The following is a 55,505-nucleotide window of genomic DNA, read 5'->3' as shown; positions in this document are numbered from 1 at the left end:
GGTCGATCAGCGGCGCCAGCCCGCCGTCGGCGGGCGGGAGCGGGGTGACGACCTGCTGGCCGGTGCGGTCCAGGTGGCGCAGCAGCCGGCAGACGTAGGTGGCGACCAGGTCGGCCTTGAGCGTCCAGGAGGCGTTGGTGTAGCCGATGGTCATCGCGAAGTTCGGCACGCCGGAGAGCATCATGCCCTTGTAGGCGACGGTGCCGGGCAGGTCCACCTCGGCGCCGTCGACGCTCAGCGTCATCCCGCCGAGGGCTAGCAGGTTGAGCCCGGTGGCGGTGACGACGACGTCCGCCGCCAGCTCCTCGCCGGAGGCGAGCCGGATGCCCCGCTCGGTGAAGGTGTCGACGGTGTCGGTGACCACCGACGCACTCCCCCGGGCCACGGCGGCGAACAGGTCGCCGTCGGGCACGACGCAGAGCCGCTGGTCCCAGGGGTCGTAGCGGGGCGAGAAGTGCCGGTCGACGTCGTAGCCGGCCGGCAGCCGGCCCCGGGCGGCGCGCAGCAGCAGCCTCTTGACCAGCGCGGGGGCGCGTCGGCTGAGCTGGAAGTTGGCGGTGGAGAGCAGGACGTTCTTCCAGCGCACCACCGGATACGCGGCCCTCGCCGGCAGCCAGCGCCGCAGCGCGTCGGCGAGCACGTCGCGCGAGGGCAGCGCCAGGACGTACGTGGGTGAGCGCTGGAGCATGGTCACGTGGGCGGCGCGCTCGGCCATCGCCGGCACCAGGGTCACGGCGGTGGCGCCGCTGCCGATCACCACCACCCGCCGGCCCGTGTGGTCGAGGTCCTCGGGCCAGTGCTGCGGGTGCACGATCCGCCCGGCGAAGCGCTGCGCGCCCGGCAACGGCGGGGTGTAGCCGGCGTCGTAGCGGTAGTAGCCCGCGCAGTTGAACAGGAAGGAGCAGGTCAGCGTCACCGCCTCGCCGGTGTCGTCGCGGTGGGCGTGCACCGTCCAGCGGGCGCGTCCGCTGTCCCACTCGGCGCGCACGACCCGGTGGCGGAAGCGGATGTGGCCGGTGACGCCGTACTCGTCGGCGGTCCGGCGCACGTAGTCGCGGATGGCGTCGCCGTCCGCGATGGCCTTCGGGTCGGTCCACGGCCTGAAGGAGTAGCCGAGGGTGAACATGTCGGAGTCCGACCGGACGCCGGGATAGCGGAACAGGTCCCAGGTGCCGCCGCTCGCGGCGCGGGACTCCAGCACCGCGTACGTCTTCTCCGGACGCTCGCGGCGCAGGTGGCAGGCGGCACCGACGCCGGAGAGGCCGGCCCCGACGATGAGCACGTCGACGTGGTCGGTGGCCATCTCGTCTCCCGTCCGCCGGTGTGACCGGACACTAGCCACGGCCGCCGAGGCTCGTCAACACCCTGTCGAGTCCGTTCGACAGGGTGTCGAGCCGGTGTAGAGTCACCGGGCATGACACCCGCCCGTACGGCCAACGAGAGCGCCACCGGGCGCGGCCGGCGCGCGGCGCGCTCCGCCGGTGACGAGCGGGAGCTGGCCATCCTGGCCACCGCCGAGCGGCTGCTGGGGCAGCGGGCCTTCGCCGACATCTCCATCGACGACCTGGCGCGGGGCGCGGGCATCTCCCGGCCCACCTTCTACTTCTACTTCCCGTCGAAGGACGCGGTGCTGCTGACGCTGCTGGACCGGGTCACCGAGGAGGCCGACGCCGCCGCCGGGGACGTGCTGGAACGACTGGCCGAGGACCCGCCGGCGCGCTGGCGGGAGCTGATCGGCCGGTTCCACGAGACGTTCGGCGCGCACCGCGCGGTGGTGCTGGCCTGCGCGCAGGTGCGCGGCACCAACGCCGAGGTGCGCCGGCTCTGGGCGGCCGTGCTGGAACGCTGGACGCACGCTATCGAGACCGCGATCGAGGCCGAGCGGCGGCGCGGCGCGGCCCCCGACGGCGTGCCGGCCCGCGACCTGGCCGTCGCGCTCAACTCGATGAACGAGCGGGTCTGGTACGCCACGTTCGCCGGCGACGGGCCGGCGGTGGCGGAGGGCCAGGTGGTCGACGTGCTGCGCGACGTCTGGCTGGCGGCGATCTACCGCGGCACCACCGCCCCGCCGGCCTGAACCCGCCGGGCGCCCGGCGGGCTGTGCCGGCACGACGTGGCGGTCGTGCCCGCCCGCCCACCCGACTAACGTTGGTCGTCACCCGTCGGCGCCGACCGGCCCGGGCCCCGCGTCACCCTGGAGGAGACATGAGCCTGACCCGCACCGCGTTCTCGGCCGAACTACGGGCCGCCAGCAGGGAGGCCCACCAGGGTGCCGAGTCCCAACGGTACGTCTCCGCCCTGATCGCCGGGGAGCTCGACCGCGCCGGGTACGCCGCGCTCGTCGCGCAGCACCACGTGATCTACGAGGCGCTGGAGGCCGCCGCCGAGGCGATGCGCCGCGACCCGCTGGCCGGCCCCTTCGTCGACGACGCGCTGACCCGGCTGCCCGCCCTCGCCGCGGACCTGGAGTTCCTGCACGGGCCCGACTGGCGCGCACGGATCGAGCCGACCCCGGCGACGCTCTCCTACGCCGGGCGCCTCCGCGCCGTCTGCGCGGGCTCACCGGAGCGCTTCATCGCCCACCACTACACCCGCTACCTCGGCGACCTCTCCGGCGGCCTGTACATCGGACGGTCGCTCGCCCGGCACCACGGGCTGACCGGGGACGCCGGCGCGGCGTTCTACCGCTTCGACCGGATCGGCGACCCCAGGGCGTACAAGGACGCGTACCGGGCCAGGCTGGACGACCTCCCGCTGGACGGGGCGGGACGAGCCACGCTGCGGGCCGAGGTGCTCGTGGCGTACCGGCACAACACCGAGGTCCTCGCCGCCCTGTCCCACCTCGTGCCGGCCACCGACGCGGAGGTGGCCGCGTGAGCGCCCCGTTCGGCCCCGACGTGGTCGCCGCCGTCTGTCGGCACATGAACGACGACCACCCCGAGGACTCGCTGCTGATCTGCCGCACGCTCGGCGGGCACCCGGCGGCCACCCGGGCCCGTAGCACCGGCCTGGACGCCGAGGGGATGGAGTTCGCCGTCACGGTGGACGACATCGAGGTGCCGGTGCGGGTCGCGTTCGCCCACCGGCTGACCGAGCGCGCCCAGATCCGGCAGGAGGTGGTGCGCATGTACCGGGAGGCGTGCCAGCGGCTCGGGCTCCCGCCGCGCCCGGCCGGCTGACCGCCGGGGAGGTCCCCCTGACCGGGGGGACCGCCCCGGACGCGTCAGGCGGCGGTCGCCCGGGTGAAGTCCATGACCCAGTTGGTCTCCCAGCTCCGCTCCCCGTCGGTGGAGAACGCCTGCTCCCAGCGGCAGGACGTCGCGGTGACCGCCGACCAGAGGAACCGGCAGCGCACCGGGCGCCCCTCGTCCACGTCGTCGGCGAGGAAGGTGCCCACGCCGTCGGTGAACCGGCCGACCACCGGCGGCAGCTCCAGCAGCCCGCGCCGGCTGTTCATCCAGTAGATCGACCAGGTCCCCGTCACCGGGTCGTGGATCCGCACGGTGGCGCCGGAGAAGCCCCTCGTCGGGAAGGTGATCTCGTCGAAGCTGCCGGCGCCGCCGAAGAAGCTCCGGGCGACGGAGACGCCGGGGAACTCGTCCCAGTCGTCGCCACCCACGTGCCGCTCACGCAGCCGCCGGTTGGCCACGTGCCAGGAGCCGTCGAGGAAGTCGAAGTCGCCCATCAGCGTCCCACCGGCCCCTCGGCGCGGTTGTCGGCGAGCCAGCCGGGCAGGTCGGGGCGCCGCGGCGCCAGCACGTGCCGGATCCAGGCGGCGCGCTCGTGTTCCAGCACCCCCAGCTCCCAGACGCAGCCCGCCCAGGGGCGGTCCAGCTTTACGAAGCGGGTCGGGTCGTCGTCCGGGCAGTCGAGGGCGGGCTGGCCGGCCGCCGCGATGCGCACCTCGACCACGTTGTCCCAGACCCAGCTGTACGCCAGCAGGTACGCCCCGGTGTCGGCGCCCCGGTGCAGCACCACCCAGCCCGCCGTCGGCGTGCCGTCACCGGGGCCGGCGGGCAGCAGGCGGGGCAGCACCGCGTACGCGGCCCGCTCCACCGCCGGCTCGATCCGTTGCCGCGGCTGGTCGACGTGGTAGCGCTTGAGCTGACGGCCGGCGACCGTCACCGGCTCCGGCGCCCGTAGTTCCTTGTCGTGAAAGGTCATGCCCGGACGGTACGGACGCTCCACTGACAACTACTGTCAGCGAAGTGCGCGCGAGTCGGCTCCTCTCCCTCCTGCTGCTTCTCCAGGCCCACGGGCGGATGACCGCGGCGCAGCTCGCCGAACGGCTGGAGGTCTCCACCCGCACCGTCTACCGCGACGTCGAGTCGCTGCACGCCGCCGGCATCCCGCTCTACGGCGAGGCCGGGCACGCGGGCGGCTACCAGCTCGTCGACGGCTGGCGGACGAGGCTGACGGGGCTGACCGCGCAGGAGGCGGAGCGGCTCTTCCTCGCCGGGTTGCCCGGTCCCGCCGCCGAGCTGGGTTACGGGGCGGCGGTGGCCGCGCTCCAGCTGAAGCTGCACGCCGCGCTGCCGCCCGAGCTGGCGGACCGGGCCGCGCGGATCCAGCAGCGCTTCCACCTGGACACCCCCAACTGGTACGCCGACGGTGACGCCTCGCCGCACCTGGCGCAGGTGGCCGAGGCGGTCTGGCGTCAGCGGCGGATCGCGGTGCGCTACCGCAGCTGGACCGGCGAGGTCGACCGGGTGCTGGAGCCGTACGGGCTCGTCCTCAAGGGTGGGCGCTGGTACACGGTCGCCGGCCGGTCCGGGCGGGACGGGCCGGCCGCCTACCGGGTCAACCAGATCCTGTCGCTGGCCGCCCTCGACGAGGAGTTCCCGCGCCCGGCGGGCTTCGACCTGCCGGGCTGGTGGCGGGCGCACGTGGTGCGCTTCCGGGCCGGCCTGCACCGCGACGACGCCACGGTCCGGCTCTCCCCCCGGGGACGCGGCCGGCTCCGGGAGATCGCCAGCGAGCTGGTGGTCGCGGCCGTCGACGAGAGCGCGGGTCCGCCCGACGACGCCGGCTGGGTGAGCGCCGTCGTCCCGATCGAGTCGCTCGCCCACGCCCACGGCGACCTGCTGCGGCTCGGCGCGGACGTGGAGGTGGTGGCCCCGGCGGCGCTGCGCGAGCGGCTCGCCGCCACCGCCGCCGACCTCGCCGCTCTCTACGCCCCGCGCCCGGCCGGGCGCGACGCCGGCGGGCGGGTCCCGGCCTGAACCGCACCCTCCAGGCCGGACGGTGGTGGGGCGCCGGTTGTCGCCCGGTTGTGCGACCCTGGGGGCGACTGCCCGGGTCACGGGAGGTGATGGCCACGTTACGGCTCCGCGAACTCGTCGCCGTGTCCGGCACCGCCCCGGTGACCCTGGAGGTTCCCGCCGGCGCCTGCGCCGCCCTGGTCGCCGCCCCGCCCGTCGGCACCGCCGTCGCCCGGGTGGTGAGCGGGTTGGCCGCCCCGCTCACCGGCCTGGTCCTGGTCGGTGAGCGCGACGTCACCGCCCTGCCGCCGCCGCGCCGGCGCGTCGCGTACGTGCCGGCCGGGGGCGCGCTGCTGCCCCACCTGACCGTGCGCCGCAACATCGCCTACGGCCAGCGCCGCCGGGAACGGGTGCGGCAGGTGGCCGACGACTGGACGGCGGCGGTGGTCGACCGGCTGGAGCTGGCGCCGACCCTGGCGTTGCGGCCGCACCTGCTGTCGGAGGCGCAGCGGTTCCGGGTGGCGCTGGCCCGGGCGGTGGTCTGCCTGCCCGAGGTGCTGGTGGTCGACCTCCCGTCCGGGCCGGCCGACGGGGGGCGCCTCACCGACCTGGTCGGCCGGCTCTCGCCACCGGACACGCCGGGGGTCGCGGTGCTGGTCTGCACGGCCGACCCGGGCGCGCTGCCCGACGTGCCCGTCGCCGCCGAGGTGGGCGCGTGACGCCGGCGGGGCGGCTGCGCCGCCGTACCCTGTTGCGGGCCGCCGTCGCCGCGACCACCGCGACCACCGCCGCCGGCTGCGCGGGGGCCGACCCGGCGGTCCAGGTCGCGGTGGTGTGGAACGGTGGGGAACTGGCCCGCTTCCGCGAGGTGGTGAAGGGCTACGGCAGCGGCGTGCAGGTGATCAGCGCCGGCAACGACATCGACGCGTTCCTGCGCGCCCGCAAGCTCGCCGGCACCAGCCCCGACGTGGCGATCCTGCCCAGGTCGGGGCTCGTGATCGAGTACGCGCGCAGCGGCTGGCTGCGCGAGCTGAGCCCGGCCAGCAGCTACGCCGTCCCGCCGGGCATGGCCGACCTGCTCTCCGTCGGCCGCCGGCCCTACGGCGTCTGGGTGAAGGCGGCCCACAAGTCGCTGTTCTGGTACTACCCCTCGACGGTGCCCGATCCGCCCCGCACCTGGGACCAGCTGGTGGCGCTCACCAAACGGCTCGGCGCCCGGGCCCGCGCGGGCGACGGCCCGGCGCCGCTGGCGATCGGCGCGGCCGACGGCTGGGTGCTCACCGACTGGTTCGAGAACGTCCTGGCCGACGTGGCGACGACCGAGGAGTACGAGGCCCTGGCCCGGGGCGAGGCCGACTGGCGGGGCCCGCCGGTGCACGCGGCGCTGGACCGGCTGGCCGAGCTGTGGAGCGTCGCCGGGGCGTTCCCCGGCGGCGGGCGACGGGCCCTGCTCACCCAGTACGAGGAGTCGGTGATCCAGGTCGTGCACCACCGCCGGGCCGTGCTGCTCTTCGAGGGCGACTTCGTCGACGACGTGGGCCGCCGCTTCCAGCGGGGCTCGGAGCAGGTGGAGACGTTCCGCTTCCCGGCCTCCCGGGTGGCCGACAGTCCGCTGATCGTCGGCGGCGACGCGGCGGTGGCCTTCGCCGGCTCGACCAGGGGCGTCGAGCTGGTGCGCTGGCTCAGCGGCGGGTCCGCGTTCACGCCGTGGCTGCGCGCCGGGGGCTACCTCTCCCCCAACGTGTCGGTGCCGCTGGCGGAATACCACGACCCGGTCCGCCGGCGCCTCGCCGCCGAGCTGCGCACGGCCGGGGTGGTGCGCTTCGACCTCTCCGACCGGCTGCCGGGGCCGCTCACCGGCTCCGACGGGGTGGGCATCTGGCGGATCATGCAGGACTTCTTCGCCGACGTGACCGACGGGGTCACGGCCGGCGAGGCGGCGCGGCGGGCCACCCGGCAGCTGACGACGGAGGCGGCCCGGCAGGCGGAGGCGGCCCGGCCGACGGAGAGCGGCCGGTGAGCCGGGTGCTGGGTGAGCTGGCGGTCCTCGACGACGTCGGGCCGCCGCGGCGGGGACGGGCCTACCCGGCCACCGGGGCCGCCTCGGCGCTGCTGCTGCCGGCCCTGCTGCTGCTCGGTGGGCTGTTGGCGTGGCCGGTGCTGCGGACGCTGCACGCCAGCGTCACCACCGAGGGCCACTGGGTGGGCACGACGCACTTCCGCACCGCGCTGTCCGCCCCGGACACCGGCGCCGTGGTGGGACGCACCCTGCTCTGGGCGCTCGTGGTGCCGGCCGTGGTCACCGTGCTGGGCTACCTGCTCGCCGCCGCCTCGCGCCGCCCGCAGGAGGGTGGACTGGTCCGGCTCGTGCTGGTGGTGCCGACCGCGCTGCCGCTGGTGGTCACCGGGGTGACCTTCCGGCTGATGTACGACCCCGACCCGGAGCGCGGGGTGGCCACCCTGGTCGCCGCGGCGCTGACCGGCCGGCCGGGGGCCGCCGCGCCGCAGCTGCTCGGCCCCGGCCTGGTCACGGTCGCGCTGATGTCCGCGTTCGTCTGGGCATGGGTCGGACTGGCCGTGCTGGTGTTCCGGGCCGCTCTCGACGCCGTCCCGCCGAGCCTCGCCGACGCGGTGCGCGCCTACGGCGGCAACCGCCGCGACGTGCTCTGGGACGCGCAGTGGCGGCCCCTGCTGCTGCGTACCGTGGCGGTGGTCTTCACCCTGGCGGCGCTCGGCACCTCCCGGACGTTCGACCTGATCCTGGTGATGGCGCCCGGCTCGGTACGCGACGAGGCGTCGGTGCTCGCGCTGCGGGTCTGGCAGACCTCGAACGGCGCCACCACCGGCGAGGGCGCCGCGCTCGGGGTGGTGTGGCTGGTCGCGGTGGTCGCCGGCATGCTGGTGGCGGCCCTGTTCGTGCGGCAGGCGTGGCCCCCGCCACGGGACCCGGTCGAGGTCGCGCCCGCGCCGGCGGCGCCCGCCCCGCGCCGGCTGACCCGGCTGCTGGCGGTGGGCGCGGCGCTCGCCTGGCTGGTGCCGCTCGGCGTACTGCTGGCCACCTCGCTGCACTCGACGGTGGACGCGGCTGCCCGCGGCTGGTGGCGCGGCCCGCTGAGCCTCGACTCCTACCGGGACCTGGTCACCGGCTCCGAGCTGTGGCGCACGCTGGGCTTCACGCTGGTGCTGGCGACGGTGGTCACCGCCGCGGTGCTGGGCGTCGCGCTGCTCGCCGCCTACCCGCTGGCCTGGCTGACCGGGCCGCCGGCGCAGGCCACCGGGCTGCTGCTGATGGCCGCCAGCATCGTTCCGGTGCAGGTCATCGCCGGGCCGGTCAACGAGGTGCTCGGCGTGGTGCTCTCCTCGGGCACGGCACGCGGCCTCGCGCTGGTGCACGTCGCGCTGGGCGTGCCGTTCGCCGTGCTGGTGCTGCGCAACGCGTTCGCCGATCTGCCCGCCGAGCAGGTACGCGCGGCCCGGCTGGGCGGGCGGCACTGGTGGAGCACCCTGCGGCTGCTCGCCCGGCACAACCGCCCCGCCGTGGTCGCCGTCGCGGTGCTGGAGTTCGTGCAGGTCTGGAACGACCTGGTCGTCGGCCTGCTGTTCAGCGGCCCCGGGGCGGCGCCGCTGGGGCTCTTCCTGGCCGGGCAGACCCGCGGCTTCGTGGCCAACAGCGGGGCGCTCGCCGCCGGCTCGGTCATCGCGTCGGTCCTGCCGGTGCTGCTCGTGGTGCTGGCCCGTCGCCAGCTCGTCGCCGGCCTGGTCGCCGGGGGCCTGCGGTGAGCGGGCCGGGACCGGCCCGCCGCTCGCGGCGGCCGCGCCGGCTGAGCCTGCTGCTCGCCATCGGCGGCGTGGTCGGCGGGACGGTCAGCGCGGTACTCGGCAACGTCACCGGCAACCTGCTCTCGGAGCTCTCCGTCGCCCAGCTCGGCTCGGCCAGCGCCGGGGTGATCGTGCTCGGCCTCGCCGCCGCCATGCTCGTCGAGTGGCGCCGGCAGCGGCAGCCGCCGGCGACGCCGGACGACACCGAGGCGGCGCCGGCCGCCGGGGCGCCCAACCTGCCGTGGCCCGCCGGGTTCACCGGCCGGGACGGGCACGTCGACGCGATCGGCGAGCTGCTGTCGAAGGAACACGCCGTCGCGGTGGTCGGGCGACGCGCCGTCGGCACCTCGTCCTGCGCGCTCCAGGCCGCCACCCTGCGCCGGGAGGACTTCCCCGACGGCCAGTACTACCTGGACCTGCGCCGGGGCGGTCGGGCGCACGACGCCCGGCAGGTGCTGGCCGCGCTGGCCCGGGTCCTCGGCACCCGCCCGCCCGCCTCGGGGCGCGGCGACGACCTCGCCGACGCCGCCGACGAGCTGAGCGGTCAGCTCGACGGCCGCGCGATCCTGCTGGTGCTGGACAACGTGGACGACCCGGCCCAGGTCCAGCCGCTGCTGCCGCCGACCGCGCGGACGTGCCGCCTGCTGCTGGCCGGCACCGGCGCGCTGGCGGCCCTCGACGGCGTGGTGGCGCACGGGCTCGCCGAGCCGGACGCGGACGACGCCGTGGAACTCTTCGCCGCCGCGGGCAGCACCGCGCCCGTCGCCCGACCGCACCGGCCGGACCCGCGCACCGATCCGGCGGTGCGCGCCGTCGTCGAGCTCTGCGGCCGGCAGCCCCGCACGGTCGCCGAACTCGGCCGGCGTACGGCCCAGCACGGCTGGCGGCACGCCGACGTGCTCGACGCGCTGCGCCGCGCCGTCGACACGCCCCCGCACCAGCACCTGGCCCCCTCCCCGGCGACCCTGCTGGTGACCGCGCGGGACATCGCGTACCACGCGCTGGGCGGCGAGGCGCGGCGGCTGTGGCGGCTCATGTCGCTCAGCCCGGTGCCGCTGGACCGACCGACGATCGCGGCGCTCGCCGGGCGTCGCCCCCGCCGGGTCGCCACCCTGCTGCACGAGCTGGCCACCGGGGGGTTCGTGACCGGCGCGCCCGGGGACCGCTACGAGGTGCGCCCGCTGCTCGCCCCGTACGCCCGGATGCACCTGCGCGACGCCGAGCCGGCGCGGCGGCGGGTCGCGGCCCAGGCCCGGCTCACCCGGCACCTGGCCCGCCGGGCCGAGCGGCACGCCGCCGGCCTGGCGGTCGCCGCCTCACCGGGGCGGGAGCCGACGCTGGCGCTGGACGACGACCCGTACGGCTGGTTCGGCCTGCACCAGGAGCTGCTGCTGGCCGTGGTGAAGGTTCCGGCGGGCGCGGTGGAGACCCTGCCCCGGCGGGTGCGCCGCTGGTGGTTCCGGCTGGCGGTGGCGCTGTGCGGGTGGTTCGCCCACGCCGAGCGGCTCGACGAGTGGGCGGAGGTGTGCCGCACGGTGCTCGCCACGCCCACCGCCGACGACCGGCCGGAGATCGCCGGCTGGGCGCACAACGAGCTGGGGGTGCTGCGCCGCCGCCGGCACGATCCGCAGGGGGCGGCCACGGCGCTCAGCCTGGCGGTGGCGGAGCGGGGCCGGCGCGGCACCGCCCAGGCGCGGATGAACCTCGGCCTGGTGCTGCTCGACCTGGGGCAGCTCGACGACGCTGTGGAGCACCTGGAGCTGTCGCGGCGGCACCGCTCCGCGGCGGACCGGGCGGGGCACGCGCTGACCGACCTCGGCCTGGGCGCCGCCCGGCTGGCCCGGGGCGAGCTGGAGCCCGCGCACCACCACCTGGTCCGCGCGGCGAACGCCTTCCGCGCGCTCGGTGACGCGCGGGGCTACGCGGCGGCCCTGACCAACCTGGTGCTGGTGCACGCCGGGCTCGGCGAGCACCTCGACGCGGCGCAGTCGTGGCGGGCGGCGCTGCGCGAGTACGACTCCGTGACGGACCCGACGAACCGGGCCGCCGCGCTGCTCAACGCGGGGGCCGCGCTGCTGGCCGCCGCGCCGGCCCAGGCACGGCAGGCGTACGGGCTGCTGGAGGAGAGCCGGCTGGTGCGCGGCGGTCGGCCGACGGCCGGGCTGGGGCGCACGCTGCTGCACCTGGGCGACGCGGCGGCGGCCCTCGGCGACGCCGAGCAGGCCCGGCGGCACTGGACGGAAGCGGCGGGCGTGTGCGAGCGGGCCCGGGACGCCGACGGCCGGGCCGCGGCGGACGCCCGCCTGGCGAGCGGCGGAACGCCGGCCTGAGCGGAGCCCCTGCCGCGTCCCGCCGCGCCCGTCGGCGGCCGGGGCTCAGCCGTCCAGCCGCCGGACCATGTTCATGATGGTCTCCACCTGGGCACCGCCCTTGATCGGGTAGTTGGTCGCTCCCAGGTAGCCCCACCAGTCCCAGCAGCCGTTCGGGTTCGTGACCGCGCTCACCGCCTGGGGATAGAGCACGATCAGGTTGTTGGTGTCGGCGTACTGGTTGAGGTTCGCCCGGTCGACGAACGCGGTGCCGACCTTGGAGTGGCCCTGGAGGCAGCCGTGCAGGGCGACCAGCAGCCGGCACGACTGCCCGGCGGCGCAGGACGCGGGCACGTAGGCGAAGCCGTTTCCGTCCATGCTCAGCGCGCCGGCCAGGCCGTTGACCGCGTAGGTGTGCTGGCTGAACCGGATCAGGGTGCCGCTGAGCGGGCCGGTGTTGGCCGCGCCGACCCCGCCGAGCAGCTTGCGCAGCAGGGCCTGCTGCGGGTCGGTGCCGCAGTCGTTGAGGAACGGCGAGGCGGTGGCGGTGCACCCCGCCGTGCCGTAGGGGGTTACCCAGGCGTGCCCGGCCGGGGAGCCGCTGTCGTACTGCACGCTGGCGCCGAAGTGCTGGTAGTAGCGGACCAGGTCGTCGGTGACGGACTTCTTGACCACGGTGTCGTTGCCGCCGTGGAAGACGTACACGGGATCGCCGGAGAGGTTGCCGACCGGGTCGACCCAGCCGTAGGAGGCCCACGTCCGGGTGTACGCCTGCAGGGCGGAGACGTTCGTCGGGTACAGGTTGTCGCCGCAGCCGTTGAGCGCCTGGGCGACGTTGTTCTGCGCGCAGTAGTACGGCCCCGCGGCGAATACGGCCGCGCCCCGGATCCGGGACGAGTAGGCGACGTGCAGCTGGGTGGCGAGGTAACCGCCGGAGGAGACGCCGGCGACGTACACGCCGGAGACGTTGTAGGGGCGCAGCGACCCGGCCACCGGGGCCTTGGTGGCCGGGGTGGCGGCCTGGGCGGGGGCCGCGGCGAGGAGGAGCAGCAGGGCGGTGACGAGGGCGGCGCAGGCCCTCAGAGGTCTGATCATGGCGCTCTCCTGTCCGGGAGCGGCGGCGGTGGTGCCGGCGTGCGCCGACGCTAGCGTGACGTCACACACAGCGACCACGGGTGGCGTCGACACCCCCGGCGGCGGCCGGGTGTCGACGATCGACACCCGGCGGCCGACGACTGCCCCGACGGCCCGGCCCATCCGGCCATTGCTCAGGTGTTGACCTAAGCATCGCGGGACGGCATACTTAGGTACATGCCTAAGCGATCGGGTGATCGGGACGGGGCGGTCGGGGGGAGCCTCGACGGGGTCTTCCACGCACTGTCGGATCCCACCCGCCGCAAAGTCGTCGAGCGTCTCGGCCGGGGGCCGGCCACCACCAGCGAGCTGGCCCGCGCGTTCGACATGGCGCTGCCGTCGTTCACCCAGCACCTGGGCGTCCTCGAACGCTCCGGCCTGGTGACGTCGGAGAAGAAGGGGCGGGTGCGGACCTACCGGCTCACGCCCGAGCCGCTCGACGGCGTCGACACCTGGCTCGCCGGGCAGCGCGCGCTGTGGTCCCGGCGCCTCGACCAGCTGGACGCGTTTCTCCACGAACTGAAGGAGCAGCAGAAATGACCGCATACACCACGGACCCGCAGGTCGACCTCGTCCTGGAGCGCACCGTCGACGTCGCGCCCGAGCTGGTGTGGAAGGCCTGGACCACGCCCGAGCTGCTCGTGAAGTGGTTCGCTCCGCGGCCCTGGTCGACCTCGGCCTGCGAGATCGACCTGCGCCCGGGTGGCAGGTTCCACACCGTCATGCGCTCGCCGGAGGGCGAGGAGTACCCGAGCACCGGCTGCATCCTGGTGGCCGAGGAGAACAGGACGCTGGTCTTCACCTCCGCGCTGGGCCCCGACTTCCGGCCGCAGCCCGCCGGGGACGGCCTACCGTTCACCGCGGTCGTCAGCATCGAGCCCGCCGGAAGCGGCACGAAGTACACCGCCACGGCGATCCACGCCGACGCCGCGGCGAAGAAGGCGCACGAGGAGATGGGCTTCGCCGAGGGCTGGGGCGCGGCGCTGGACCAGCTCGTCGAGGTCGTGAAGACCCGCTGAACGAACGCCCACCCGGTCGCCTGACGGGCGGTGGCGGGGCCGGCCCTCTCCCGACGGCCCGCCCCGCCACCGCCCGTCAGGCGTCAGCGGGGCGTCAGCCGAGCAGTTCGCGCCAGGTCGGATGGTTGCCACGCCAGGCGCTGGCGAGAATGGCAGCCGAGGTCCGACTCGGGCACTCCTGCACCTTGGACCGGCCCGATGCGCCGCCGATCTGTACCTGCACGTCCCAGCGCTGCCCGTCCGTACGGACATAGACGTCCCGGCGCCCGCGGGTAGTCGTGTCGCCGTTCCACCAGTGCTCTTCAACCCTCACCCAGCGACCGTATAGCAATCCTCCCGCAGGCGGTACGGCCGAGCCTCCCCCACGACCGCCGACGAGCCCCGGTGAGCTGCGCCGGCCCGGCTCCCGCCCCGGGGACGGGCCGCCCAGCCAGGGCCAGACGCACACCAACCTCCTCCGATCACCCGAGGGGCCGTGCACCACCGGCCACTCATCGAGGACCTTCCGTCGTGACTGTCGGTCAATTTCCGATACGGACGGTGCCCGGGGGGTGCCGGCAGTCGTCGCCCGCCGCGGGCAACGCTGTGGTGCGGGACACATCCGCCCCGGCGCGACCCGGTGTCGCCTCTGCGCCCCACGGTGGGCAGGAGCGACGGCGGTCGGGACCGGCGGCCATGATGGAGGGGTGGATGTCGAAGCGGTGACGGCCGAGGCCGCCCGGCCGGTGCGATGGCCGGTACTCGTGCAGAGCTGGCACGACCTGGCGTTCGTGCACTGGGCGGTCGACCCGGCGGTCGTCGCGCCGCTGCTGCCACCGGGCACCCGCCCGGACGTCCTCGACGGGCGCACGTACGTGGGCCTCATCGGGTTCCGGATGGTCCGGCTCGGCCCGCTGGCGGGGCCGGGCCTGCCGTACCTGGGAACGTTCTGCGAGACGAACGTCCGGCTGTACAGCGTCGACGGCGCCGGCCGGCGGGCGGTCGTGTTCCGCTCCCTGGACGCGTCCCGGCTGCTGCCGGTCCTGGTGGCGCGGGTCGGGCTGGGGCTGCCCTACATGTGGTCCAGGATGCGCCTGCGGCGCGACGGCGAGGTGCGCACCTACACCTGCCGGCGACGCTGGCCCGGGCCGCGCGGTGCGGCCAGCCTGCTCAGCGTGCGCGTCGGCCCGGTGCTGGCCGAGCCGAGCCCGCTGGAGCACTTCCTCACCGCCCGGTGGGGCCTGCACGTGCACGCCCACGGGCGGACGCTGCACATGCCCAACGTCCATCCGCGGTGGCCGCTGCACCGGGCCGAGCTGCTGGCCCTCGACGACGAGCTGGTGCTCCGGGCCGGCCTGCCGGCGCCCGGGACGGAGCCGGTCAGCGTCCTGTACTCACCGGGCGTCCCGGTCCGCTTCGGCGCACCCACGACCGTCCGCGTCGGCGGTGCCGGTCAGGCCGACTCACCGGGGGCCAGGAAGCGGTAACCGGGCACCGTCTCGGCGAACCAGCCGTTCACGCTGGCCAGGCCGCGCTCGTTGAGCTGGGCGTCGTGGATGGGGAACACCCGCTCGGCCCCGACGGCGACGGCGAAGTCGATCGCCTCGGTGAGCTTCAGCCAGGACGCCTGCGCCGGGACGAGCAGCGTCCGCACCGGCCCGTCGGGCCGGTGCAGGGAGTCGCCGGGGTGGTAGACGTCGTCCCCGACGAGGTAACCGAGGTTGACGCAGTCCGGCTGACCACCGTGGATCGTGGCGTGCCGGCCGCCGACCGCGCGCACGGCGAGGCCGGCGGCGGTGAAACACTCACCGGCGCGCACCCGGGTCACCGGCAGCGGGGCCAGGTCGGGCAGCGCGGCGCCCTCCGGCGCGAGGACCGGCACGCCGAGGCCCGCCAGCCGCAGCACGTCCACGTGGTCGGTGTGCTCGTGGGTGACGAGCACCGCGTCCGCGGCGGCCAGCGCACGCGGTTCGCTCCAGGTGCCGGGGTCGACGACCAGCACGCCGCCGTCGTGCTCCAGCCGGACACAGGAGTGGGTGAACTTCGTGATCCGCACCCGCCGACCGTACGCCGGTGGCCCCTCGGGCTCGGCCCGCACGGGCCCGAGGCTCCGTCCGCCCGGATCTTCGTCGGGCGGGCGTGAGAGGCTGCGGGACGGGAAGGAGTGCCGACATGAGCGACTACGGCCATCCGCTGGCCTTCGGGGCCTTCCTGACGCCCGGCAACGCCGATCCCGGGCGGGTGGTCGGCCTCGCCGTGCTGGCCGAACAGGTCGGGTTCGACCTGGTCACCTTCCAGGACCACCCCTACCAGCCCGCGTTCCTCGACACCTGGACGCTGATCAGCTTCGTGGCCGCCCGCACCTCCGCGGTGCGCCTCGCCGCCAACGTGACGAACCTGCCGCTGCGCCCGCCGGCCGTACTGGCCCGCAGCGTGGCCAGCCTCGACCTGCTCAGCGGTGGCCGGGTGGAGCTGGGCCTGGGCGCCGGCGCGTTCTGGGAGGCCATCGAGGCGATGGGCGGGCGCCGGCTCTCCCCCGGGCAGGGCGTACGGGCCCTGGCGGAGGCGATCGACGTCATCCGCCAGGTCTGGGACGTCGACGCGCGCGGCGGCGTCCGGGTCGAGGGCGAGTTCCACCGCGTGGTCGGCGCGAAGCGGGGCCCCGCGCCCGCCCACGACGTGGGCATCTGGCTCGGCGCGTACAAGCCGCGCATGCTGGCCCTGACCGGCCGGCTGGCCGACGGGTGGCTGCCGTCGCTGGGCTACCTGCAACCCGGCGACCTCGGCCGGGGCAACGGGATCATCGACGACGCCGCGCGGGGGGCCGGCCGGGACCCGGCCGACGTACGCCGGCTGCTCAACGTCACCGGCCGCTTCGCCCCCGTCGGGCGGGGACCGCTGGACGGCCCCGCCGAGCAGTGGGCCGAGGAGCTGGCCGACCTGGCGCTCAGCGACGGGATCAGCACGTTCATCCTGGGCAGCGACGACCCGGAGGACCTGCGGCGCTTCGCCGCCGAGGTGGCCCCCGCCGTACGCGAACTCGTGGCCGGCGAGCGCGCGGTGGCCGCCGCGCCCGCCCCCACCACCCCGGTACCGACGAGCGTCCCGGCGGTGCCGGCGGCCGGGCGCCGCCCGCCCGCCGGCGCGGGGGCCCTCGCCGTCGTGGCGACGCCCGACGACGGCACCCGCCGCAGCGCGATCCGGGTCTGGGACGAGGGTGCCCGGCCCACCGGCCCCGCGCCGGACCCGGCGCGCACCTACACCCCGCACGACCAGGCCGGCGCCCAGCACCTCGTGGACGTGCACGACGGGCTGCGCGCCGAGCTGGCCCGCCTGTACGACCTGGTGGAGCAGGTGGGCGCCGGGCTGCTCGACGCGGGCACCGCCCGCTCCCACATCAACACCATGACGATCCGGCAGAACAAGTGGACCCTCGGGACGTACTGCGAGTCGTACTGCCGGGTCGTCACCACCCACCACACGCTGGAGGACCGGGGGATCTTCCCGCACCTGCGTCGCGGCGACGCCCGGCTCGCCCCGGTGCTCGACCGGCTGGAGCAGGAGCACCACGCCATCCACGACGTGCTGGAACGGGTCGACCGGGCGCTGGTCGCGTTCGTCTCCGTCTCCGACGGGATGGCCGAGCTGCGCGCGGCGGTCGACCTGCTCAGCGACACGCTGCTGTCCCACCTCGCGTACGAGGAACGGGAGCTGGTCGAGCCCATCGCGCGGCTCGGGCTGGGCTGAGCCGCCGGCGCGCGGTGCCGCCACGGCGCGGGACCGGGCCTGCCGCGACGGCCCGGGCGGGGACACCGCCGAGGTGCCGGCGGCCGCCCGGGCGGGCGGTCCCTACATCCGTGCGCCGGCGGCGGCCGGCCGCCGCATCGCCCAGAGGTCGGGACCGCCGTCGGGCACCCGCGCCTGACCGGTGACGGCGAAACCGAGCCGCCGGTAGAAGCGCACGTTCGGCTCCGACGAGGTCTCCAGCACCGCCGGCAGACCGGCCCGGTCGGCCTCGGCCAGGCCGGGCCGCAGCACCCGGGCGCCCAGCCCCCGGCCCTGGTCGGCCCGGCGCACCCCGACGGTGGCGAGCAGGAACGCCGGCTCGGCCGACCGCAGCGAGGCGGTGGCCTCTTCGGCGGCGCGCAGTGCCGGCCGCCGGTCGCCGGCGAGCTCCGCGTTGCGCGCCGCGACGCCGGCCCAGACCTCGTCCGGCACCGGCCGGTCCGGACGCAGCCAGACCGCCACCGCCGCCGGCCGTCCGGCGGCATCGACCGCCGCCCAGACGTCACCGTAGGGCAGCCCGACGGCGTCGACGGTCCCGGCGAACATCGCCTCCAGCCGCTCCCGGTGCCGGTCGGCCGCCACCGTCCAGGCCATCCAGGGGTACCCGTCGAAGGCGTCGGCGAGCACGGCCGCCGCCCCGGCGACCGACGCCGGCCCGATCCGGCTCACCTCGAACCCCATGCCGTCCTCCTCGCGCGCCGCCACCGGCCGGCGCAGTGCGCGAGCATGTCACGGCAGTCGGGGCCGACGCCCGCGATTATCGGGCTCGCCGGGTCCTCACAGCCGGTAGAACGCCCGGTAGCGGCGGATCAGACGCCACTGCACCAGCACCGCGGCCACGGTCAGCAGGATCATCACCAGGGTCGCGGCGGCCGCGTAGCCGTAGCGCAGGTACTCGAAGCCGGTGCGGTAGACGAAGAGCGACAGGTAGGTGGTGGCGTACGGGGGCGGGCCGCCGTCGGTGACCACGAAGGCCGGCACGAACGAGAAGTGCAGGCTCTGGATGGCGTCGCGCACCGCCAGCAGCCCCAGCACCGGCGCCATCAGCGGCAGCGTGACGCGGCGGAACACGTCCCAGCCGGTGGCGTCCTCGATCGCCGCCATCTCGTAGACGTCGCGGGGCAGCGCGCGGCGGGCGGCCAGCAGCACCACGAAGGTCTCGCCGACGGTGAACAGACTCATTCCGATGATCGCCGCGCGGGCGTCGGTCGGGTCGGTGAGCCACTGCGGCGGGGTGCGGCCGAGCATGGTCAGGCCGTTCTCCCCGCCGGTGCGCAGCAGCTGGTTGATCGGGCCGTAGAGCGGGTTGAGCAGCCAGAGCCAGAGCAGCCCGTAGGCGATCTCCGGCACCGCGGTCGGCAGCACCGCCGCGGTACGGGCGCTGCCGACGCCGACCGCGCGGCGGTGCAGCAGCAGCGCCAGGCCGAGCGCGAAGAGCATCCGCAGCGGTACGGCCACCAGCGCGAAGACCAGCGAGTTGGTCAGCGACACCCGGAACACCGGGTCCTCCGCGAGCGCGGCGAGGTTCGCCAGCCCCGCCCAGCGCGGCGGGCGCAGCAGGTCGTACTCGGTGAAGGCCAGCGCCAGGGTGACCGCGGCGGGCAGCAGCACCAGCCCGACGAGGCCCACCAGGTACGGCGTCAGCATCAACGCCAGCTGCCGGCGCGAGCGGCGGTCCGTGGCCGTCACGGGGCGTACCGGCGGCCCGAGCCGGCGTGGAAGACGTGCACGTCGGCCCAGCGCACGCCGACGCGTACCGCCGCGCCGCGGCCGGGCCGGCGGGCGGCGGGCACCCGCGCGACGACGGGGTGCCCGCCGGCCAGGGTCAGGTACGCGTACGCGTCCTCGCCGACCACCTCGACCCGGTCGACGCCGGCCGCCGCCCCCTCGGTGGAATCCAGGACCACGGCCTCGGGGCGGAACCCGAGCTCCAGCTCCCCCGCCCCGGCGGCCAGGGCCGGCCCGGTGCCGGTGGGCGTCAGCGGTCCCGACGCGGGGAGCAGGTTCATCGCCGGGGAGCCGACGAAGCGGGCGACGAAGGTGGTGGCCGGGGTGCGCCAGATCTCGTCGGGGGTGCCGACCTGCTCGACGCGCCCGTCGCGCAGCACCGCGATCCGGTCGGCCAGCACCAGCGCCTCGGTCTGGTCGTGGGTGACGTGCACCATCGTGGCGCCCAGCCGGTCGTGCAGGGCGCGCAGCTCGGCGCGCATCTGCACCCGCAACGCCAGGTCGAGGTTGGACAGCGGCTCGTCGAGCAGGAACACGTCGGGCTCGCGGACCAGCGCCCGGGCCAGCGCGACGCGCTGCCGTTCGCCGCCGGAGAGCTGCCCGGGGCGCCGGTCGAGCAGGGTGGCGCAGCCGACGGCCTCCGCCGCCGCGCGGGCCCGCTCGCGGGCCGCCGCGCGCGGGGTGTCGCGCACCTCCAGCCCGAACGCGATGTTCTCCGCGACGCTCAGGTGCGGGAAGAGCGCGTACGACTGGAAGACCATCGACACGTTGCGCCGGCCCGGGCGGTCGCCGGTGACGTCCCGGCCGGCGATGCGCACGCGGCCGGCGGTGACCGGCTCCAGGCCGGCGACGACCCGCAGCACGGTCGACTTGCCGGCCCCCGACGGGCCGAGCACCACCAGCAGCTCGCCCCGGGCGGCGGTCAGGTCCACCTCGTGCAGCACCGTCGCCCCCCGGTAGGCGGCGCAGACGCCGGCCAGGGCGAGACCCGGGTCGCTCACCCGTGCTCCCCGCGGGCGAAGATCGGCCGGGTCTGCCGGTCGAGGTCGCGGATCACGTCGTCGAGCCGGTCGCCGCGGTGCATGGCGTTCTCCAGGATGCCGTACGTGACGTCCTCGATCTCCGGCCACGTGGAGACGGTCGGCAGCGCCCGGACCGAGGGGATCGCGTCGAGGAAGACCTTCGCGCTGCGCGGTGGCTGGGCCGGGCCGAGGAACGCCGGGGACCGCGACACCCCGATGTGCGACGGGACGGTACGGCCGGTGGCCGCGATGATCCGCTGCCCCTCCTCGGCGATGGCGAACTCCAGGAACCGCCACGCGGCCTCCTTGTGCCTCGCGCCCCGGGTCATGCAGTACGCGTCGGAGTGCAGCACCCCGACCTGCTCCTTGTAGACGGGCAGCGGGGCGACGTCCCACTCGAAGCCGGTGATCGAGCGGAACGTGGTGGTGGAGCGGCGGGAACTCATCAGCATGGCGAGCCGGCCGTTGGCGAAGCGCGACTCGTCGTCCTCGGCCTCCACCTCCTCGTCGGTGGGCACCACCCCGTACGCCAGCCGCAGGTCGACGAGGTTCTTCAGCGCCTCCCGGGCGGCCGGGGTGTCCAGCGTCAGCCGGGTCGGCCGCGCCGGGTCGTCGACGATCTCGCCGCCGCCGGACCAGACGAACGGGGCGAGCCGGATGATCGACGGCTCGACGCCCAGGCCGTGCACGGCCGGGCGCAGCGCCGCGCCCTCGCTCTCGGTGGCCCTGACCACCACTCCCCGGGGGTCGCGGGTCATCGCGGTGGCGGTGGCGACCAGGTCGTTCCAGGTCCAGCCGGCCCTCGGCTCGGGCACGCCGTACTTCGCGAACAGGGTGCGGTTGTAGTAGACGGCCAGGCTGGAGACGTTCTGCGGCAGGCAGAGCTGCCGGTCCTGCCAGCGGAAGGCGTCCCACGCCACTTGGTAGTAGTCGGCCGGGTCGACGGCGTCGGAGGCGGCCAGCCGCTCGTCGAGCGGCTCGATGACGTCCTTGGCGGCGAACTGGCCGTAGAAGCGGTAGTTCATCAGGAACAGATCCGGCGGGGCGCCGCCGGCCACCGAGGTGGCGAGGCGGGCCAGCAGGTCCTTGCGGTCGCTGGCCTCGACGAGCTGCACGTCGGCGCCGGGGCGGGCCTTCTCGTACGCCTCGACGAGGGTGCGGTAGGCGGCGAGTTCCTCGGGGGCGCCGAAGACCAGCAGCCGCACCGGCCCGTCGGCCGACGACCCGGAGCCGGAGCCGCACCCGGCGACGGCCAGCACGGCGGTGAGCAGCAGCGCGAGCAGTGCCTTCGGTCGCGTCGTCGGTTCCGTTGCCGGTCGCATCGTCAGTCTCGTCCCGTCGGGTCGTCGTGGTGGAGGAAGCGCCGCTGGGCGAGCACGAAGACGGCCAGCGCCGGCACCGTGGCCAGCACCGCGCCGGCCAGGAAGACCGGGAAGTTCGTCGGGTCCAGCACCGACAGGGAACGCAGCGCCAGCGGCAGGGTGAACAGCTCGCGGTCGTAGACGTAGACCAGCGGGTCGAGGAAGTTCGACCAGGTGAGCACGAAGGTCAGCGCGGTGAGGCCGGCGGTGACCGGGCGCGCCAGCGGCAGGGCGACCCGCCACCAGGTGCGCGCCGGCGAGAGGTCGGCCACCAGGCAGGCGTCGTAGAGGTCCGCCGGCAGCGCCCGGAACGCCAGGTAGTAGACCAGGACGTAGAGCGGCGAGGTGCCCAGCAACGCCGGGGCGACCAGCGGCACCAGGGTGTCGGTCAGGCCGAGCACCCGGAAGATCGCGAAGCGGGGCACCAGCAGCGCCGTGGCCGGCACCATCAGGGCGACCAGGGAGGCCGCCACGACGACGCCGGTGACGCGCGGCGCGACCCGGGCCAGCGCGAAGCCCGCGAGGGAGGCGACGAGCACGCTCAGCGGCACCGCGACGACCGCGACGAGGACCGAGTTGAGCGAGGCGCGCAGCAGCCCGCCCAGCTCGACGGCCTGCTGGTAGCCGGTGGTGGAGACCGGCTCCGGCACGAGGCGCGGGGTGGGCGGCGGCGGCAGGCCCGGCTCGGTGAGCGAGCCGGAGACCAGCAGCAGCAGCGGCGGGACGAAGACGAGCAGGACGAAGGCCGCGCCGAGGGTGCGCCAGGCGCGGCCGGCCGCCCCGGGCAGCGGTGAGGGGCCGCGCGCGCGGCCCCTCACCGTGTCGTTGCCGATGGTCGCCTGCCTCAGAGCGTGAGCTGCCAGGCGCCGAGGCCGTGCGAGGCGGCGTAGAGCAGCCGCTTGCCCGGCACGATGGTCAGCCCGGCCACCTCCACGTTCGGCATGCCGCGGGCCGCCTTCACCCAGGTGGTGCTGCCCCGGGCCAGCCGCAGCACGCCGAAGTCGGTGGCCGCGTAGAGGGTGCCGGTGACGTCGTCGCGGACCAGGTCGGTGATCGGCTGGTCGCCGAGGTCGTACGACCGGTCGGTCCACGTGGCGCCGGCGGCGGCCAGCCGCAGCTCGAACGCGTGGCCCGCCGTGGCCGGGGTGTTCGAGTTGAACCCGCTGTAGGAGACCCACGCCCGGGCCGGGTCGGCCGGGTCGACGTGGATGCTGGTGACGAAGCGGTTGGGGGTCGCGGCCGTGTCGACCCGCGTCCAGGTGACCGCCGACGCCGGCTCGGCGTCGACGTTGCGGGAGACGAACACCCGGCCGGTGCTGGTGGCGGCGTACGCCGTGGACGAGTCGGTGCCGACCCGCTCGATGACCGAGACGGCGCCGCCGGCCCGGTCGCCCCACGCGGCGTCGGTCAGGTTGACGGTGCCCAGCGGCGCGAAGTCGCCGCACTGCGCCTCGAAGGTGCCGGTCCAGGTGTTGCAGATCCGGTTGGCCTCGGCGATGCTCCGGTCGCCCAGCCCGAACGTCTTCGTCCGGTAGACGGTGCGCGAGGTGCCGGCGAAGATCGTGCCGCTGACCTTCGGGTCGGTGCTGACCGGGGGGTAGAACAGGGTGCCCGGCTGCCCGAAGACCGGGTCGGAGATGGAGATCCAGCTGCCCGTGTCGCCATTGGCGAAGTTCACCTCGGGCGAGGCGTCGTAGAAGGTGTGGAAGCGGAACTCCGGCCTGCCGACGTCGAAGCCGGACGCGCCGCCGTCACCGATCATCGTGTTGACCCAGCGGCGGCGCTCGCCCTTGTTCTCCCAGGTGCCGTTGTCCTGGGTGCCGCCCTGTAGCAGGCGGTGGTCGTGCGGGCTGGCCGAGAGGCTGATGAACTGCAACGTGTTCATGCCCTTGTTGATGCCGTCCAGCCTCGACGGGATCTTCGACAGCATCTGCCGGCAGCGGTCCTTCTGCGCCTGGGTCGCCAGGTTGCGCTCCGGGTTGTCGCACCAGGCCGAGCGGTCCACGAACTGGCCGCTGGAGCGCATCACGCCGCCGTCGTTGGCCTCGAAGAACTGGTACGGGTTGCGCGGGTGCGTCACCAGGGCGTGCTGGTCGGGGTGCAGGCCGTTGGGGTGCAGCTCGTCGGTGCCGTCGAAGGTCATGTCGGTGCCGCTGACGCCGGCGTCGGTGGAGAGCACCACCGCCCGCTTGTTGGCGACGGTCTCGCCGTAGACGTACGAGCCGCCCGTGTAGACGATGTCGGGGTGCCCGGCCGGGGTGTGCACGAAGACGTCGTACCAGCACTGGCCGGTGCACTGGTTGTAGGTGGCGTAGCCCGGGTCGGCCGGGTTGGCGCTGGTCAGGTCGGCGAACGCGGGGGCGCCGCCGGCCACGTCGTCGCTGCGGAACAGCCGGGAGTACGGGTTGCCGATGTTGCCCTCGTGGACGTACATCCGGGTCTTGCCGTTCGGCAGGGCGGTCACGTCGATCGCGGCCCGGGTCTGGAAGACCGCCGGGTTCAGCGACGGCTTGATCTGCGTCCAGGTGGCGCCGGCGTCGGCCGAGCGCCACACCCCCCGGGCGTACGAGGAGGCGTAGACGGTGTTCGGGTCACGCGGGTCGAGCTTGACGTAGCGCACGCCGCGCGGCGAACAGGCGGCGGTGTTGTTGTACTCCGCGGCGCTGCCGGTGCACTGGGTGGCGTCGGCCGAGCCGTTGTGGATGAACTTCCAGTTCGCGCCGCCGTCGGACGACTTGTAGAGGCCCCACTTCTCGGCGTCGGGCACCGGCCGGGTGACCCCGGTGCAGCAGGAGCTGGACATGCCGCGCAGGGCGGTGGTGGTGGCGACGTAGAGCGTCTTCGGGTCGCCGGGCTTGACGGTGATCTCGCCGATGCCCTTGCCGGCGAGGGCATCCTTGCCCAGCGGGCCGTTCCAGGTCACGCCGCCGTTGGTGGACTTGTAGAGGCCGACCCCCGCGACGCAGCCGGAGGCGCAGGTGTTCGCCTCGCCGGTGCCGACGTAGATGGTCAGGCCGGTCCTGTCGTTGCGGTCGATCCTGACCGAACCGGCCGCGTTGATGCCGAGCGGCCCGCCGAGGTAGAACCACTTCGGCTCGGCCGCCAGGACGTTGAGGGTGCCCCAGACGCCGCCGCCGGCCGGCGTGACGTAGGCCCGGCAGAGCAGGGCGTTGCAGTCCGGCGCGATGTCGATGGAGGTGACCCGGCCACCCGCGACGTACTCGTTCGGCACGTAGTTGGCGGCGTTGCGGAACTCGGTGAACGGGTAGAGCGCCTCGCTGGGCCCGATGTTCGTCCAGCCGCGGGTGCCGCCGGCGCGTCGCTCGGCCGACGCGTACGCCGACCTGGAGCGGTCCATCTGGGCGATGCTGATCGCGTTGGCCGGATACGCGCGCTCCAGGAACTCCTGCTGGGCGGCGTTGCCGGGCCCCTCCGGCGACATGCCGTCGCTGCCCGGCACCGCCTGGCGCAGCCGCTCCATGTGGGCGCCGAGCGCCCCCGGCATCTCTCCGTCGCCGGCCACGGCGGCGGGGGCCGGCACCTCGGCGCCGGCGAGGTGGATCCCGACGAGTCCGGTCGATGCCACTACGGCACCGACCGCCAGTCCGGCAAGCAGGTGGCGACGTCTGCGCTTCACGAGGGTCCCTCCGGCAGCTGAGGACGCCGACGCAGCGCGGCCCTCCGGATTGGCTGCCGTCACTGGACGCGTCCACGCTGGAGAATGGCAGAGCGCATCGACGCGGGCAATCCCTTGCGGGAACGGGATCGGCGGACGGTTGCATCCGCACCCAGCGGGTAGTGCGCCGACATGCCATCGCGTTACGAGAACTATCCGAGAATCGCCATCGTCACGGGCGCTGATTCCGGCATCGGCCGGGCCTGCGCCGTCGCGCTCGCCGAGGCCGGCTTCGACGTCGGCGTCACCTGGTACCGGGACGCCGCCGGGGCCGAACGGACCGCCGCGGAGGTACGCGCCGCCGGCCGGCGCTGCGAGACCGCCGAGCTGGACCTGACCCGGCTGCCGGGGGCCGACGCGGTCGTCGACGAGCTGGCCGACCGCCTCGGCGGCCTGGGGGTGCTGGTCAACAACGCCGGCACCGGGGCCTCCACCCCCTTCGTCGACACCGCCTGGGAGCAGTGGCGCGAGGTGCTCTCCGTGGACCTCGACGGGCCGTTCCTGTGCGCGCAGCGGGCCGCCCGGCGGATGCGGACCGCCGGGCTGGGCGGCCGGATCGTCAACATCACCAGCGTCCACGAGCACGCCCCCCGGGTGGGCTCGGCCGCGTACTGCGCGGCGAAGGGCGGGCTCGGCCTGCTGACGAAGGTGATGGCGCAGGAGCTGGCCGCCGACGGCATCACGGTCAACGCCGTCGCCCCCGGGGAGATCTCCACCCCGATGACCGGGCAGGAGGACGTCGACCCGTTCACCGAGGAGCGGCCCGGCGTGCCGGTCGGGCGGCCGGGGGACGCGCGTGAGGTCGCCGCCGTGGTCGCGTTGCTCGCCTCGCCCGCCGCCGCGTACGTCACGGGCGCGTCCTGGCCGGTCGACGGCGGCATGCTGATGATGGGCCCCCAGGCCAACTCGCTGGAGTCGCACGACTGGCGTTCGGTGCGGGGGTGACCGGGGGGCGCGGCGGGGCGCCCGGCCGCGGCCTCTCTCCCGCGTGCCCGCCGCGGGGGTGGCGCGCGGCCGAGGCCGGGTTGGCGCGGATCCGCCGGAGCCGCACCCCCGCGGCCCACGACCGGTGCGGCGGCGGGACAATGGGAGCCTCCGCCCGCGAGGCTGCCGGCGGGAACCCCCGATCGGCAGGAGAACGGTCAGCGTGGCGGAGACCCCCGGGGCGACGTCGTCGGCGGACGGGCTGCGCGCCGACTGCGCCCGGTGCTTCGGGCTCTGCTGCGTCGCGCCCGCCTTCGCCGCGTCGGCCGACTTCGCCATCGACAAGCCAGCCGGCCGGCCCTGCCCGAACCTGGGGGCCGACTCGCGCTGCGGCATCCACGCCGACCTGCGCGAACGGGGGTTTCCCGGCTGCACGGTCTTCGACTGCTTCGGCGCCGGGCAGCGGGTGGCCCAGCTCACGTTCGGCGGGCGGGACTGGCGCGACGCGCCGGAGACCGCGACGCGGATGTTCGACACGTTCGCGGTGATGCGACCGCTGCACGAGCTGCTCTGGTACCTGACCGAGGCGCTCGCGACGCGCCCGCCTCCGCCGCTGCGCGACGAGTTGTCCCTCGCGCTCGACGAGACGGAGCGGTTGACCCGGCAGCCCGCCGAGGCGCTGCTGCGGCTCGACGTGCGCGCGTACCGGGGGCGGGTCAACCCGCTGCTGTCCCGGGCCGGGGACGCGGCCCGGGCCCGGGGCGGCCGACCCGGGGCGGACCGGCGGGGCGCCCAGCTGTTCGGCGTCGACCTGCGCCGCGTCGACCTGCGCCGGGCCAACCTGCGCGGGGCGCTGCTGATCGGCGCCGACCTGCGCGGCGTCGACCTCGGCCTGGCCGACCTCACCGGCGCCGACCTGCGCGGGGCCGACCTGCGCGGCGCGGACCTCTCCGGCAGCCTGTTCCTGCACCAGTCGCAGCTCGACGCGGCCCGGGGCGACCCGCACACCGTCCTGCCGCCCGGCCGGACACGCCCCGGACACTGGTCGCCGCTCTCCCTAACCCCCCTGCGCCGCCCACCCCGCCGCCGCCGCTGACCCACCCTCGCCCCATTTCTTGGCGATCATGTGTTTGTCGCCTCGGCGAAGCGGCACGGGCGCTACGGGCGCCACAACTGCATGATCGCCGCGGCAGAGCCGGCGGGCCGGGCCGGCGGGGCGGGGGTTTCGTGCGGAGCGCTGCGGGTAGCCGAGGGCCGGAACGGCAGACGGCAGGCGGCACGGGGAGGCAGCGGTGGGGTATCGGGCGCGCGACGGTGAGCTGCCGGTCGACCCGGAGCACGCCGAGGACGAGGCCGGTCAGGCACGGCTGGTCCAGGTCGAGGCGGACACCGACGTCCCGGCGCCGGACGACACGACGGAGAAGCCCGACATCGTCACCGAGGACGACGGCTCGGGCATGGCGGGCGGCGCGTCGGGCAGCTCCAGCGGCGGATCCGGCATGCCGGGCCACCCGGACGCGGCACGCTGAGCACCGCCACGCACGTTTGCGGGCAGGCCAGCGGGGCAGGAGTGCGGCATGACCGAAGAGAACCGTACCGACCGGGCCGCCACCGACGAGCCGGACGGCGCCACCGCCATGCAGGCGTCGCTGCGCCCGCCGGGCGAGTCCCTGCACAGCACCGACGACACCGGCGACGACTTCGCCGACCTGCCGGCCGAGGACCGACGGTCGGCCCGGGAGGTCAGTCGCGCCGGCTACGACGTGGACGCCGTCTCCGGCACCACCGACCCGAGCCGCACCGAGTGACCTGACCGCCGGCTCGCCCGCCGGCCCGGTCAGCGGCCGGCGGGCACCACCGACGTGCGGGCCTCGGTCATGCCCCGGTTGGCCAGCGCGTCGGCGCGCTCGTTCTCCGGGTGGCCGTTGTGCCCCTTCACCCACAGCCAGGTGACGTCGTGCTGGGCGCACGCGGCCTCCAGCCGCTGCCACAGGTCGGCGTTCTTGACCGGCTGCTTCGCGGCCGTCCGCCAACCGTTGCGCTTCCACGACGCCAGCCAGCTCGTGATGCCGTTGCGCACGTACGTGCTGTCGGTGTGCAGCTCGACGGTGACGGGCCGGGTCAGGCTCTCCAGCGCCTGGATGGCGGCCATCAGCTCCATCCGGTTGTTGGTGGTGGGGGTCGTCTCGCCGCCGCACAGCTCCCGCTCGTGCGCGCCGTAGCGCAGCACCACGCCCCACCCGCCGGGCCCGGGGTTGCCGCTGCACGCCCCGTCGGTCCAGATCTGCACGACCCTGCCGGCCGTCTCGTCCACCATGTCGGCAACCTACCGAATCCGCACCGCCTCCCCCGCCGTCGGGGCGGTGGTGGCGCGCCGGCCGGAGAGGCTCAGCCGTCGGCGTCGGCCCGCTCACCCACCACCGGCGGCGGGACCGCCCACGTCGCCGACCGCCGGGCCGGGACGAGGCGGTCCCGGAGCCGGGCCACGGCGTCGCCCGCGGTGGCGGTGACCATCGGCAGCAGCCGGGTGGAACTCATCAGCGCCAGCTCCTGCGCCGGGCTGGTGGCGCCGTCGAGGAACCGCAGCACCCGCTCGGCGGGGTTGCGGTCGAAGAGCCGACCGAAGAACTCGGGCCCGTCGACGCCGCCGGCGTCCAGCGCCCGCAGCGCGACCGCGTCCATCCAGCGGTGCCGACGGGGGTACGCGGGGCGGGGCACCGGCGGGCGGCCGGCGGCGAGGGCGCGCGCGACCTGCTCGGCCTGGCGGTGCATGGCGGAGAAGGTGAAGCCGGTCGACGGCCGGGTGGCGCCGCCGGCCGTGCCGAGGCGCACCACCCGGGGCGAGGGCCGAGCCTCGAACGGGGCGTCGGTCATCGGGATCACCCCGTTCTCCACCTCCCGGACCCTCAGCCGGGTCGGGTCGAGGCCGAGCAGGTCCCGGTAGCCGGCCAGCGCCGCGTCGTACCCGGCGTCGGTGAGCAGGTCGGGCCCGAACTCCGTGTACTCCACCAGGGCGTACCGGTCGCTGACCGGCAGGACGTAGCCGAACGACACGCCCCGGGCGGGCTGCGGGGTGCGGAAGTCCATCAGGACGGCCCGGGCGGGGTCGAAGACCGGCGCGTCGGACTCCAGCCACCAGCCCCGGAAGTGCTGGAGCCAGTTGGTGCGGCCGGGTCGCCGGGGCGGCCGGGGCCGGGAGTCCAGCACCCAGGACGCGCGGACGGCCGGCCGGTCGCCGCCGACGCGTACCGTCACGTGCCGGCCGTCGTCGTGCAGGGCCCCGACCGGCGCGACGATCCGCCGCACCCCGAGGCGCCGCTCCGCCTCGGCGGCCCGGTCGTAGACCGGGCCCGAGCGCAGCATGGCGTACCGCAGGGGGGCGAGGTCGAGGAGGCGGCGGCCGGCGGGCGTCGCCACCTCGACCCGGGGCCAGCTCGCGGCCAGCAGCGGGTCCAGGTCGCTGCCGGGACGGTCCCAGAACGCCCAGGTCCGGTCCTGGCCACGCCGGTGCACCGGGTCCACGACGGCGATCCGCAGGTCGCGCACCCCGTGCCGGTCGAGGGCCGCGAGGAGCAGCGAGGCGGCGCCGCCGCCGCCGACCAGCGCCAGGTCGACGTCCAGGGGTGCGGAGGTGTTCACGCCGCCCACGCTGCCACACCGCGCGGGCCGTCCGGCCACCGACCGGCCACGCCGCCGGGGCCGCGGGCGGCCGGCGGCGGTAGGGTGCCAGCGGTCGCCCCGGGCGACGGTCCCGTCGTCGCCGGAGGACGCCCACCCCGTGAGCACCATCGCCGCCAACGCGCTCACCGCCCGCTGGGCGTCCGGCCTGGACGGCGGCCAGACGGTCCTCTCCGGCGCGGGCGTCCACCCGTTGCTGGCGCTGCTCGCCCGCTACGCCGCCGGTCCGGCCCGGGACGAACTGCTCGCGGTGGCGCCGGAGCGGGCCCGGTTCGACCTGGACCGCTCCCCCACCACCCGGCTCGCGCTCGCCGCCTGGGCGCGGCGGGACCTGCCGCTGACCGACCGGTGGTCGCGGGAGGTGCCGGCGGCGATGCGGGGGGAGCTTTCCGGTGACCCGGTGCGCGACCGGGTGGCCCTCGACGAGTGGGCCGCCACGCACACCGACGGCCTGGTCCCCCGGATGCCGGTGCGGGTCACCGCGGCGACGGCGATGGTGCTGGCCAGCGCGCTGTCGCTGCGGACCGGGTGGGCCGAGCCGTTCCGCGACGCGTGGTGCCAGCCGACCGCCGGGCCGTGGCGCGGGCGCCGGCTGGCCGGGCTGAGCCGGCTCAGCCGCGACCTCGACGCGCTGCGGGCCGCCGACACCCCCGCCGGCCCGGTGAGCCTGCTGACCGTACGCGGTGCCGAGGACGTCGACGTGGTGCTCGCCCTGGGCACGCCGGGGCGCGGGGCGGCCGAGGTGCTGCCGGCCGCGATCGGCGCGCTCGGCACACCGGCCGCGCTGCCGGTCGCCGCCGGTCCGGGCGTCGACGAGCAGACCGTGGACGCGTCCGACGACCGGCCCGAACTGCTCGTCTCCACGGTGGGCTTCACCGCCTCCGCCGACCACGACCTGCTGGAGCGGGCCGCGCTGTTCGGCCTGGGCACCGCCGTCGGCGACGGCGACCACTTTCCCGGCATCGCCCGGCGGCTCTCCGTCTCGCAGGCGCGGCAGAGCGCGACGGCGACGTTCGGCGCCACGGGTTTCCACGCGGCCGCGGTGACCGCGATCTCCACCCGGGCGGGCTCCGCGCCGCCGCCGCGCACCGCACGCAGGCGGCGGGTACGCCTCGACATCGACCGTCCGTTCGGCTTCCTCGCCGTGCACCGGGCCTCGGCGCTGGTGCTGCTCGCGGGCTGGGTGACCGACCCCGACGGGCGCGCCTGAGCGCGGACGTGCCGGGGCGGTCAGCGGCCAGTTCGACGGCAGCGGCGGCCGGCCGGCCCGCAAGTCGCTGCTGGAGGCCGGGGATCCGCTGCCCGGGCCGCGCGGCTCGGGCAGGCTGATCGCAGTAGCAAACCGGGCCAGGGCGGCGGCCCGGGCGCGTACGGCCCGTCGCCGGGCATCGTTCCCGAGGCGGGCCGAGACGGCTCAGCCCCGACAGCACGCCCCCGGCGACATCGGCACGGCCAACCCTCGCGGGCGGGCCGTGCCGGCATTTCCGCTGCTCCCTCCGCCTCCGGGGTGGACACGTGACGACAACGAAGATTTCTCATTTTCACCGGATCGGGGCCCCAACCCTCCTAGGGTTGGTCACACCGGTGCTAGTCACGGAGTTGGCCACCCGAACGACGTCCCACGCAGTCAGCGGACGAAAAGTGAGGGAAGACGCGTATGAAGGCAAAGAGAGTTCTCGTATCGGCGGCGCTCGGCGTGGGTCTCGGCACGCTCCTGCTCCCCGGCGCGGCGCTGGCCGACACCGTCGTGTCACCGGCGACCACGCCGGTAGGCGGGACGGTCGTGCTCACCGCGACGACCTGCAACCCGAAGTCCGGCGACGCGATCTTCCGCGTCACCGGGCCCGACCGCGACCAGAACGTGCGGTCCACCACCGCGGCCGCCGGCGGCGGGCTGAGTGCCGAACTCTTCACCGCCGGCTTCACCCTGGGCACCTACACGGTGACCGCGACCTGCGGCGACGGCAGCGCGGCCGGCACCGCCACGTTCACCGTCACCCCGATCGGCGGCGCCCAGGCCGGCGGCCGCGGCGACGCCGACGGGACCGGGGCACTGGCGGCCGGCGGGGCCCTGCTCGGCTCCGCCGCGGGCGGCGCCCTGATCCTGGCCCGCCGCCGGCGCCACATGGCGGCGGCCACGCTCTGACCGACGGCCCCGCGCCGTCCATCCCTGAGGGCCGTCCATCCCTGCAACGGGTGCCCGCACCGGTGAACCGCCGGAGCGGGCACCCGGGCGAACGCGTACGGAGGTGCCATCGTGTCCTGGCGCAGGCCCGGCTGGGCGGTGACGGTCATCGTCCTGCTCGGCACCACCGGGCTCGCCCTGGTCGCCGCCGGGGTGGCCACGATCCCGCCCCGCCCGCCCCGGCCGGGGGCCGCCGACGCCCCCGCGCCGGCCCGCTCCGCGCCGCCGGTGCCGCCGCTGCACCGGGCCGAGCCGGTCGACGTGCGGATCCCGGCCATCGACGTGCGGGCGCGGGTCGTCCCGGTGGGCGCCGACGCCGAGGGGCGCCTGGAGGTGCCGCCGCTGGACCGGCCCACCGTGGCCGGCTGGTACCGGCACGGCGTCACCCCCGGCGAGACCGGCAACGCCGTGCTCGTCGGGCACGTCGACTCCGCCGCCGGCCCCGCCGTCTTCTTCGACCTCGGCCGGCTGCGGCCCGGCGACACCGTGCGGGTCACCCGCGCCGACGCCAGCGTCGCCACCTTCGCCGTCGACGGCGTCGGGTCGTACCCGAAGGGCCGCTTCCCCACCGACCTGGTCTACGGGCCCAGCGACGCGACCGCCCTGCGCCTGATCACCTGCGGCGGCCGGTTCGACCGGGACAGCGGCAACTACGTCGACAACGTCGTCGTCTTCGCCAGCCGGGTGCCGTGATCCCGGATCCGCCGCGCCCGAGTACGGTGTGCGCGCGGATGGCGGCGACGCGGAGGTGCACGGGTGGCGCAGCGGGCGGCGGAACGGACGCGTCTGTCCACGGTGTTCGACCGGCTGCTCGGCCGGGGGCTGCCGGGGCAGGGTCCGCCACGGCCCCGACGGTCCAACCCCGACGCCGTGGTCGACTGCGCCGTCTACCTCGGCGGCCGCCGCGAGCCGGGCCGCCCGCACTACGCCGACGCGTACGCCCGCGCCCGCCGCGCCCGGGACGGCTTCGTCTGGCTGGGCCTGCACGAACCCGACCCCGCGGTGATGGCGGCGGTCGGCCGCACCTTCGGGCTCGACGACCTGACCGTCGAGCAGACCCTCGCCGACGGCCACCGCCCCACCGTGCGGCGCGACGGCGACGTGACCCTGCTCGTGCTGCGCACCGCCGGGTACGTGGAGCACGCCGAGCTGACCGACACCTCCGAGGTGATCGACACCGGCGACGTGATGGTCCTGCTCGGCGACCGCTTCGTCATCACCGTGCGGCACGGTGCCGCCGGCGCGCTCACCTCGGTCCGGGCCGACATCCAGGGCCGCCCGGCGGTGCTGGCCGAGGGTCCCTGGGCCGTGGCGTACGCGGTCTGCTCCCGGATGGTCGACCTCTACCTGGAGGTCGCCGGGCACGTGGAGCGGGACCTGGAACGGGTCGAGGAGACCGTCTTCGCCCGGGACCGTTCCGCCGACATCCAGCACATCTACCAGCTCAAGCGCGAGGTGGTGGAGTTCAAGCGGGCGGTGCTGCCGCTTCAGGCGCCGCTGCGCTCCCTGCTCGACCAGCGGCCCGACAACCCGCCGACAGGACTGCGCCGGTGGTTCGTCGACGTCGACTCGCGGCTGACCCGGGCGGTGGACCGGGTCGCCGCGTACGACGACCTGCTCAACTCGATCCTGCAGTCCCGGCTGGCGCAGCTCGCGGTGGACCAGAACAACGACATGCGCAAGATCGCCGCGTGGGCCGCCATCGCCGCGACCCAGACCGGGATCGCCGGGGTCTACGGCATGAACTTCGCCGGCATGCCGGAGCTGGGCTGGCGCTACGGCTACCCCGCCGCGCTCGGCCTGATGGCACTGGCCGCGTTCACCCTGCACCGCCTCTTCCGCCGCTCCGGCTGGCTCTGACCGCCCGGCGGCGGCCCCGGTCAGTGCGTGCCGGGCGGCCCGTCGCCGAGCGCGAGGGCGCGCAGCGGGACGGGCTTGACCGGCGCCTGCGCGGTGAACGCGCCGACCTGCTCCGGGTCCCGGCCGGTGAGGGCGGAGATGAGCTGGCAGAGGCCCGGCTGGCAGGACCGCCCCTGGCACAGGCCCATGCCGGCCCGGGTCATGAGCTTCACCGCGTTGGCGGTGCCCAGATGCGGGTTGGCGCGCAGTGCGCGGCGCACGTCGCCGGCCCGTACCTCCTCGCAGCGGCAGAGCACGGTGTCGTCGGTGACCAGGCTGCCCAGGGCCGCGCGGTCCGGCGCGAACCGGTCGAGCACCCGGGTGACGAAACGGCGCCGGCGGCGCAGTTCCCGGCGCACCGGGCCGGCCAGCGTGGCGGCCCGGTGCGCGTCGAGCAGCCCCAGGTCGCGCAGCACGCCGAGGGCGGCCAGCCGGCCCTCCACCGCCGCCTGCTCCGCGCCCGCGACGCCGGTCAGCTCGCCGGCCACCGCGATCCCCGGCACCGACGTACGCAGCCACTCGTCGTGCCGGACCACCCAGCCGCCCGCGGGGGAATCCCAGCCCACCGCGCAACCGGCCTGGCGGGCCAGCTCGACGGAGGGGACGAAGCCGTACCCCAGCGCCAGCACGTCGCAGGGCAGCACCCGGTCGGTGCCGGGCTCGGGCCGCCCGGCGGGGCCGATGGCGGCGAGGGTCACGGCGCTCAGCTCCGGGTCTCCGTCGGCCCGGCGGACGACCGTGCCGAAGCGCACCGGCACCCCCGCGCGCCGCAGGACGCGCAGCGCGCCGACGCCCTCGGCGAGCTTGCCTGCCGCACCGGCCGCGGCGGCCAGCCCGGCCGGCCCGGGCAGCAGGTCGCGCCGGCGCTGGAGCATCGCGACCTCGACCACCCGCGCGCCGGCCCGGACCAGCTGGGCGGCCACGACCAGCAGCAGCGGGTGCCCACCGGCGAGCACGAACCGGTCGCCCGGCAGCAGGCCCTGCGCCTTGACGAACGTCTGCACGCCGCCCGCCGTGAGCACTCCCGGCAGGGTCCAGCCGGGAAACGGCACCGGCAGGTCGTACGCGCCGGCGGTGAGCAGCACCGCGCGGGGTTCGAGCAGACGGACCCCGGCCGGGCCGTGCGTGGCGACCCGGTAGCGGCCTGGCGGGGGCTGCTCGCCGGCGTACCCGTCGAGGCCGGCCCGGGTGCCGAGGACGCCCCACACCGTGGTGTCGGCGAGCCACCGGACGCCGGGCGCGGCGGCGGCCTCGGCCAGCAGCACCCGGCCGGCGGCGGGCGGCCCGGCAGGCGGGGTGAACCCGGCCGGCGGCTGCCGGTAGATCTGTCCGCCCGGCTGCTCCTGCTCGTCGACGACGGTGACGGTGGCGCCGTGCCGCCCGAGGATCGCGGCGGCGGCCAGCCCGGCCGGGCCCGCGCCGACCACCACCACGTCGGGGGCGCTCACCGGGCCGCCTCCGTGCGGACCCGCATGCCGGGCCGGACCCGGACCAGGCACGAGCGCTGGCAGGGCAGGTCGTCCACGGTGACGACGCACTCGAAGCAGACCCCCATGTTGCAGTAGGGCCCCCGGCGGGCGCCGCCGCGCGTGCCGCCGACGGCCCGGCCACCGGCGGCGAGCAGCGCCGTGGCCAGCGACTCGCCCGGGTGGGCGGGCACCGGCCGCCCGTCCACCTCGATCGTGACCGGCGCGGGGCGGTCCATCCGGGTGCGCCGGGGCGCGGCCGGGCGGTGGTCAGACAAAGTTCAGCGCTCCGAAGCGGGAGGGTGAGTAGTCCTCGACGGACGCGTCGGTCCCGCCGGTCAGGACCATCCCGGCGAGCAGCCGGGCGTAGGTGAGGCCGAGGGTGAAGGCCGAGCCGCCGGTGGCGACGAAGAGCCCGGGGCGGCGCGGGACCGCGCCGAGCAGCGGCAGGTGGTCCGGGGTGAGGGTGGTCATGCCCGTCCAGGAACGGATCACCGGCAGGTCGCCGACGGCCGGGACCACCCGGGCGGCGTCGGCGTTGCCGACCAGCGACTCGTAGCGCAGCTCCGGGTTGGCCTCCAGGTCGACCCGCCCGGCCCGGCTCACCAGCTTCGCCGGCCACCCGCCGCCGATCAGCACGTTGCCGTCCTCGGTCTGCTTCATCGACAGCCGCCGCCCGACGTGCTGGATCAGGTGCGGCAGGATCGGCCCGCCGCGGGCGGTGGCGCTCATCGTCAGCCCGACCGGGAAGACCGGCAGCCGGACGTCGGCCATCGCGGCCAGCTCGGCTATCCAGACACCGGCGGCGAGCACCACCGTGTCGGCCACGTGCGTCTCCCCGGCGGCGTCCCAGGACCCGGTGCGCAGCTCCCAGCACGGGCCGCGCCGATGCAGCCCGACGACCCGGCAACCGGTGCGCAGCACCGCGCCGTGCCGGGCGGCGGCCCGGGCCAGCGCGGGGGTGACCAGCCGGGGGTTGGCCTTGCCCTCGCCGGGCACGTGGCCGGCGGCGAGCACGGTGTCGGCCAGGTACGGGGCGAACCGGCGCAGCTGCGGGCCGGAGAGCACGGCGACGTCGAGGCCGTACTCGCGTTCCAGGGCCGCCTTGCGATCGAGCACGGCGACCTCGGCGGGGGTCTCGGCCAGCATCAGCCCGCCGGTGCGCGACACCCCGCACCCCTCGCCGAGGTCCTCCTCCACCCGGGCCCAGGCCCGCATGGCGTCCAGGTGCAGCGGCAGCGCGCGCGCCGCCGCCCGGGCCGCGGCGTCGCCGTGCTCGACCATCCGGAACTCCAGCTGGAAGTGCAGGCTGCCCGCGTTCTGCCCCGAGGCGTGCCGGTTGACCTGGTCCTTCTCGACCAGCAGCACCCGGTTGCCGGCGCGGGCCAGATGCCAGGCGGTCGCGCAGCCGAGCAGGCCGCCGCCGACGACCGCGGTGTCGTACCGGGTCACGGGAGCAGTTCCAGGCGGGTCATGGTGGCGCGGACCCGGTCCTGTTCGGCGGGGGTCAGCGGGAGCAGCGGCGGGCGGACGTGACCGGCCGGCACGCCGCGCAGCGTGAGCGCGTACTTCATGATCGCCTGCGCGTTGCCGAACCGGGCGCCGTAGTCGGGCCCGAACCAGTCCTCCATGATCACCCGGTCCCGGGCGCCGAGCGCCCGGGCGCGGTCGAGGTCGCCGGCGCGCAGGGCCCGGAAGAAGTCGGGGTGGTCGGCGCCGAGCACGGCGCCGGCCCCCATCAGGCCGTCGCCGCCGATCGTGCGCATCAGCTCGATGCCCACCTCGTCGGTGGGGATGCCGAAGTAGCGCACCCGGTGCCGCAGGGCCACCAGGCCGCGCACGAAGCCGCCGAAGTCCGGCGTGGAGTTCTTGACCGCCACCACGGTGTCCAGCTCGCTCAGCTCCAGCAGCAGGTCGGCGTCCAGGTCGACGCCGGTGCCGCGCGGCCAGTTGTAGACGCAGAGCGGCAGCTGCACCGCGTCGGAGACGGCCCGGTAGAAGGCCACCACCTCCGTCCGGGTGGGCACCACGTACGGCGGCGGGGTGAGCAGGATGCCGTGCAGGCCGGCGGCGCGGGCGGCCTCGGCGTGCCGGATCGCCTCGGCCGGCGTGTACGCGTTGCAGCCGCCGAGGACCGTGAGCCGGTCACCGACGCGCTCGGCGGCCGTCCGGAACAGCTCGGCGCGTTCGGGTTCGCTGAGGCTGAACCACTCGCCCGTGGTGCCGCCGACAATCACCCCGGGCAGCCGCTCGGCGGCGAGCCAGTCCAGTTGGACCCGCCAGGCGTCGAGGTCCAGCTCCCCGGTGGCGGTGAACGGGGTGGTGACGGCCGGCAGGTAACCGGACCAGTCGACGCTGTCTCGGTCCACGGCGGGTCCTTTCGAGGGGCGGCGTCGTACCGCCCGCGTGCGCGACGCGGGCCGGGAGTCGTGCCGGACGGGTCAGGGGGTGGGCGGGGTGACCGCGATGATGAGCCGGGCCCGCTGGTCGCTGGCGTTGCGGTAGAGGTGCGGCAGCCGGGAGTCGAAGGTGATCGCCTCGCCGGTCCTCAGCACGTACTTCTCGCCGCCGATCTCGGCGACGACCTCGCCGGTGACGGCGATGGCGCACTCGGTCGAGGGGTGCGCCCACGGCTCGGCGGAGCTGGCGTCGCCGGGCGCCAGCTCCGCTTCGAGCACCTCCAGGTCACCTCGTCCCGGCGTGAGCCGGTCGTAGGCGATCTGCCCGGGCGGGGCGGCGAGCCGCGAGCGCGAGCCGGGGCGGCTGATGTGCACCAGCGGGGCGTCCGGCTCGGAGAAGAGCGCCGCGATGGAGGTGTCGAAGACCTTGGCGAGCTTACGCAGGGTGGCCAGGCTGGGGTCCGTCGCGCCGTTCTCGATCTGGCTGAGCAGGGCGGGCGACACGTCGGCCGCGGCCGCGAGCTGGCGCAGCGTGAGGGAGTGCTGCTGGCGCAGGTCACGGAGCTGGTCACCGAGCATGCGTCTTTCCTCGTTCCGAAACAGTGTGGCTAGAAATGTTTGACGTGACTATACGCCGCTGTCTAGGGTGGTCAAACACAAGGTGAACGTGTTCGGCGCAACTAGACAAGCGGCGTCGGGGCACGAGCCGGACACGCGTCCCGTCCGGGTACATCCAACCCCATGACGGCACAACGTCGCAGACCCGCGACGCCGCCGCGGTTGGCACCAACGGCCCGGCCGCGGCGTCACCGACGTCGCCGGGCGTGACAGCCCCCAGAGCCCGTCCCGCGCGGGCCGGCCCACACGAAGGTAGGAACAGCATGTCGGTGTCCCCTCGCCGGCTCCGCGTCGGAGCGATCGCTCTGGCGGCGCTGGCCGTAGCCTCCAGCACCGCGTGCAGCGCGGGCGGCAGCGGAGGAGGTGACGGCGGTTCGGCCAAGACCCTCACCGTCAACACCTCGTTCGTCCTCAAGACCCTCGACCCCGGCCGGATCTACGAGGCCACCGGGCTCACGGCCGTGCACTCGCTCTACGACACCCTGCTGACCTTCAAGGGTTCGGACGTCAGCAAGCCGGTCCCGGCGCTGGCCGAGTCGTACGAGGCGTCGCCCGACGCCAAGACCTTCACCTTCAAGCTGCGCGAGGGCGTGAAGTTCTCCGACGGCAGCCCGCTGACCGCCGACGACGTGGTCTTCTCCCTCAACCGGCTGAAGAACGTCAAGGCCAGCCCGGCCGTCATGGTCGGCGGCCTCACGATCGCCAAGACCGACGAGCGGACCGTCGTGGTGACCTCGGCGACCGCCGACCCGAACATCCCGGTGGTGCTCGCGATGCCCTCCACCGGCGTGGTGAACTCCAAGGTCGCCAAGGAGCACGGGGCGACCGACGCCGCCGACGCCGCGAAGACCGACACCGCGCAGCAGTACCTCGACACCAACTCCATCGGCAGCGGCCCGTACGTGCTCAAGTCGTACGACCCGTCGGCGCAGGTGGTGCTGGAGGCGAACCCCAACTACTGGGGCACCAAGCCCGAGTTCAGCCGGGTCGTGCTGCGCAACATGGACGTGCAGACCCAGAAGCTGACCATGCAGCGGGCCGGCGGCTCCGAGATCGCGCTGGACATCTCCGGCAAGCTGCTGGAGGGGCTGCCGGACACGCTGAAGACCTCCGCCATGCAGGACACCGTCTACTTCCTGTTCCTCAACGCCGACCCGGCCGTCTCCCCGGTCGCCTCGAATGCGAAGTTCAACCAGGCGCTGCGCGCCGCCATCGACTACCAGGGCATCGCCGGGCTGTACGGCAAGGGCGCCGCCCCCGGCGCCGGGCTGGTGGCCCCCGCCTACCCGGGCGCGCTGCCCGCCGGCGAGGAGTCCAAGCGTGACGTGGCGAAGGCCAAGGCGTTGCTCACCGAGGCGGGGCTGACCAACCCCACCGTCAAGTTCAACTACCCGGCCATCACGTACAAGGGGGTCGACCTGGGCACCGTGGCGACCAAGGTGCAGGGCGACGCCGCCGAGGCCGGCATCAGGCTGGAGCTGACCCCGCAGCCGCTGACCACCTTCCTCGACGAGATGCGTACCGGCAAGATGGCCCTCGGGTTCACCCCGCAGAGCCTGAACTACCCGGTCGCCGACTCGTTGATCAACAACATGTCCCCCGGCCAGGCCACCGCGCTGCGCTCGGGCTGGACCGTCGAACGCGCCGACCCGGCCGTCGTGGCCGCCGGCAAGAAGGTCACCCAGACCCTCGACCTCGCCGCCCGCGCCACCGCCATGCAGGAGTGGCAGCGGGCGATGAACGCCGCCTCGCCGTACATCGTGCTGGCCAACAACTCCTCGACCGTGGTGGCGAGCGGTGACCTGACCGGCACCGACTACACCGCCGCGGGCTGGCAGGTCGACCTGGCCGCGGTCGGCCGGGGGTAACCACCTCATGACGACGACAGTCGACGACGCCGAGCCGGGCACGGTCACCACGACCGTGTCCCGGCCCCGGCCGCGCCGGGCGCTGCTGGTGTTCCTGGCCAAGCGGGTGGCGATCACCGCCGGGCTGCTGCTGGGCGTCACGATCGTGACGTTCGGCCTGGTCACCGTCGTGCCCGGCGACCCGGTCACGGCCAACCTCTCCGACCAGGCGCTCAACGACCCCGCCACGGTGGCCGCGTTCCGCGAGAAGTGGGGCCTGAACCAGCCGCTGTACGTGCAGTACCTGCAGTACCTCGGCAACCTCTTCCAGGGCGACCTCGGCATCTCCCAGCAGACCGGCCGGACCGTGGTGGCCGACCTGTCGCAGTACGTGCCGGCGACCATGGAACTGGCCATCCCCACCATGGTGCTGGCGTTGCTGATCGGCACCGGCATCGGCATGCTCGCCGCCGTGCGCAACGGGCGGATCACCGACCAGCTGGTCCGCGTCGGCGCGCTGCTCGGCCTCTCCACCCCGCCGTTCTGGCTGTCGCTCGTCGTGCTCTACGTCTTCTTCTACCAGCTCGGCCTGGCACCCAGCGGGGGCCGGCTCTCCACCGACTTCAGCCCGCCGCCGACGGTGAGCGGCATGTACACGCTCGACGCCGCGCTCGCCGGGCAGTGGGACGTCGCCTGGGACGCCGCCCAGCACCTCGTCCTGCCGGTGCTCGTGCTGACCAGCCTCACCGTGGCGATGCTCGTCCGGTTCGTCCGCTCGTCGATGCTGGAGGTACTCCAGCAGGACTACATCCGGGCCGCGTACGCCAAGGGCCTGCCCGCCCGGGTGGTGTTCCGCCGGCACCTGCTGCGGGCCGGGCTGGTCCCGGTGATCACCGTCTCCGGGCTCGCCTTCGCCTCGCTGCTCTCCGGCACGGTGCTGGTGGAGAACATCTTCGGCTGGCCGGGCCTCGGCCAGTACGCGTACCGCAGCGCGACGGCGCTGGACCTGCCCGCGATCCTCGGCGTCAGCCTCTTCGTGGCGTTGGTCTACACGCTGGTCAACCTCACCGTCGACCTGCTCTACGGCCTCATCGACCCGAGGATCCGCCTGTCATGACCACACTCGCACCCGATCCCGTGGCGCCCGACCCCAAGGCCACCGAGGCGCTGGTCCGGCGTCGCTTCCTGGGCCGGCTGCGCGGACGCCCGACCGGGCGGCCGATCTGGCGGCAGCCCGTCGCCGCGGCCGCCCTGGTCATCCTCGGCGGGTGGCTGCTGGTGGCGCTGCTCGCCCCGCTCGTGGCGCCGTACGACCCCCTGGCGCAGAGTTCCGACGCGTACGCCCCGCCGTCCGGCGCGCACTGGTTCGGCACCGACTCCCTGGGCCGGGACGTGTTCAGCCGGGTGATCCACGGTTCCCGCCTGTCGATCCCCCTCGCGCTGGCCATCGTCTCGCTCGCCCTGCTGATCGGCGGCCTGCTCGGGCTGGTCGCCGGCTACGTGGGCCGGTTCGTCGACGAGGCGCTGATGCGCCTGACGGACCTGGTCTTCGCGTTCCCGCAGATCATCCTGGCGATGGCGGTGACCGCCGCGTTCGGGCCCAGCACCCGCAACGCCGTGCTCGCGCTGGTCATCGTCTCCTGGCCGGTCTACGCGCGGGTCATCCGCAGCGCCGTGCTGACCATGCGCGGCGAGGACTACCTCAGCGCCGCCCGGCTGCTCGGCATCGGGCCGCTGCGCGCGCTGCGCCGCGACGTCCTGCCCAACAGCGTGGGGCCGGCGATCGTGCTGGCCACCCTGGAGCTGGGCAACGCCGTGCTGCTGCTCTCGGCGCTCTCCTTCCTCGGCCTCGGCCCCCGCCCGCCGGCCGCCGAGTGGGGCTCGATGGTGGCGCTCGGCTCGCAGGACCTCTCCATGTGGTGGGTCAGCGTCTTCCCCGGTCTGGCCATCCTCACCGTGGTGATGGCGTTCAACGTGCTCGGCGACGCGCTGCGCGACCGGATCGACCCCCGCTACGCGAAGGGACGCTGAGAATGAACCCGCTGCTCGAGGTCGACTCCCTGGCCGTCACCCTGCCCGGCCCCACGGGGCCGCTGCCGATCCTGCACGACGTGTCGTTCACCGTCGGCGAGGGCGAGATGGTCGGCATCGCCGGGGAGAGCGGCTGCGGCAAGAGCCTCACCGCGCAGACCCTGCTCGGGCTGCTGCCCGCCGGCGCCAAGGTCACCGGGTCGGCCCGGTTCGCCGGCACCGAGCTGCTCGGCCTGGACGGCAAACGCTGGCAGAAGGTGCGCGGCGCCGGGATCGCGATGGTCTTCCAGGACCCCACCGCGGCGCTGCACCCGATGCTCACGATCGGCCGGCAGCTCACCGAACACATGCAGGTCCACCTGGGCCTGGACCGGCGGGCGGCCGACCGGCGGGCGGTGGAACTGCTCGAACAGGTCCGCATCCCCGACCCGCGGCGGGCGGTGCGGGCGTACCCGCACCAGTTCTCCGGCGGCATGCGGCAGCGGGCGGCCATCGCGATAGCCCTCGCCGCCCGGCCCCGGCTGCTGATCGCCGACGAGCCGACCACCGCGCTCGACGTGACGGTGCAGGCCGGCATCCTCGCGCTGCTGGACCAGCTGCGCGCCGAGACCGGGCTGGCCGTCGCCTTCATCACCCACGACCTCGGGGTGCTCAGCGCACTCACCACCCGCGGCTACGTCTTCTACGCCGGGCGGGTGGTGGAGACCGGCCCCACCGGGGCGCTGCTCACCGCGCCGCGGCACCCGTACACGGCCGCGCTGCTCGGCGCCCGTCCGCACGGCACCCAGTCCGTCGGCACGCTGCGCCCCATCCCGGGCGGGCCGCCGGCGCCGGGCCAGGCGCCGCCCGGCTGTCCGTTCCAACCCCGGTGCGGGTACGCCCAGCCGTCCTGCGGCACCGCGCCTCCCCCGCTCGCCCCCGCCGGCGCAGACCGCTCGGTGGCCTGCGTGGTCCGTCCGCACCTGGAGGTGGCGGCATGACCGAAGCGGCCGCGTCGGGCAGCCTGCTCGACATCAGCGACGTCGAGGTGGAGTACCGGGCCCGCGGCCGGGGCCCCGTCCGGGCCGTGGCCGGGGTGAGCCTGCAGGTGGCGCCCGGCCAGATCGTCGGCCTGGTCGGCGAGTCCGGCTGCGGCAAGTCGTCGCTGGCCCGGGTGGCGGTCGGGCTGGCCGCCCCGAGCGCCGGGACGATCCGGTTCGCCGGCCGCCCGGTCACCCCGCTGGGCTGGCGGCGCCGCCCGGTGCCACAGGTCGGGCTCCAGATGGTCTTCCAGAATCCGTACGCGTCGTTGAACCCCCGGCGCACCATCGGCGCCCAGCTCCTCGACGGGGTGCCGGAGACGGTGACCGGGGCCGCCCGCCGGGCGCGGGTCGCCGAGCTGCTGGACCGGGTCGGCATGCCGGCCGAGGCGGCGGAGCGCTACCCGCACCAGTTCTCCGGCGGCCAGCGGCAGCGGCTCGCGATCGCGCGGGCGCTCGCCCCGGAACCCCGCATGATCATCGCGGACGAGCCGGTCACCGCGCTGGACGCCTCGTCCCAGGCACAGGTGGTCAACCTGCTCGTCGGGCTGGTCCGGGACCTGGAGATGGGCATGCTCTTCATCTCGCACGACCTGTCGCTGGTGCACGAGATCGCCGACGTCACGGCGGTGATGTACCTGGGCCGGATCGTCGAGACAGCGCCCACCCGGGAGCTGTGGCGCTCGCCCCGGCACCCGTACAGCCGGGCGCTGATCGACGCGGTGCCGCAGATCGGCCCGCACCCGCAACTGCCCAGGACGCTCGCCGGGGAGGTGCCCGACCCGGCACACGCGCCGACCGGGTGCCGGTTCCGGCCGCGCTGCGCGCACGCCTTCGCGCCGTGCGGCGAGCACCCGCCCACGCTGGAGCTCGGCGGACGCAGCGCCGCCTGCTGGCTCAACGACCCCACGGTGGCGCCGACCACCGTGCCCGCCGCGTAGAGGACACCGCATGCACATCCCCACCGAACAGGTCCTGGTCAACCTCGCGCTCTACGACGGCGTACGGGACGACGTCCAACGCGACAGCGGCATCTGGATCGGCGCCGACGGCACGATCCGCGCCGTCGGGCCGGTCGACGACGTCCTCGCCGAGGCCGGCGACGCCCGGGTGGTCGACCTGCACGGCGACCACGTCATGCCCGGCCTGACCAACATGCACGTGCACCTCTCGCTCGGCCTGCCCGGCCACTTCGGCGACGAGGTGCACCGCTCGAACCTCGCCGAGCTGGTGCTGCTGATGGCCGACTCGGCGCGCCGCACCCTGCACTCCGGCGTCACCACCGCCCGCCTCGTCGGCGAGAGCCGGTACGCCGACTTCGCCCTGCGCAAGGGCATCGAACGCGGCGCGGTGGACGGCCCGCGCATCTTCACCGCCGGGCACGCCCTCTGCTGCACCGGCGGACACGGCTGGGAGGCCGACGCCCTGGAGGCCGACGGGGCGGACGGGTTCCGCCGCCTCACCCGGCAGCAGATCCGGGCCGGCGCCGACCTGATCAAGGTGTGCATCTCCGGCGGCATCGCCGGCGAGTTCGAGTCGATCGACACCCCCCAGCTGCTCGACGACGAGCTGGCGGCGGTGATCCGGGTCGCGCACGACTGGGGGCGCAAGGTCACCGCGCACGCCGGCCCGGCCGACTCGGTGCGCCGCGCCGTGGAACTCGGGCTGGACTGCGTGGAGCACGGCTACGAGCTGACCGACGAGGTCACCCGGCTCATGGCCGACCGGGGCGTCTGGTACGTCCCGACCATCGTGGTCAGCCGCTGCGAGCAGTTCTTCCGCGACTCCGGCGTACCGGGCTGGCTGATGGACCGGGCCCTGGCCGCCGGGCCCCGGCACTGGGAGAGCCTCCAGCACGCCATCCGCAACGGGGTGCCGATCGCGCTGGGCAGCGACATGCCGCCGCACGCCGGCTACGACGAGACGACCGCGACGGTGCGTGAGCTGGAGTTCATGGTGGACGCCGGGATGCCCGTCGCCGACGCGCTGAAGTCCGCCACCATCCGCCCCGCGCAGTGGCTGGGCCGGGCCGACACGCTCGGCAGCGTCGAGGCGGGCAAGCACGCCGACCTGCTGGTCCTGCGCGACGACCCCACCCGCTCGGTCTCGGCGCTGCGCACCCTGCACACCGTGCTCAAGGGCGGCGTCTGCTACCGCGACGACCTGGGCCGCCTCGGGGTCGCCCGATGACGACGATCACCGAGGTCGCCGACCGGTACCTCGACGCGCTCGCCGAGCTGGACCCGGAGGCCGCCGAGGCGGCCGGTCGTACCCCCGGCTCGCACTTCGCGGACCTCTCCCCCGACGGCTTCGCCGCCCGCGCGGAGCTGGCCCGCGGCACCGCCACGGCCGCGGCCGGCGCCGCCGCCGACGGCACGGCGCAGCGGGCCCTGGCCGGCGCGCTGCTCGACCGGCTGGCCAGCGAGGTGGACCTGTACGACGCGGGCTTCACCACCCGGCTGCTCGCCCCGCTGGCCACGCCGGTGCACCTGGTGCGGCAGGTCTTCGACAACCTGCCCCGCGCCACCGAGCGGGACTGGGCGGTCGTCGCCGCGCACCTGCGCCGGGTGCCCGCGGCCCTCGGCCAGTACGCCGACACGCTGCGCTGGTCGGCACAGCGGGGACACCTCGTCGCGCGCCGGCAGGTGCTGGCGGTCGCCGGGCAGTGCACCGCCTGGGTCACCTCGGACGACTTCTACGGCCGGCTGGTGGCCGGCGGCCCGGACGGGCCGCTGGCCGCGGAGCTGGCCGCAGGGGCGCGCTCGGCCGCCGCCGCCACCGCGGACTTCGCCGCGTTCCTGCGCACCGAGCTGGCACCCCGGGCCACCGACGTCGACGGCGTCGGCCGCGACCTGTACGCCGTCACCGCGCGCAGCTTCCTCGGCGCCACCGTCGACCTGGACGAGCTGTACGCGTACGGCTGGGAGGAGCTGGCCCGCACCGCCGCCGAGCAGCGCGCGGTCGCCACCGAGCTGGGCCACCCGGACGTGGCGCGGGCGCGGGCCGCGCTGGACGCCGACCCCGCCGGCCGGGTGCCGGTCGGGCCCGAGCTGGAGGCGTGGCTGCGCCGGCGCACCGAGCGGCTCACCGACGCCCTGGACGGCCCGCACTTCGACATCCCGGCCGCCACCCGGCAGGTGGTGTGCCGGCTCAGCCCCGCCGCCGCCGGCGTCATGTACTACACCCCGCCCGACGCCGGGTTGACCCGCCCGGGCGGGATCTGGTGGTCGACGCCCCCGGGCGAGTCGACGGTGCCGGTGTGGCGGCACGTCGGGACGCTCTGCCACGAGGGGCTGCCCGGGCACCACCTCCAACACGCGATCACCCTGACCACCGCCGACCTGCACCCGTGGCAGCGTTCGCTGTGCCAGGTGCACGGCTACGCGGAGGGGTGGGCGCACTACGCCGAGCGCCTCGCCGACGAGCTGGGCCTCTACGCCGGCCCCGCGGAGCGGCTCGGGATGCTCGACGGGCAGATGTGGCGCGCCGCCCGGGTGGTCATCGACCTCGGCCTGCACCTGGACGTGCCGATCCCGGCCGGGAACGGCTTCACCGACGCGCGGCGCTGGACCCCCGAGCTGGCCGTGGACTTCCTGATCCGCGTCGCCGGCCTGGACGCGGCGACCGCGCGGTTCGAGGTCGACCGGTACCTCGGCTGGCCGGCGCAGGCGCTGGCCTTCAAGGTCGGGGCACGGCTCTGGCAGCAGGCCCGCCGGGACGCCGAGCGCCGTGAGGGCGCCGCGTTCGACCGCAGGCGGTTCCATCACCGGGCCCTGCGGCTCGGGCCGATGGGGCTCGACCCGCTGCGCGCCCGCCTCGCCGAACTCCCCTGACCCGCCGCCGCCCCCGACGCACCGCCACCCCCGTCCGCCCCCGCCCGGAAGCGAGCCCCGATGACCGTTGACGACCTGACCGCCGCCATCACCGACATGTACCGCTCGTTGGGCGACCGGGCGGCGTTCGACGCCCGCCTGCACCCCGACCTGACGATCTGGGAGTCCGACTCGCCCGAGCTGCTCTCCGGCCTGCCCGCCCTGGACGACCTGCGGGACCGCCGGGCGGCGGCCCGCGGCCCCGCCGAGGCACCGACCTCCGTCGCCCCGGAGGGGTTCCGGGCCGAGTCGTGGGACGACACCGGGCTGGTCCGCTACGTCCTGCGGGCCCGGTACGCGACCGGACGGCCGGACGACTGCTTCCGGGTGACCGACGTGCTGCGCCGCGACGGGCGGGACTGGCGGATCGTGCACCACCACGCGGAGGCCCTGCGATGAGCGCCGAGGAACCGGTCACCGACCTGTACGACCTGCGGGTCGTGGTGGAGCGGATCGAGGGTCGCTCCGTCTGCGGGCTACAGCCGGGCGACCACTTCGATCTGACCGAGTCGAACCGGCTCAGCATCCCCGCCGGCCGGCACTTCTGCCTCTACGCCCTCGCCGCGTGCCTGCCGCTGCTGCCGGCCAAGCAGCGCCCGCTGCCGCCGGAGGACTGGCTGGCCCGGGACTGCCACGTGGCCTGCCCCGACCCGGACGAGCGGGTCATCCTGCGCATCGAGCGGACCGGCCGGCGCCAGATCCCGACTGGAGAACTGACGTGAGCACCGACGACGGACGCCGACTGGTCGGCATCGGACTCCAGTCCGACAAGAGCGCCGACGAGTACGCCGCGCTGGCCGAGCTCGTCGAGGGGCACGGCTTCGACGTGCTGTCCGTCTTCGGCGACCTGATGTACCAGCCGCCGTTCTTCCCGCTGCTGGTGGCCGCGCGGCACACCCGGCGGATCCGGCTCGGCTCGGCCTGCCTCAACCCGTTCACCATGCACCCGGTGGAGATCGCCGGTCAGGTCGCCGCACTGGACCTGGCGTCGCGGGGGCGGGCCTACCTCGGGCTGGCCCGGGGCACCTGGCTCGACCAGATCGGGGTGCCGCAGGCCAGGCCGCTGCGGCGGATCACCGAGACCGTCGACGTGGTCCGGTTGCTGCTCTCCCGCGACGAGGGGGGCTTCCAGGGCCGGGAGTTCACCGTGGCGCCCGGCACCGCCCTGCGCTACGCCCCGGTCCGCGCCGACGTGCCGGTCCTGGTGGGCACGTGGGGCCAGCAGACGGCCCGGACCGCCGCCGCGTTCGCCTCCGAGATCAAGGTCGGCGGGTCGGCCAACCCGGCGATGGCAAAGACGATGCGGGCCTGGCTCGACGACGCCACCCCCGCCGGTCGCCCGGGTGGCGACGTCGGCGTGGTGCTCGGCGCCGTCACCGTGGTCGACGAGGACGGTGCCCTGGCCCGCCGCGCCGCCCGCACGGAGGTGGCCATGTACCTCGCCGTGGTCGCCGCCCTCGACCCGAACGTCGACATCGACCCCGAGCTGCTGGCCCGGATCCAACAACACGTCGCCCGTCAGGAACACGACCTCGCCGGCGCGCTGATCGGCGGCGACCTGCTCGACCTGTTCGCCTTCTCCGGCACCCCGGAGCACATCGCGGCGCAGGCCGCGGCGGTCTTCGACGCCGGGGCCACCCGGGTGGAGTTCGGCACCCCGCACGGGCTGACCCCGGCCACCGGCGTCGACCTGCTCGGCCGCCGGGTGCTGCCGCTGCTCAGGGGCTGACGCCGCGGCGGGGTGGGTCGGCACGGGGCGCCGACCCACCCCGTACCGGGGTTATTTCCGACGCCAGTCGCGTTCTTTCGTATTGAGGTTCAGCTCTTGCATTGTGGAGTCGCCTGCTGACACCATGGCCATCGACAGCTCCCCCTACCGGAAGGAGCAGGGCCATGGCCGTGTCCCGTCGGAAACTGATCGGATCCCTCGCCGCGGGTTCGGCCCTCGCCGCCGTCTCCCCGACCGACCTGGTGTCCGCCCTGCGCGGCACGGCCCTCGCGGCCAGCCCGCCCGGCGACGTCGTAGGCAAAATCTCGGTGGGCTACCAGGGCTGGTTCAGCTGCCCGGGCGACGGGGCGCCGATCGGCGGCTGGTGGCACTGGAGCCGCGACCGGTTCCAGTCGCCCTCGCCCACCAACACCACCATCGTCTCCTGGCCCGACATGCGGGAGTACGCCCGCGGCTACACCACCGCCTACCCGCCGCTGGGCAACGGCCAGCCGGCGCAGCTCTTCTCCTCCTACGACCAGCAGACCGTCGACACCCACTTCCGCTGGATGCGGGAGCACGGCTGCGACACCGCCGCCCTGCAACGGTTCAACCCGTTCGGCGACGAGGGGCCGACGCGCGACGCCATGACGGTCAAGGTGCGCGACGCGGCGGAACGGCACGGCCGCAAGTTCTACATCATGTACGACGTCACCGGCTGGACGGCGATGCAGTCCCAGATCAAGCAGGACTGGACCAGCCGGATGTCCGCGCACACCGCGTCCTCGGCGTACGCGCGACAGAACGGCCGGCCGGTGGTCTGCGTCTGGGGTTTCGGCTTCAACGACGACGGCCGCCCGTTCGCGCCCGCGGCCTGCCTCGACGTCGTCAACTGGTTCAGGGCCCAGGGCTGCTACGTCATCGGCGGCGTGCCGACGTACTGGCGGCAGGGCGTCAACGACTCCCGGCCGGGCTTCTCCGAGGTCTACCACGCGTTCCACATGATCTCGCCGTGGATGGTCGGCCGCACCGGCACCCTGGACGGACTCGACTGGTTCCACACCAACGTCAACGTCCCCGACCTGGCCGACTGCGCCGCGCACGGCATCGACTACCAGCCCTGCGTGATGCCGGGCGACCTCTCGGCCGGGCACCGCCGCCACGGCGACTTCTACTGGCGGCACCTCTACAACATGACCCGGCTCGGCGCCCAGGGCCTCTACGTCTCGATGTTCGACGAGTTCAACGAGGGCAACCAGATCGCCAAGACCAGCGAGACGCAGGCGACCACGCCGGCCGGGGCCGGCATCCGGGCGTTGGACGAGGACGGCACCGCCTGCTCCGCCGACTACTACCTGCGGATCACCGCCGACGGCGGCCGGATGTTCAAGGGGCAGCTCCCCCTGACCGCCGTACGGCCGACGCCGCCGGTCGCCGGCGGGGGCCCCGCGCCCGGCGGCGACCTCGCCGCGGGCCGACCCGCGTCGGCGAGCAGCCAGAACGGCCCCTTCGTCGCCGGCAACGCCGTCGACGCCGACGCGGGCAGCTACTGGGAGTCCGCCGGCGCCGGCCTGCCCCAGTGGTGGCAGGTCGACCTGGGCGCGAACCACCCGGTGGCCCGCGTCGTCCTCGCCCTGCCCGCTGGCTGGGCGGCGCGCACCCAGACGCTGACGGTGCTGGGCAGCACCGACGGCACGTCCTTCACGCCGCTCACCGGGCCGCTCGGGGTGCGGTTCGACCCGGCCACGGGCAACACCGCCACCCTGACCGTGCCGCCGACCACCGCCCGGCACGTCCGGGTGGCGGTCACCGGCAACACCGGCTGGCCGGCGGCCCAGCTCGCCCGGGTCGGCGTCCACGCGGCGACCGGATCGTCCGCCCCGCCCACCCCGCCGGGCGGCCTGACGGTCACCGGCCGGAGCTCGGCCAGCGTGTCGCTGGCCTGGACCGCCTCCACCGACGCCGACGGCGTGGCGGGCTACCAGGTGCGCCGGGGCGGGCAGACCGTGGCGTCCGTCGCGGGCACCTCCGCCACCGTGGGCGGGCTGGCGCCGGCAACCGCGTACACCTTCACGGTGGTCGCGGTGGACACGACCGGCGCGTCGTCGGCGCCGTCCCCCGCGGTGTCGGTGACCACCGACCCCGCGCCCGGCACCGACCTCGCCCGGGGCAGGCCGGTGACCGAGAGCAGCCACGTCCAGGCGTACGGCTGCGCCAACACCGTAGACGGCAACCCCGACACCTACTGGGAGAGCGCCGGCGACGCCTTCCCGCAGTGGGTCCGGGTCGACCTCGGCGCGAGCGTCGCCGTGGGACAGGTCGTGCTCCGGCTCCCACCGGCCGCCGCCTGGCAGCGGCGCACCCAGACGCTCTCGGTCGAGACGAGCCCCGACGGCACCGCCTGGAGCACCGTCGTCGCGTCGGCCGCCCGGGTCTTCGATCCGGCCACCGGCAACCGGGTCGCGCTGACCGTCGCGGCGACGCCGGCCCGGTACGTGCGGGTCCGCGTCACCGGCAACACCGGCTGGCCGGCGGCGCAGCTGTCCCAGCTCGAGGTGTACGCCGCCTAGCGGCGTCGCCGGGCCCCCGCCCGGCCCGCAGTCCGGCCGCGCGGCCGGATCCGTCCCCCACGAAGAGAGTTCAGCCATGTCCTGGAGCAGGATCCCGGCGCCACCGTGGTCGTCGCGGCGCGGGCCCCGGCGGCCCTCGGCGGCGCTCGCCTCGGCCGTCGCCCTCGCGAGCGCCCTCGGCGTCCTGGCCGGCGCGCCCGGCCCCGCCGCCGCCACCCCGCCCGCCGGCGCCGCGCCCGTCGTCACCCGCGCCGGCCTGGACCCGCGGTTGGTGGCCGGGCGGGGCGCCGACGTCGGCTTCGTCGAGCAGGAGGCGGAGAACGCCACCACCGACGGCGAGGTCATCGGCCCCGACCGCTCGGCCTACACGCTGCCCGCCGAGGCCTCCGGGCGCCGGGCGGTCCGGCTCACCCCCGGGCGGTACGTCGAGTTCACGCTGCCCCGCGCGGCCAACGCGATCACCGTGCGGTACAGCATCCCCGACGCGCCGGGCGGCGGCGGCATCACCGCCCCGCTGGACGTCGCCGTCAACGACCGGCGGGTCCGGACGATGACCCTCACCTCGCAGTACGCCTGGCTCTACAACCAGTACCCGTTCTCCAACGACCCGGGCGCCGGGCTGCTGCACCCGGACTGGTGGATCACCGAGTGCTCGTGCGTGCCGTCGGCCACCACGCCGTACCCGACGATCTCCACCCCGTTCCGCCCCAGCCACTTCTACGACGAGCAGCGCCTGCTGCTCGGCCGGACGTACCGGGCGGGCGACCGGGTCCGGCTCACCGCCCCGGCGGGCAGCAACGCGGCGTGGACGGTGATCGACCTGCTGGACTCCGAACTCGTCGGCCCGCCGCGGGTGCGGCTGCGTGCCGCGAACGTGCTGGCCTTCGGCGCGGACCCGACCGGACGCCGCGACGCCGCGCCGGCGCTGGAGCGGGCCATCGCCTTCGCCCGGCGGGCGAACCTGCCGGTCTACCTGCCGCCGGGCACCTACCAGGTCAACCGCCACATCATCGTCGACGACGTGACGATCGAGGGCGCCGGCAACTGGTACACGATCATCAAGGGGCGCGAGGTCGCGCTGCCCACGCCCGCCCCGGACGGCTCGGTGCACACCGGCGTCGGCTTCTACGGCCGCGACGCCGCCGACGGGGGCAGCCGCAACGTGCACCTCTCCGGCTTCGCCATCGAGGGCGACGTCCGCGAGCGCATCGACACCGACCAGGTCAACGCGATCGGCGGCGCGATGAGCGACTCCAGCATCGACGGCCTGCACCTGCGCCACACCAAGGTGGGCATCTGGTTCGACGGGCCGATGTCCAACGTGCGGGTCACCAACACCATCATCGTCGACCAGATCGCGGACGGGCTCAACTTCCACACCGGCGTGACCGACTCGCTGGTCGCCCACACCTTCGTACGCAACAGCGGCGACGACGGGCTCGCGATGTGGTCCGAGAAGGTGGGCAACGCCCGCAACACGTTCGACCACAACACCGTGCAGTCGCCGGTGCTCGCCAACGGCATCGCCCTCTACGGCGGCACCGACCTCACCGTGTCGAACAACCTGGTCGCCGACCCGGTACGGGAGGGCAGCGCGATCCAGATCGGGTCCCGCTTCGGCGCGGAGCCGTTCACCGGCCGGCTGCTCGTCACCGGCAACACCACCGCCCGCGCCGGCACGTACGAGCTGAACTGGAAGATCGGGCTCGGCGCCATCTGGTTCTACGCGCTCGACCGGGACATCGACGCGACGATCGAGGTGGTCGGGGACAGCTACCTCGACAGCACGTACAACGCCATCATGCTGGTCAGCGACTGGCCGGTGAAGGACCTCCACTCGATCACCAACGTCCGGTTCCGCGACATCCGGGTCGACGGCACCGGCACCTCGGTGCTGAGCGCCCGTTCGGCGGGCTCGGCCTCGTTGCGCAACGTCGACGCCCGCAACGTCGGGGCGGTCGGGGTCAACAACTGCGGATCGTTCCACTTCACCCCCGCCGGATCGGAGTTCGCCCTCACCGACCTCGGCGACAACGACGGCGGCTGGCTGGCACCGTGGCTGCTGCCTAACACCATCACCTGCGACGACCGCCCGCCGGTGGTGCCACCGCCGCCGCCGTCCTCCTGGTAGTCGTCGTGCCGGGCGGGCGTCGTCCCGCCCGGCGCGGCGCCGGCCGGTCGGGGCCGTCCCGGAGCATCGAGCGAACGGCGGGCACGGCGATTCCCGGAACCGATTGACTTTCGATAGCTTGCGAGCGATAGTCGATGGGTGTTCACCGAGCATCGTGCGGTAGCCCCGCTCAGAATCGTCCTCGTCCTGCTGTTCGGGATCCTGGTCATGCTCCAGACCTTCTCGCTGCCCGGGCAGTTCGCCCACATGGCCGAGGAGTCCCCCGACCTCGCCTACCTCAGATGGCCGATGACCGCCGTGGCGGTGTTCTGGGTGCTCTGCATCCAGGTGGTGATCGTGGCCACCTGGAAGCTGCTCACCCTGGTCAAGCACGACCGCATCTTCAGTGACGCGGCCCTGGGCTGGGTGAACGCGATCGTCTGGGCGATCGCCGCCGCCTGGGTGGTGCTGCTGGGCGTGTTCCTCTACGTCGGTTTCAACGCGTCGGACCCCGGCACGCCGCTGCTGCTGTTCCTGATGCTGGTCGGCGTCGCCGCACTCGGGCTCCTGATGGTGGTCATGCGCGCGCTGCTGCGGCAGGCGACGACGCTGCGTACCGACATGGAGGCGGTGATCTGATGCCCATCGTCGTCCGCATCGACGTCGAGTTGGCGAAACGCAAGATGAGCGTCGGCGAGTTCGCCGAGCGGGTCGGGCTGACGCCGGCGAACGTGGCGGTGCTGAAGAACGGCCGCGCCAAGGCGGTGCGTTTCAGCACCCTGGAGGCCATGTGCCGGGTGCTCGACTGCCAGCCCGGCGACCTGCTCGAGTGGGTCGAGGAATGAACCGGCACGGCGCACCCGGCGCCGCGTGCCGAACGAGATCCGACGCGCCGGGCCCGCGCGCCGACAGGGTCGGCCGCGGGCCCGGAATCCGAAAGGAGACCTCATGAAGTACCTTCTCGCCGTCGTCGCCCTCCTCGGCGTCGCGATCGGGGTCGCGGGCGTCGTCTACGGGGAGGCCGACGACTCGCCCGGCCTCCAACTCCTCGGCGTCGTGCTCGTCCTCGGCGCCGTCGTCTACGGCGTGCGGGTCCTCCGGCGCGGCCGGTAGCCGTACGCCGGGCACCCGCGGACGCCCGCCACGGCGGGGAGGTCGGCAACCCGACCTCCCCGCCGTGGCGCTCAGAGGGTGGTTTCGCCGTTGAGGCCGAAGTAGTCGTGCCATTTGGTGGTGGGGTGGAAGGTGGTGCCGGTGGAGAGTGCTACGTGGACGTCGTTGGTGGTGCCTTTGGTGAAGACGATGATGTCGTCTTTGCCGTCTCCGTTGGCGTCGGCGAGGTAGGGGAATTCGCCGGGTAGGCAGAAGTGGTCGTGCCATTTGATGGTGGTGCCGGTGAAGGTGGTGCCGGTGGAGGTGGCGGCGTAGACGTCGGCGTTGGTGTCGCAGGTGAAGGTGATGATGTCGTCTTTGCCGTCGCCGTTGATGTCGCCGATGCGGGGTTGTTCGGTGCCGATGGCGAAGAGGTCGTGCCATTTTTGGGGTGGGCCGAAGTTGGTGCCGGTGGAGAGGGCGATGATGACGTCGGCGGCGGTGTGGGGGCCTTGGGTGAAGGTGATGATGTCGTCGCGGCCGTCGCCGTTGACGTCGCCGAGGGCGGGGTGTTCGCCGGGGATGGAGAAGTAGTCGTGCCATTTGATGGCGGTGCCGGTGAACGATGATCCGGTGGAGAGGGCGACGTAGACGTCGGCGTTGGTGTCGTGGGTGAAGGTGATGATGTCGTCGCGGTTGTCGCCGTTGACGTCGCCGATGGCGGCGACTTCGTTGTGTGGGGCGAACCAGTCGTGCCATTTTTGGCTGGGGGTGAAGGTGGTGCCGGTGGAGGTGGCGACGTAGACGTCGTTGAGGGTGCCTCGGGTGAAGGTGATGATGTCGTCGCGGTTGTCGCCGTTGAAGTCGCCGGTGAGTAGGGTTTCGTTGTTGAGGCCGAAGTAGTCGTGCCATTTGGTGCTGGTTCCGGTGAAGGTGGTGCCGGTGGAGGTGGCGACGTAGACGTCGTTGAGGGTGCCTCGGGTGAAGGTGACGATGTCGTCGCGGCCGTCGCCGGTGAAGTCCGTCGGCGAGCCCGCCAGATACCCGCCCCCG

At 74.9% G+C, this 55,505-nt stretch carries 55 protein-coding genes (1 of these 55 running past the window's edge); 35 read left to right on the top strand and 20 right to left on the bottom strand.

All coding sequences use genetic code 11. The features are described from left to right. A protein-coding gene (locus V6V16_RS16925; protein WP_334563188.1) for a flavin-containing monooxygenase crosses the window boundary here: on the bottom strand, positions 1-1,303 show its 5' portion. It extends 182 nt beyond the left edge of the window; 1,303 of the gene's 1,485 nt are visible here — the first part of the coding sequence; the start codon lies at positions 1,301-1,303; its stop codon lies beyond the left edge, outside the window. Between the two features lie 111 nt (positions 1,304-1,414). Here V6V16_RS16925 and V6V16_RS16920 point away from each other — a divergent pair, with 111 nt between their 5' ends. The 3 genes from V6V16_RS16920 to V6V16_RS16910 all read left to right on the top strand — a co-directional run bounded on the left by V6V16_RS16920 (position 1,415) and on the right by V6V16_RS16910 (position 3,179). Beyond that, on the top strand, positions 1,415-2,077 hold the full coding sequence (locus tag V6V16_RS16920; RefSeq protein WP_334563186.1) for a TetR/AcrR family transcriptional regulator: 663 nt from the start codon (positions 1,415-1,417) through the stop codon (positions 2,075-2,077). A 128-nt stretch (positions 2,078-2,205) separates the two neighbouring features. Next, positions 2,206-2,877, top strand: a complete 672-nt coding sequence (locus tag V6V16_RS16915) for a biliverdin-producing heme oxygenase (protein ID WP_334563185.1) — start codon at positions 2,206-2,208, stop codon at positions 2,875-2,877. Beyond that, on the top strand, positions 2,874-3,179 hold the full coding sequence (locus V6V16_RS16910) for a DUF2470 domain-containing protein (protein WP_334563184.1): 306 nt from the start codon (positions 2,874-2,876) through the stop codon (positions 3,177-3,179). Before V6V16_RS16915 ends, V6V16_RS16910 begins: the two co-directional genes overlap by 4 nt. Positions 3,180-3,223: 44 nt before the next feature. On the opposite strand, the gene V6V16_RS16905 is transcribed toward V6V16_RS16910, so the two are convergent. Both V6V16_RS16905 and V6V16_RS16900 read right to left on the bottom strand, forming a co-directional pair. Next, complete coding sequence (locus V6V16_RS16905) at positions 3,224-3,685, bottom strand: hypothetical protein (protein ID WP_334563183.1); 462 nt, start codon at positions 3,683-3,685, stop codon at positions 3,224-3,226. Beyond that, complete coding sequence (locus tag V6V16_RS16900) at positions 3,685-4,164, bottom strand: hypothetical protein (protein WP_334563181.1); 480 nt, start codon at positions 4,162-4,164, stop codon at positions 3,685-3,687. Before V6V16_RS16900 ends, V6V16_RS16905 begins: the two co-directional genes overlap by 1 nt. A 44-nt stretch (positions 4,165-4,208) precedes the next feature. On the opposite strand from V6V16_RS16900, the gene V6V16_RS16895 reads away from it, so the two are divergent. The 5 genes from V6V16_RS16895 to V6V16_RS16875 all read left to right on the top strand — a co-directional run bounded on the left by V6V16_RS16895 (position 4,209) and on the right by V6V16_RS16875 (position 11,350). Further along, positions 4,209-5,222, top strand: coding sequence for a helix-turn-helix transcriptional regulator (locus V6V16_RS16895; protein WP_334563180.1), 1,014 nt, complete (start codon positions 4,209-4,211; stop codon positions 5,220-5,222). 89 nt (positions 5,223-5,311) lie between these two features. Further along, positions 5,312-5,920, top strand: coding sequence for an ATP-binding cassette domain-containing protein (locus tag V6V16_RS16890; RefSeq protein WP_334563179.1), 609 nt, complete (start codon positions 5,312-5,314; stop codon positions 5,918-5,920). Next, the gene (locus V6V16_RS16885) at positions 5,917-7,221 is read left to right on the top strand and encodes an extracellular solute-binding protein (RefSeq protein ID WP_334563177.1); all 1,305 of its coding nucleotides are present in this window, start codon (positions 5,917-5,919) and stop codon (positions 7,219-7,221) included. Before V6V16_RS16890 ends, V6V16_RS16885 begins: the two co-directional genes overlap by 4 nt. Next, a complete protein-coding gene (locus tag V6V16_RS16880; protein ID WP_334563176.1) occupies positions 7,218-8,981 on the top strand; it encodes an ABC transporter permease in 1,764 nt (587 codons plus the stop codon). Before V6V16_RS16885 ends, V6V16_RS16880 begins: the two co-directional genes overlap by 4 nt. Further along, positions 8,978-11,350: a tetratricopeptide repeat protein gene (locus tag V6V16_RS16875; RefSeq protein WP_334563174.1), complete on the top strand. Its 2,373-nt coding sequence runs from the start codon at positions 8,978-8,980 to the stop codon at positions 11,348-11,350. The genes V6V16_RS16880 and V6V16_RS16875 overlap by 4 nt, the downstream gene beginning before the upstream one ends. Before the next feature lie 45 nt (positions 11,351-11,395). On the opposite strand, the gene V6V16_RS16870 is transcribed toward V6V16_RS16875, so the two are convergent. Continuing rightward, positions 11,396-12,424, bottom strand: coding sequence for an extracellular catalytic domain type 2 short-chain-length polyhydroxyalkanoate depolymerase (locus V6V16_RS16870; RefSeq protein WP_334563172.1), 1,029 nt, complete (start codon positions 12,422-12,424; stop codon positions 11,396-11,398). A 216-nt stretch (positions 12,425-12,640) separates the two neighbouring features. Between V6V16_RS16870 and V6V16_RS16865 the strand changes: the two genes are divergently transcribed. Beyond that, a complete protein-coding gene (locus tag V6V16_RS16865; RefSeq protein WP_334563171.1) occupies positions 12,641-13,003 on the top strand; it encodes an ArsR/SmtB family transcription factor in 363 nt (120 codons plus the stop codon). Next, on the top strand, positions 13,000-13,482 hold the full coding sequence (locus V6V16_RS16860) for an SRPBCC family protein (RefSeq protein WP_334563170.1): 483 nt from the start codon (positions 13,000-13,002) through the stop codon (positions 13,480-13,482). The genes V6V16_RS16865 and V6V16_RS16860 overlap by 4 nt, the downstream gene beginning before the upstream one ends. A gap of 94 nt (positions 13,483-13,576) precedes the next feature. On the opposite strand, the gene V6V16_RS16855 is transcribed toward V6V16_RS16860, so the two are convergent. Beyond that, positions 13,577-13,795, bottom strand: a complete 219-nt coding sequence (locus V6V16_RS16855) for a hypothetical protein (RefSeq protein ID WP_334563167.1) — start codon at positions 13,793-13,795, stop codon at positions 13,577-13,579. Positions 13,796-14,168: 373 nt separating this feature from the next. Between V6V16_RS16855 and V6V16_RS16850 the strand changes: the two genes are divergently transcribed. Then, on the top strand, positions 14,169-14,948 hold the full coding sequence (locus V6V16_RS16850; protein WP_334563166.1) for a YqjF family protein: 780 nt from the start codon (positions 14,169-14,171) through the stop codon (positions 14,946-14,948). On the opposite strand, the gene V6V16_RS16845 is transcribed toward V6V16_RS16850, so the two are convergent. Next, positions 14,915-15,517 carry an MBL fold metallo-hydrolase gene (locus tag V6V16_RS16845; RefSeq protein WP_334563164.1) on the bottom strand — a complete coding sequence of 201 codons (603 nt, stop codon included), beginning with the start codon at positions 15,515-15,517 and terminating at the stop codon, positions 14,915-14,917. The two genes, V6V16_RS16850 and V6V16_RS16845, sit on opposite strands and share 34 nt — an antisense overlap. Before the next feature lie 116 nt (positions 15,518-15,633). On the opposite strand from V6V16_RS16845, the gene V6V16_RS16840 reads away from it, so the two are divergent. Further along, entirely contained in the window at positions 15,634-17,208 is a 1,575-nt protein-coding gene (locus tag V6V16_RS16840; RefSeq protein WP_334563162.1) for an LLM class flavin-dependent oxidoreductase, read from the top strand. Positions 17,209-17,310: 102 nt separating this feature from the next. Here V6V16_RS16840 and V6V16_RS16835 read toward each other — a convergent pair whose 3' ends face one another. The 6 genes from V6V16_RS16835 to V6V16_RS16810 all read right to left on the bottom strand — a co-directional run bounded on the left by V6V16_RS16835 (position 17,311) and on the right by V6V16_RS16810 (position 24,995). Then, a complete protein-coding gene (locus V6V16_RS16835; protein ID WP_334563160.1) occupies positions 17,311-17,928 on the bottom strand; it encodes a GNAT family N-acetyltransferase in 618 nt (205 codons plus the stop codon). 96 nt (positions 17,929-18,024) lie between these two features. After that, complete coding sequence (locus V6V16_RS16830) at positions 18,025-18,894, bottom strand: carbohydrate ABC transporter permease (protein WP_334563222.1); 870 nt, start codon at positions 18,892-18,894, stop codon at positions 18,025-18,027. 38 nt (positions 18,895-18,932) lie between these two features. Further along, on the bottom strand, positions 18,933-19,976 hold the full coding sequence (locus tag V6V16_RS16825; protein WP_334563157.1) for an ABC transporter ATP-binding protein: 1,044 nt from the start codon (positions 19,974-19,976) through the stop codon (positions 18,933-18,935). Further along, the gene (locus tag V6V16_RS16820) at positions 19,973-21,319 is read right to left on the bottom strand and encodes an ABC transporter substrate-binding protein (protein WP_334563155.1); all 1,347 of its coding nucleotides are present in this window, start codon (positions 21,317-21,319) and stop codon (positions 19,973-19,975) included. The genes V6V16_RS16825 and V6V16_RS16820 overlap by 4 nt, the downstream gene beginning before the upstream one ends. A 2-nt stretch (positions 21,320-21,321) precedes the next feature. Further along, entirely contained in the window at positions 21,322-22,176 is an 855-nt protein-coding gene (locus V6V16_RS16815) for a carbohydrate ABC transporter permease (protein ID WP_334563153.1), read from the bottom strand. Positions 22,177-22,202: 26 nt separating this feature from the next. Continuing rightward, positions 22,203-24,995: an exo-alpha-sialidase gene (locus V6V16_RS16810; RefSeq protein ID WP_334563151.1), complete on the bottom strand. Its 2,793-nt coding sequence runs from the start codon at positions 24,993-24,995 to the stop codon at positions 22,203-22,205. Between the two features lie 171 nt (positions 24,996-25,166). On the opposite strand from V6V16_RS16810, the gene V6V16_RS16805 reads away from it, so the two are divergent. The 4 genes from V6V16_RS16805 to V6V16_RS16790 all read left to right on the top strand — a co-directional run bounded on the left by V6V16_RS16805 (position 25,167) and on the right by V6V16_RS16790 (position 27,766). Then, a complete protein-coding gene (locus tag V6V16_RS16805) occupies positions 25,167-25,979 on the top strand; it encodes an SDR family oxidoreductase (RefSeq protein WP_334563150.1) in 813 nt (270 codons plus the stop codon). Between the two features lie 202 nt (positions 25,980-26,181). After that, the gene (locus tag V6V16_RS16800) at positions 26,182-27,054 is read left to right on the top strand and encodes a pentapeptide repeat-containing protein (RefSeq protein WP_334563148.1); all 873 of its coding nucleotides are present in this window, start codon (positions 26,182-26,184) and stop codon (positions 27,052-27,054) included. A 196-nt stretch (positions 27,055-27,250) separates the two neighbouring features. Continuing rightward, positions 27,251-27,487 carry a preprotein translocase YidC gene (locus V6V16_RS16795; protein ID WP_334563147.1) on the top strand — a complete coding sequence of 79 codons (237 nt, stop codon included), beginning with the start codon at positions 27,251-27,253 and terminating at the stop codon, positions 27,485-27,487. A gap of 48 nt (positions 27,488-27,535) precedes the next feature. Beyond that, positions 27,536-27,766 carry a hypothetical protein gene (locus V6V16_RS16790; RefSeq protein ID WP_334563145.1) on the top strand — a complete coding sequence of 77 codons (231 nt, stop codon included), beginning with the start codon at positions 27,536-27,538 and terminating at the stop codon, positions 27,764-27,766. A gap of 29 nt (positions 27,767-27,795) precedes the next feature. Here V6V16_RS16790 and rnhA read toward each other — a convergent pair whose 3' ends face one another. Together rnhA and V6V16_RS16780 are read right to left on the bottom strand one after the other, a co-directional pair. Further along, positions 27,796-28,275 (bottom strand): ribonuclease HI, encoded by a 480-nt coding sequence (gene rnhA / locus V6V16_RS16785; protein WP_334563143.1) that lies wholly within the window; start codon positions 28,273-28,275, stop codon positions 27,796-27,798. A gap of 71 nt (positions 28,276-28,346) precedes the next feature. After that, positions 28,347-29,747, bottom strand: coding sequence for a lycopene cyclase family protein (locus tag V6V16_RS16780; RefSeq protein ID WP_442934095.1), 1,401 nt, complete (start codon positions 29,745-29,747; stop codon positions 28,347-28,349). Between V6V16_RS16780 and V6V16_RS16775 the strand changes: the two genes are divergently transcribed. The 4 genes from V6V16_RS16775 (at position 29,737) to V6V16_RS16760 (ending at position 33,681) form a co-directional block, all read left to right on the top strand. Next, on the top strand, positions 29,737-30,846 hold the full coding sequence (locus V6V16_RS16775) for a hypothetical protein (protein ID WP_334563141.1): 1,110 nt from the start codon (positions 29,737-29,739) through the stop codon (positions 30,844-30,846). The two genes, V6V16_RS16780 and V6V16_RS16775, sit on opposite strands and share 11 nt — an antisense overlap. A 447-nt stretch (positions 30,847-31,293) precedes the next feature. Then, complete coding sequence (locus V6V16_RS16770; protein WP_334563140.1) at positions 31,294-31,782, top strand: hypothetical protein; 489 nt, start codon at positions 31,294-31,296, stop codon at positions 31,780-31,782. A gap of 111 nt (positions 31,783-31,893) precedes the next feature. Continuing rightward, on the top strand, positions 31,894-32,514 hold the full coding sequence (locus V6V16_RS16765) for a class F sortase (protein ID WP_334563138.1): 621 nt from the start codon (positions 31,894-31,896) through the stop codon (positions 32,512-32,514). A gap of 93 nt (positions 32,515-32,607) precedes the next feature. Then, positions 32,608-33,681 (top strand): magnesium and cobalt transport protein CorA, encoded by a 1,074-nt coding sequence (locus V6V16_RS16760; RefSeq protein ID WP_442934094.1) that lies wholly within the window; start codon positions 32,608-32,610, stop codon positions 33,679-33,681. A gap of 20 nt (positions 33,682-33,701) precedes the next feature. On the opposite strand, the gene V6V16_RS16755 is transcribed toward V6V16_RS16760, so the two are convergent. The 5 genes from V6V16_RS16755 to V6V16_RS16735 all read right to left on the bottom strand — a co-directional run bounded on the left by V6V16_RS16755 (position 33,702) and on the right by V6V16_RS16735 (position 38,164). Continuing rightward, entirely contained in the window at positions 33,702-35,168 is a 1,467-nt protein-coding gene (locus V6V16_RS16755) for an FAD/NAD(P)-dependent oxidoreductase (RefSeq protein WP_334563136.1), read from the bottom strand. Continuing rightward, positions 35,165-35,464, bottom strand: a complete 300-nt coding sequence (locus tag V6V16_RS16750) for a (2Fe-2S)-binding protein (RefSeq protein WP_334563134.1) — start codon at positions 35,462-35,464, stop codon at positions 35,165-35,167. Before V6V16_RS16750 ends, V6V16_RS16755 begins: the two co-directional genes overlap by 4 nt. Next, positions 35,457-36,638 (bottom strand): NAD(P)/FAD-dependent oxidoreductase, encoded by a 1,182-nt coding sequence (locus tag V6V16_RS16745; RefSeq protein WP_334563132.1) that lies wholly within the window; start codon positions 36,636-36,638, stop codon positions 35,457-35,459. The genes V6V16_RS16750 and V6V16_RS16745 overlap by 8 nt, the downstream gene beginning before the upstream one ends. After that, a complete protein-coding gene (locus tag V6V16_RS16740; RefSeq protein ID WP_334563130.1) occupies positions 36,635-37,555 on the bottom strand; it encodes a dihydrodipicolinate synthase family protein in 921 nt (306 codons plus the stop codon). Before V6V16_RS16740 ends, V6V16_RS16745 begins: the two co-directional genes overlap by 4 nt. Positions 37,556-37,627: 72 nt before the next feature. Beyond that, positions 37,628-38,164, bottom strand: coding sequence for a helix-turn-helix domain-containing protein (locus V6V16_RS16735; protein ID WP_334563129.1), 537 nt, complete (start codon positions 38,162-38,164; stop codon positions 37,628-37,630). A gap of 302 nt (positions 38,165-38,466) precedes the next feature. On the opposite strand from V6V16_RS16735, the gene V6V16_RS16730 reads away from it, so the two are divergent. The 15 genes from V6V16_RS16730 to V6V16_RS16660 all read left to right on the top strand — a co-directional run bounded on the left by V6V16_RS16730 (position 38,467) and on the right by V6V16_RS16660 (position 54,473). After that, entirely contained in the window at positions 38,467-40,071 is a 1,605-nt protein-coding gene (locus V6V16_RS16730; protein ID WP_334563128.1) for an ABC transporter substrate-binding protein, read from the top strand. A 7-nt stretch (positions 40,072-40,078) separates the two neighbouring features. Then, the gene (locus tag V6V16_RS16725) at positions 40,079-41,167 is read left to right on the top strand and encodes an ABC transporter permease (protein WP_334563127.1); all 1,089 of its coding nucleotides are present in this window, start codon (positions 40,079-40,081) and stop codon (positions 41,165-41,167) included. Then, on the top strand, positions 41,164-42,081 hold the full coding sequence (locus V6V16_RS16720) for an ABC transporter permease (RefSeq protein ID WP_334563125.1): 918 nt from the start codon (positions 41,164-41,166) through the stop codon (positions 42,079-42,081). The genes V6V16_RS16725 and V6V16_RS16720 overlap by 4 nt, the downstream gene beginning before the upstream one ends. Positions 42,082-42,083: 2 nt before the next feature. Beyond that, positions 42,084-43,061, top strand: a complete 978-nt coding sequence (locus V6V16_RS16715) for an ABC transporter ATP-binding protein (protein WP_334563123.1) — start codon at positions 42,084-42,086, stop codon at positions 43,059-43,061. Further along, positions 43,058-44,041 (top strand): ABC transporter ATP-binding protein, encoded by a 984-nt coding sequence (locus V6V16_RS16710; RefSeq protein WP_334563121.1) that lies wholly within the window; start codon positions 43,058-43,060, stop codon positions 44,039-44,041. The genes V6V16_RS16715 and V6V16_RS16710 overlap by 4 nt, the downstream gene beginning before the upstream one ends. 10 nt (positions 44,042-44,051) lie before the next feature. Further along, positions 44,052-45,290, top strand: coding sequence for an amidohydrolase family protein (locus V6V16_RS16705; protein ID WP_334563119.1), 1,239 nt, complete (start codon positions 44,052-44,054; stop codon positions 45,288-45,290). Beyond that, positions 45,287-46,933 (top strand): DUF885 domain-containing protein, encoded by a 1,647-nt coding sequence (locus V6V16_RS16700; protein ID WP_334563117.1) that lies wholly within the window; start codon positions 45,287-45,289, stop codon positions 46,931-46,933. The genes V6V16_RS16705 and V6V16_RS16700 overlap by 4 nt, the downstream gene beginning before the upstream one ends. 60 nt (positions 46,934-46,993) lie before the next feature. Continuing rightward, the gene (locus tag V6V16_RS16695) at positions 46,994-47,371 is read left to right on the top strand and encodes a nuclear transport factor 2 family protein (RefSeq protein ID WP_334563115.1); all 378 of its coding nucleotides are present in this window, start codon (positions 46,994-46,996) and stop codon (positions 47,369-47,371) included. Further along, the gene (locus tag V6V16_RS16690) at positions 47,368-47,694 is read left to right on the top strand and encodes a TIGR04076 family protein (RefSeq protein WP_334563112.1); all 327 of its coding nucleotides are present in this window, start codon (positions 47,368-47,370) and stop codon (positions 47,692-47,694) included. Before V6V16_RS16695 ends, V6V16_RS16690 begins: the two co-directional genes overlap by 4 nt. Beyond that, a complete protein-coding gene (locus V6V16_RS16685; RefSeq protein ID WP_334563111.1) occupies positions 47,691-48,701 on the top strand; it encodes an LLM class flavin-dependent oxidoreductase in 1,011 nt (336 codons plus the stop codon). The genes V6V16_RS16690 and V6V16_RS16685 overlap by 4 nt, the downstream gene beginning before the upstream one ends. A gap of 164 nt (positions 48,702-48,865) precedes the next feature. Next, positions 48,866-51,250, top strand: coding sequence for a discoidin domain-containing protein (locus V6V16_RS16680; protein ID WP_334563109.1), 2,385 nt, complete (start codon positions 48,866-48,868; stop codon positions 51,248-51,250). 76 nt (positions 51,251-51,326) lie between these two features. Continuing rightward, positions 51,327-53,381 carry a glycosyl hydrolase family 28-related protein gene (locus V6V16_RS16675; protein WP_334563107.1) on the top strand — a complete coding sequence of 685 codons (2,055 nt, stop codon included), beginning with the start codon at positions 51,327-51,329 and terminating at the stop codon, positions 53,379-53,381. 138 nt (positions 53,382-53,519) lie between these two features. Continuing rightward, entirely contained in the window at positions 53,520-53,999 is a 480-nt protein-coding gene (locus V6V16_RS16670; RefSeq protein WP_334563105.1) for a DUF2975 domain-containing protein, read from the top strand. Further along, positions 53,999-54,205: a helix-turn-helix domain-containing protein gene (locus tag V6V16_RS16665; protein WP_091094605.1), complete on the top strand. Its 207-nt coding sequence runs from the start codon at positions 53,999-54,001 to the stop codon at positions 54,203-54,205. The genes V6V16_RS16670 and V6V16_RS16665 overlap by 1 nt, the downstream gene beginning before the upstream one ends. A gap of 103 nt (positions 54,206-54,308) precedes the next feature. Then, on the top strand, positions 54,309-54,473 hold the full coding sequence (locus V6V16_RS16660; RefSeq protein ID WP_334563103.1) for a hypothetical protein: 165 nt from the start codon (positions 54,309-54,311) through the stop codon (positions 54,471-54,473). A gap of 71 nt (positions 54,474-54,544) precedes the next feature. On the opposite strand, the gene V6V16_RS16655 is transcribed toward V6V16_RS16660, so the two are convergent. Further along, positions 54,545-55,505 (bottom strand): FG-GAP repeat domain-containing protein (locus V6V16_RS16655; protein WP_334563101.1); only part of this gene is annotated, 961 nt, incomplete at its 5' end.

Source organism: Micromonospora sp. CPCC 205561 (genome assembly GCF_036906775.1).
Classification (GTDB): domain Bacteria; phylum Actinomycetota; class Actinomycetes; order Mycobacteriales; family Micromonosporaceae; genus Micromonospora.
Note: the sequence above shows the minus strand (reverse complement) of the source record. Positions and strands in the feature narration are given on the sequence as shown.

Coding starts and splice junctions, on each gene's coding strand:
- V6V16_RS16920 (WP_334563186.1), top strand. CDS start 1,415: ATGACACCCGCCCGTACGGCCAACGAGAGCGCCACCGGGCGCGGCCGG.
- V6V16_RS16915 (WP_334563185.1), top strand. CDS start 2,206: ATGAGCCTGACCCGCACCGCGTTCTCGGCCGAACTACGGGCCGCCAGC.
- V6V16_RS16905 (WP_334563183.1), bottom strand. CDS start 3,685: ATGGGCGACTTCGACTTCCTCGACGGCTCCTGGCACGTGGCCAACCGG.
- V6V16_RS16900 (WP_334563181.1), bottom strand. CDS start 4,164: ATGACCTTTCACGACAAGGAACTACGGGCGCCGGAGCCGGTGACGGTC.
- V6V16_RS16890 (WP_334563179.1), top strand. CDS start 5,312: ATGGCCACGTTACGGCTCCGCGAACTCGTCGCCGTGTCCGGCACCGCC.
- V6V16_RS16870 (WP_334563172.1), bottom strand. CDS start 12,424: ATGATCAGACCTCTGAGGGCCTGCGCCGCCCTCGTCACCGCCCTGCTG.
- V6V16_RS16865 (WP_334563171.1), top strand. CDS start 12,641: ATGCCTAAGCGATCGGGTGATCGGGACGGGGCGGTCGGGGGGAGCCTC.
- V6V16_RS16860 (WP_334563170.1), top strand. CDS start 13,000: ATGACCGCATACACCACGGACCCGCAGGTCGACCTCGTCCTGGAGCGC.
- V6V16_RS16840 (WP_334563162.1), top strand. CDS start 15,634: ATGAGCGACTACGGCCATCCGCTGGCCTTCGGGGCCTTCCTGACGCCC.
- V6V16_RS16835 (WP_334563160.1), bottom strand. CDS start 17,928: ATGGGGTTCGAGGTGAGCCGGATCGGGCCGGCGTCGGTCGCCGGGGCG.
- V6V16_RS16830 (WP_334563222.1), bottom strand. CDS start 18,894: ATGCTGACGCCGTACCTGGTGGGCCTCGTCGGGCTGGTGCTGCTGCCC.
- V6V16_RS16820 (WP_334563155.1), bottom strand. CDS start 21,319: ATGCGACCGGCAACGGAACCGACGACGCGACCGAAGGCACTGCTCGCG.
- V6V16_RS16805 (WP_334563150.1), top strand. CDS start 25,167: ATGCCATCGCGTTACGAGAACTATCCGAGAATCGCCATCGTCACGGGC.
- V6V16_RS16790 (WP_334563145.1), top strand. CDS start 27,536: ATGACCGAAGAGAACCGTACCGACCGGGCCGCCACCGACGAGCCGGAC.
- rnhA (WP_334563143.1), bottom strand. CDS start 28,275: ATGGTGGACGAGACGGCCGGCAGGGTCGTGCAGATCTGGACCGACGGG.
- V6V16_RS16780 (WP_442934095.1), bottom strand. CDS start 29,747: ATGGTGCTCACGGGGTGGGCGTCCTCCGGCGACGACGGGACCGTCGCC.
- V6V16_RS16770 (WP_334563140.1), top strand. CDS start 31,294: ATGAAGGCAAAGAGAGTTCTCGTATCGGCGGCGCTCGGCGTGGGTCTC.
- V6V16_RS16735 (WP_334563129.1), bottom strand. CDS start 38,164: ATGCTCGGTGACCAGCTCCGTGACCTGCGCCAGCAGCACTCCCTCACG.
- V6V16_RS16730 (WP_334563128.1), top strand. CDS start 38,467: ATGTCGGTGTCCCCTCGCCGGCTCCGCGTCGGAGCGATCGCTCTGGCG.
- V6V16_RS16725 (WP_334563127.1), top strand. CDS start 40,079: ATGACGACGACAGTCGACGACGCCGAGCCGGGCACGGTCACCACGACC.
- V6V16_RS16720 (WP_334563125.1), top strand. CDS start 41,164: ATGACCACACTCGCACCCGATCCCGTGGCGCCCGACCCCAAGGCCACC.
- V6V16_RS16715 (WP_334563123.1), top strand. CDS start 42,084: ATGAACCCGCTGCTCGAGGTCGACTCCCTGGCCGTCACCCTGCCCGGC.
- V6V16_RS16710 (WP_334563121.1), top strand. CDS start 43,058: ATGACCGAAGCGGCCGCGTCGGGCAGCCTGCTCGACATCAGCGACGTC.
- V6V16_RS16705 (WP_334563119.1), top strand. CDS start 44,052: ATGCACATCCCCACCGAACAGGTCCTGGTCAACCTCGCGCTCTACGAC.
- V6V16_RS16700 (WP_334563117.1), top strand. CDS start 45,287: ATGACGACGATCACCGAGGTCGCCGACCGGTACCTCGACGCGCTCGCC.
- V6V16_RS16695 (WP_334563115.1), top strand. CDS start 46,994: ATGACCGTTGACGACCTGACCGCCGCCATCACCGACATGTACCGCTCG.
- V6V16_RS16690 (WP_334563112.1), top strand. CDS start 47,368: ATGAGCGCCGAGGAACCGGTCACCGACCTGTACGACCTGCGGGTCGTG.
- V6V16_RS16680 (WP_334563109.1), top strand. CDS start 48,866: ATGGCCGTGTCCCGTCGGAAACTGATCGGATCCCTCGCCGCGGGTTCG.
- V6V16_RS16675 (WP_334563107.1), top strand. CDS start 51,327: ATGTCCTGGAGCAGGATCCCGGCGCCACCGTGGTCGTCGCGGCGCGGG.
- V6V16_RS16665 (WP_091094605.1), top strand. CDS start 53,999: ATGCCCATCGTCGTCCGCATCGACGTCGAGTTGGCGAAACGCAAGATG.
- V6V16_RS16660 (WP_334563103.1), top strand. CDS start 54,309: ATGAAGTACCTTCTCGCCGTCGTCGCCCTCCTCGGCGTCGCGATCGGG.